Source organism: Cognatishimia activa (assembly GCF_017798205.1).
GTDB lineage: Bacteria > Pseudomonadota > Alphaproteobacteria > Rhodobacterales > Rhodobacteraceae > Cognatishimia > Cognatishimia activa_A.
On sequence record NZ_CP060010.1, the window covers coordinates 845,506 to 899,206 of the forward strand.

Genomic DNA, 53,701 nt, shown 5'->3' on the forward strand with positions numbered 1-53,701 from the left:
GGCAAGAGCAGAATATCCGCGAATAGGATTGAAGCATCAAACCCATAACGACGGATCGGCTGCAACGTCACCTCGGCGGCCAGCTCGGAGTTATAGCAGAGCGACAGAAAGTCACCGGCCTGCGCACGCGTCGCGCGGTATTCCGGCAGGTAACGCCCCGCTTGGCGCATCATCCAGATTGGAGGGGTCGGCAGGGTCTCGCCCGCCAAAGCTCGAAGAATTGTTTTTTGCTGCGCCATGGTTCACCTCGCAAAGTCTTTGGTTAGGTCTAGCGCCAGCGACAAGATGTCAAGTGCAGCGGTGCTTGTCAGGACAATGGGACGCGGGTAGAGGTTCGGCCATGACGATCAAACTCCCCTCCTCTGACGCGCCGCTGAAAATCGGCACCCGTGGTTCGCCTTTGGCTTTGGCGCAGGCGCATGAGACGCGGGATCGCCTGATGGCGGCGCATGATCTGGGGGCGGAGGCCTTTGAGGTTGTGGTCATCCACACCACAGGCGACAATCGCCAGATGATCGACGCGGATCGCCCGCTGAAAGAGATCGGCAACAAGGGTCTGTTTACCAAAGAGATCGAAGAGGCCATGCTGCGCGGTGATATCGACATCGCGGTGCATTCGACCAAAGACATGCCGACCGTGCAGCCTGAGGGTCTGGTGCTGGATGTGTTCTTGCCGCGCGAGGATGTGCGGGATGCGTTTATCTCTCTGAAATACAACTCTATTTCTGAGTTACCCGAGGGTGCGGTTGTCGGCACGTCGTCTCTGCGTCGCCGTGCACAGCTGTCGCAAATTCGGCCCGACCTCAAACTGGTCGAGTTTCGCGGCAACGTTCAGACGCGCTTAAAGAAACTCGAAGACGGCGTGGCGGATTGTTCGTTTCTGGCTATGGCGGGTCTGACTCGTCTGGGTATGACCAATCGCGCGACTGCCGCGATTGAGGCAGACGAAATGTTGCCTGCCGTGGCGCAGGGAGCCATCGGCATCGAACATCGCGCAGACGACACCCGCGCCGCAAACATGCTGGCCACGATTCACCATCCCGAGACCGCTGCGCGCGTCACTTGCGAACGCGCGTTCCTTGCAAAGCTCGATGGCTCCTGTGAAACTCCGATTGCCGCGCTGTCGGTCATCGAAGGCGATGAAATCCATCTGCGCGGAGAGATCCTGCGGCCGGACGGATCAGAACGGCTGACCGCCGAGGGCCGCGCGCCCGTGGCGGATGCCGTCGCCTTAGGCACAAAGCTCGGCGAAGAGATCCTCGCCAAAGCCCCGTCAGATTTCTTTAGCTGGCGCTAAACCCACTTCGCCAAAGGCGGCAGGCTCATGAGCACCGCATTGGCGTCGTGACCCGTCTCTAGGCCAAACTTAGTTCCCCGGTCATAGACCAGATTATATTCGGCATAGAGCCCACGATGAACGAGCTGCGCGTCTTTCTCGGCTTCTCCGAAATCATCGGCGCGGCGCTTTTCGACCAAAGGCTGATAGGCCGGTAAAAACGCGCGGCCGATGTCCTGGATAAAGCTGAAATCAGCCTCCCAATCTCCGGTGCAATGGTCATCCAAAAAGATCCCGCCAACACCCCGCGCGCGACCGCGGTGCGGGACAAAGAAATACTCATCCGCCCAGGCTTTAAGACGCGGGTAATGCGCCGCGCCATGTTTGTCGCAATGGGCCTTTTGCACCGCGTGGAAATTCGCCGTGTCCTCGTCATACTCAAGGCAAGGGTTCAGATCGGAGCCGCCGCCAAACCACCACGCATGGGGCGTCCAGAACATCCGTGTGTTCATATGAACCGCCGGACAATGCGGGTTCTGCATATGCGCCACGAGGGAAATCCCGCTGGCCCAAAAGCGCGGATCCTCTTTCATTCCAGGAATGCCCTTGCGCGCCGCCATCGCGTTTTGCGCGCGCTCGCCCAAGGTACCGTAGACAGTCGAGACATTGACCCCGACCTTCTCAAATACACGGCCGCCGCGCATCACGGACATCAGGCCTCCGCCCGCGTCCGAGCCGTCCTCTGCAGAACGTTTGGTTTCAGTGACTTCAAACCGACCCGCAGGCTGATCCGCGAAAGGCCCGTCTGAATGGCTGTCCTCTAGACCTTCAAAAGCGGCCACAATCGTATCGCGCAACTCGCGAAACCAGGCACTCGCGCGTGCTTTTTCTTGGGACAGATCCTCAGACATCGGGGGCTCCTAGGTTAGTGAACCGGAGTTTGCACCGGATCAATCAAAGTGCGCCCGCCGTCGACCGTAATCACCTGACCGGTGACAAAACCCGCCGCGTCGGACGCCAGATAGCGCACGGTATCGGTGACTTCGGCGGCAGGGGCAATGCGACCAAGTAGCGTGTTATCTTCTATGGTTTTGCGATACTCAGGATGTTCCTTGAGCGTGTTTTGCATGCTCGCGCTCATGACCGAGCCGATTGCCACCGCATTCACACGGATCTGATATTCTGCCAAGGCCGTCGCCAGCCCCCGCGTCATCTGATCAAGAGCCGCCGTTGCCATGGAATAGCCCATCAAGTTGGGCTGCGTCCGGCAGGCCGCGATGGACGAGAGGTTCACAATGGCGCCCGCGGCGCCTTCTTCGTCCTCATTTTGTTTGATCATGCGCTTGGCCACCGCTTGCGACAGCCGCAGCGACGTCATCAGGTTTTGGCTGAGCATGGTCTCAACCGAGTCGTCATCCATGTCCAAAGGATCCGTCATCAGGATCTGGCGGCTGGCATTGACCAGAATATCGACACGCTCAAACGCATCAACGGTCGCCGAGAGCAAGTTCGCGATGGTAAGGCGTTCGCGGAGGTCTCCGGCGAAGTGAATGACATTGGAACTGTCGGGGAAATCCCCGACCTCTTTGGAGAGTTGTTCGTCGTCCATGTCCGCCATCACGACATTCGCGCCGCGGTCCGCAAACTCTCGCGCCACCGCAAGGCCGATCCCATTGGCAGCGCCGGTTATAATGGCGGTCTTACCCGCAATAGAAAAAGACATGGCCTCGCCCTCTGATTCTGAGAAAACTTACGCGGAATTAGCGCCGCGCGCGAGCGGGCCGTTCGGCGCGCAGGATTTTGAACCGATTGTCGCCGGTCACCTCTTCGACTTTGGCGAAATGTGCCTCAAGTGTTGCCTCATAGGGTAGGTGACGATTGGCTACCATCCAGAGCTGCCCCGTCGGCGCGAGCATACGTGCAGCCGCGGCGATAAAGGCGCGACCCAGATCAGGATCCGCTGCACGCCCCGTGTGAAACGGGGGGTTCATAACCACCGTGTTCATCCGCGCGCGGGGTTCCCAAGTTGTGGCATCGGCCCAATGAAACGAGGCACGCGGGTCGGTCACATTGGCCTTGGCACACTCGAGGGCCACGTGATCAGCCTCGATCAAATAGAGGTCCTCGACCTCGCCGCGTGTCAGGATCGCGCGCGACAGATAACCCCAGCCCGCACCCAGATCGGCAACCTGTTTGCCAAGCTTTTCAGGCAGTGCCGCCGCCAACGCCTTAGACGCCGGATCAATCGCATCTGCAGAAAACACGCCCGGACGGGTCTGAAAACCGCCATCGATCTCTGACGGGGCATCGTTCTGCCAGTCCGCAAAATCGCCGCCAGCGAACCAGAACAATTTGCCATGCGCTTTGGAAAAACTTCCGGCCACATCGGAGCGCTTCTTGCAGGCCTTCAGCATGCTGTCGACGCCATCGGTCTTTTGGCCGTCCACATAGACAGGCCCACCCAGCGCGGCGGCCTGCGCAACCCGCAACTGCGCCAATGCCTTGGCACGCGGCAGGAAAACAACTGACGCTGCAAAATCGCCCTCGGGCTCTATGGCACAGCCATAGCCCGCAGAGGCGAAAACATCATGGGCCGGTTTCAACGGCTGCAAAATCACAGCGCGGTCTTTGGGGATCTCAGCGATATCCGCCAAATTGCTTGGCCCAAAGACGGCAATCCGACCTTCATCAGGCAAAACCACCTGCCCCGACTCAAGCGCGAGCGTAAGACGTTCACCTGCCATCCAACTCTGATCCGAGCACCCGGGCTCAGATCACTCCTTTTCCATGGTGCATTGCAGCGGGTGCTGATGGCGACGGGCGAAATCCATGACCTGAGTCACCTTGGTTTCCGCGATCTCGTGGCTAAACACGCCAACAACGGCGACGCCTTTTTTGTGAACCGTCAGCATGATCTCAAACGCCTGCGCATGGGTCAGACCGAAGAACCGCTCTAGGATTTGAACCACAAACTCCATCGGCGTGTAGTCGTCATTCAGCAGCAGCACCTTATACAAGGGTGGGCGTTTGGTTTTGGCACGGGTTTTGACCGCGACGCCAGTATCGGCATCGTCGTCACTGTTCATAGACATGCGCAGCGCATCCAAAATCATGGTCAAATCTATCCGTCCCAGATGATGAAGGCTGTATATAGCCTAACATTCCGTTTAGAAAAGAGCTTGGGCAGCAATTGCAGGGCATTATGGGCGGAAAACTCACAACTATCGGCTTTGATGCAGACGATACGCTTTGGCACAACGAGCGGTTTTTCCGCATGACCCAAGACCGATTCGCAGAGCTTTTGGCGGATTTTGCGGACCAAGATCACCTCGAAGAACGGCTTTTGGAGGCCGAGAAACGCAATCTAGGTCACTATGGATTTGGCGTAAAAGGCTTTGTTCTGTCGATGATCGAGACCGCGATTGAGGTCACTGAAGAACGCGTGCCCGCAGCAGTGATCTTTGAACTCATGGAAGCTGGGCGCGAGATGCTGAACCATCCGATTGATCTGTTGCCCCATGCCGCGGAAGCCGTCGCCCATTGTGCGGAAAACCATCGCGTCCTGTTGATTACCAAAGGAGACCTCTTGGATCAGGAACGCAAGCTCGCGCAATCCGGCCTTGGCGATCTGTTTGACGGTGTTGAAATCGTTTCGGACAAACGTCAGTCCGTCTATGAAGACATCTTTGCGCGTCACGGAGACGGTGCCGATCTCGGCATGATGGTCGGCAACTCGATGAAATCCGATGTTGTACCGATGGTCGATGCCGGGGGATGGGGCGTTTATGTTCCGCATGGATTAACTTGGGCGTTGGAGGTTGCTACTCCGCCGGACGGACACTCAAAATATCGGCAGCTTGAGGCGCTGAACGGGCTTCCGGCCTTGGTTGATGAGATTTCGAAAGCGTAAATACGCGCCAAGGCGATTTCGCCCATATGGTATCCGGCTTCAAGCTCACCACTAAATATGGATTTACCGGACTTTAATTTCCAGAAAAGTAAATGAATCAAAGGGTTTATTCGATTCTCGCTCTGTGGTAGATTGATCTCAATAAAATTCGCCGAAGAAACGGCAGTCGAGGCAGTAAAGGCAGAAGCAGTGAAGGATCGGAGCAGCAGTCCGACCCGCCGCGGGTTGGCGATTCTTGCGTCACTCTTGTTGTTTTTGGGGTTCATGACCCCGGCTATCGCAGCACCCTATGCCGCGATGGTGATCGACGCGCGCTCTGGCGAAGTCCTGCATTCTCGCAACGCTGACACCCGACTGCACCCGGCCTCTCTGACCAAAATGATGACGCTTTATATTGCCTTTGAAGCGGTCAAAAACGGCGAAATCACCATGGACACCAAGGTGCGCGTGTCTAAGCACGCGGCGGCGGAACCCCCTTCGAAACTCGGATTGAAATCCGGTCAACGCATTGCCTTGCGCTATCTGGTGCGCGCAGCAGCAGTGAAATCGGCAAATGACGCGGCCACTGCAATTGGCGAAGCGATTTCCGGCTCTGAAGCGGCCTTTGCCCGCCGGATGAACCGCACGGCCAAAGCACTCGGCATGTCCAACACGACCTTCCGCAACGCCCACGGGCTGACTGAATCAGGCCACCTTTCGACGGCGCGCGATATGACCACCATGGGGCGGCATCTGCTCTATGATTATCCGCAGTATTACAACCTCTTCTCGCGCACCTCGACCTATGCCGGCGTGCGCGAAGTCGCCAATACCAACCGTCGCATGCTGGGTTCCTATCGCGGAGCCGATGGCATCAAGACAGGTTACACCCGCGCGGCCGGCTTCAATCTGGTCGCTTCGGCCGAACGTGGCAGCGAACGTATCATCGCGACGGTCTTTGGCGGGCGTTCTACCGCCACAAGAAACGCCCGCGTTGCGGAATTGTTGGACCTAGGCTTCAAGCGCGCACCAAGCCGCGTTGCTCTGCGTAAGCCTGCTCTGCCAGTCTATAACGGTTCCCCGAACCAAACCGTTGGCAGCAAAACTGTGCGCGTCGCGACCGCCATCAAGAAAAGCCTGCGCCCCATGCTGCGCCCCGGATCAGCCGCCACTCCGGCACCTGCGCCCCTCATCGCAGAGGTGGATCCCAATGCGATCAACCTTGGAATCGAGGACGCGCTTGAAGAGGCCAAAAGCGCCTCTCTAGTCAACAAAGAACCAACACGCCCTGCCCCGCTTATTGTCGAGGATCAGGAGCCTCAGGTTGTAACGCGTTTGACCACATCTGGCGGTCGCCATTGGGGTATCAACGTCGGACGTTACACAAGCCGCTATGCCGCCGAGAAAATGCTGCTCAAGACGGCCCTGTCAGAGATCAACACACTGGATGGATCCCTGCGCAAAGTGGTCAAGTCGAGCCGGGGGTTTGACGCGAACTTCATGGGCCTGTCCCGCGAAACTGCGGACCTCGCCTGCCGCCGTCTGCAAGCGCGGCAAATCTCTTGCTTCATGATCGGGCCAAGCTAAGCGCCCACGCGTTGCTTTTTGGATATTTTTGGCAAGAGAAAGAGGCGGGTTTCATCTTGCCCCAAATACTCAAATCCTAGGCTGGCACCGCCGCGAGAAGCTCTTTGGTGTAGTCGGTTTTGGGCGCCTCAAAAATCTCGGACGCCGTGCCGGTTTCCACAACGTCGCCTTGTTTCATCACCATGATCTTGTGGCTCATTGCGCGCACCACATCGAGGTCGTGGCTGATGAAGAGATAGGCCAGATCATATTTCTTTTGCAGATTTCGCAAGAGGTCTACGATCTGTACCTGCACCGTCATATCCAATGCCGAGGTCGGTTCATCAAGCACCAGCAATTTCGGTCGCAGAATCATGGCCCGAGCAATGGCGATGCGTTGGCGCTGGCCACCTGAGAACTCGTGCGGATAACGATCCATTGTGGCAGGATCGAGCCCCACTTCTTCCATCACTTCGCCGACCAACACGCGCGTGTCGCGCCCGTCTGGTTTGCCGTGCACACCAAGCCCTTCGGCGATGATCTGTTCACAGGTCATGCGCGGGCTGAGGCTTCCGAAAGGATCTTGAAAGACGATCTGCATGTCTTTGCGCAAGGCGCGCAGCTCGCGGGTTTTCAGGTTACGGATGTCGTTGCCCTGAAAGCGAATTGGGCCTTCCGAGCCGATCAAGCGCATGATCGCGAGCGCGAGCGTTGTTTTGCCCGACCCGCTCTCGCCCACAATGCCGAGTGTTTCGCCTGCTCTTACGGTGACTGAAGCTGAGTTAACCGCTTTGATGTGGCCAACAGTGCGACGCAAAAGGCCGCGTTGGATTGGGAACCAGATGCGCAGCTCGTCGGTTTGGGCGACCACATCAGCATCGTCGGATACAGGATCAGGTGCGCCTGCCGCGCGGGCACTCAGCAACGTCTTTGTGTAGTCATGCTGCGGGTTGGCGAAGATCTCTGACACAGGGCCTGCTTCGACGATTTCGCCATCTTTCATGACGCAGACCCGATCGGCGATTTGGCGCACGATGCCGAGGTCGTGGGTGATGAACAAAAGACCCATGCCTTCGGATTTCTTGAGATCCGCAAGCAGTTCAAGGATCTGAGCCTGGATAGTCACATCGAGCGCCGTTGTCGGCTCATCCGCAATCAGGATGTCAGGTTTATTCGCCAAGGCCATCGCGATCATGACGCGTTGGCGTTGCCCGCCACTGAGCTGATGCGGATAGCTTTTTAGACGATCTTCAGGGTCTCTGATCCCAACCTTGGTCAACAGATCCACTATGCGGCTGCGCGCGTCATCTCCGACAATACCTTGGTGGAGCGCAAGGGATTCTCCGAGCTGCTTTTCCAACGTGTGCAGCGGGTTCAGCGAGGTCATCGGCTCCTGAAAAATAAAACTGATGTCGTTGCCACGCACTTTTTGCAGTAGCTTCTCGTCAGCGCTGACCATCTCTTGCCCATCGTAGGTCACAGACCCAGAAACCGATGCGCTTTCACCCAGCATGGCGACCGTCGAGAGCGCGGTGACGGATTTGCCCGAACCGGATTCCCCGACCAAAGCCACCGTCTCTCCGCGATCCAGAGAGAAGGACACGCCTTTGACCGCTTCGAATAGTTGACCGTCCTGACGGAAGCCAACACGCAGATCTTTGACCTCTAGGATACTCATGAGAAGGTCTTTCGTGGGTCAAAGGCATCGCGCACGCCTTCGAAAATGAAGATCAAGAGCGAGAGCATAATGGCGAAGGTGAAGAATGCGGTGAAGCCGAGCCACGGGGCCTGAAGGTTCTGTTTCGCCTGTAGCGTCAATTCACCTAGCGAGGGTGCCGAGGACGGCAGGCCAAAGCCAAGGAAATCGAGGCCTGCGAGGGTCGAGATCGTTCCGGTTACGATGAACGGCAGCATGGTCAGCGTTGCCACCATCGCGTTTGGCAGCATGTGGCGGAACATAATCGTCCAGTTGCTGACGCCCAAGGCTTTGGCGGCACGGACGTATTCAAGGTTCCTTGCCCGCAAGAACTCGGCGCGTACGACTCCAACAAGAGCCGTCCAGCCAAAGAGCACCGTTAAGAACACCAAGAGCCAGAAACTTCGTCCCAAAATCGCGAAGAGGATGATGATGATATAGAGGCTTGGTGTAGAGCCCCAGATCTCGATCACTCGTTGGAAAATCAGATCGACCCAGCCTCCGAAATACCCCTGAATGGCACCAGCAATAATGCCGATGATACTCGCGCAGGTGGTCACAATGAGGGTGAAAAAGATCGACAATCGGAAGCCATAGATCACCCGCGCCATGACATCGCGTTTGGTGTCATCGGTGCCCAGCCAGTTCTGCGCATTGGGCGGCAGAGGGGCCGCGCCGGGGCGCTCCACCGACGATGTATAAGAATAGGGGATTAGCGGCCAGATCATCCAGCCTTTCTCAATCGCTTCGCCGTCGATCACACCGTCTTGGGCGTCTTCGATATAGCCTTCGGGATCGTCAAAGCAGAGCTCCAGCCCGCCGGTTTCAATCAGGCATTTTACCTCGGGATCGCGATACCCGGCCTCGGTTTGGAAATCCCCGCCAAAGGCGGTTTCAGGATAGAACTTGAAGATCGGCGTATAAAGATCGCCGCGATACTGCACGAGGATCGGTTTTTCATTGGCGATAAACTCAGCCATCAGGCTCAGGCCAAAGAGCACGCAGAAAATAATCAGCGACCAAAAGGCGCGGCGGTTGCGCCGGAAATTGCGCCAACGGCGTTGGTTCAGAGGGGACATTTTGAACATCAGCCTTCCCTCCTCTCAAAGTCGATCCTTGGGTCGATAAAGACATACATGAGGTCACTGAGGATCCCGACCACTAGACCGATGAGACCAAAGACGAAGAGGGTCCCGAAGATCACAGGATAGTCCCGCGCGACAGCGGCCTCAAAGCCCAGTCGCCCAAGGCCATCGAGCGAGAAAATAGTCTCGATGATCAGCGAGCCTCCGAAGAAGACGCCGATGAATACCGCCGGAAAACCTGCAATCACGATCAGCATGGCGTTGCGGAAGACATGCCCATAAAGCACACGGCTTTCAGACAGGCCTTTGGCGCGGGCGGTCATGACATAGTGCTTTTTGATTTCGTCCAAAAACGAGTTTTTGGTGAGCAAGGTCAGGGTCGCGAATGCCGAAATCGTGCTGGCCAGAACCGGCAAAGTGATGTGCCAGAAATAGTCGATGATTTTACCATAGAGGCTGAGGTCTTCCCAACCGGAACTCACCAGCCCACGCAGCGGGAAGATGCGCCAGTAAGAGCCACCCGCGAAAAGCACCACCAGAAGGATCGCAAACAGGAACCCTGGAATCGCGTAGCCGATGATGATCGCGCCCGAAGTCCAGGTATCAAAGGGCGTGCCGTCTTTGACGGCCTTGCGGATGCCCAGAGGGATCGAGACGACATAGGCAATCAAAGTCGACCATAGACCTAGCGTGATCGAGACCGGCATCTTTTCCAGCACCAGCTCAAACACCCCGATCTTGCGAAAGTAACTCTCGCCAAAATCGAACTGCATATAGTTCCAGATCATCGTGAAGAACCGCTCGACCGGCGGCTTGTCAAAGCCGAACTCGCGTTCCAATTCGTCGATGAATTCCTGCGGCAACCCTCGCGCGCCAACATAGCGGTCGTTCCCGGCGCTCTCGGCAACCTCGGAGCCTCCGCCTGAGATCGCTTCAAACACATCCCCGCCTCCTTGGGCCTGAGCAATGATCTGCTCGATCGGCCCGCCCGGGACAAATTGCGTTAGGGTGAAGTTGATGACCATGATCCCAAAGAGTGTCGGGATCACGAACAACAAACGCCGGAGAATATACGCGCCCATTTAAGTCTTACCGCGCCAGGACACCTGCTGCGACAAGCTCAGCATTTTTGTCGGCTTCAAACCACCAGAAATCAAGCTCACCGCGAGCGTAGTCAGGCAAGGGATCTGGGTAGCCGTATTGATTATAGAAGGCGACGGTGTGGACGTCTTTGAACCACTGCGGCACCCAGAAGACCTCGGCGCGTAATACGCGGTCAAGGGCGCGAACACCGACCCGCATTTCCTCTTTGGTCGTCGCACCAACGATGTTCTCGATCAAACGGTCAACAGCTGGACTATTCAGACCCATCAGGTTGCGCGAGCTTTCGTTGCGGGCTTCTGATCCGAACCATTGCTCAAGGCCGGTCGATGGCTCCAAGCCCTGTGTCATAACGTGGGTGGTCAGATCGAAGTCATAGCTGCGTGTGCGATCGGTTTCCTGCGCAGGGTCTACGCGGTTCAGAACGGCATCAACGCCCAGACGTTTCAGGTTTTCAATGAACGGATTGTGAATCCGGTCAAAGGCGGGCGAGCTATCAAGGATCTCGACGCTCAGCACTTCGCCGTCTTTGCGGCGCATGCCGTCATCTCCAACGACCCAACCAGCTTCGTCAAGCAATGCAGAGGCCTTACGCAAATTGCCGCGATCCAGCTGACGCGCGCCAGACACCGGCGGCAGGATCGCTTCATCCGTCAGGATCGACGCATCTAGCAGGCCTTCGTCCACGAGCGGTTTCAACAAAGTCATTTCTGCGTCAGACGGCGTCCCAAGGGCTTCCATATCGGAATTGCCCCAGAAGCCGTTCACGCGTTCATAAAGGCCAAAGAACAAAGACTCATTTGACCATTCGAAGTTGAACATCAAACCGATGGCTTCGCGGACGCGTTTGTCCTGGAATTTCTCGCGACGCAGGTTGAACACATAGCCCTGTGCCTGCGCGAGGTTGCCGTTGTGCAGCTCTGTTTTGATGACGTGACCGTCGCTGAGCGCTGGGAAATTATAGCTGGTCGCCCAGGATTTAGAGCTGTTCTCGCTGCGGAACGTGTATTCGCCGGCTTTAAAGCCCTCAAAAGCCGCGGCACTGTCTGCGAAATATTCAACGCGGATCTGATCAAAGTTGTAGCGCCCGACGGACACCGGCAGATCCTCGGCCCAATAGTCATCGCGACGCTTGTAGACGACTTGCTGGTTGATCTCATAGCTATCGAGCTCATAGATCCCCGTGCCCATGATCGGCACCAAAGAGCTTTCATCCAGTCGCGCGCCGGTTTCTTCAAACCACGCCTTCGAGAAGGCCGGGAAGATACCGGCAAGACCAATTCGGTCGCGTTCCGGGCTGTCGGCATTGAACGAGAACTTGATGCGATGCGTGTCCAGGATTTCCACGTCCGAGATAAACGCGCCAAAGGCTGCGCGGAAACTGGGCAGGCCTTGCTCCATAAAGAGGTCGAAGGTGAACTTCAGATCCTCGGCGCTCCAGCCTTTGCCATCTGGGAATGTCACATCATCGCGCAGGTTAAAGATGACCCAGCTTAGGTCTTCTGGGTATTCCATCGTCTCGCAAAGGAAGCAGTAGCTGGCGGTTGGATCATCGGCAAATGTGGTGAGGATATCCTCGTGACCAATTGTCGGGCTACCGCCTGCGCGGCCTTTGCGCGTATAGGGGTTAAAGCTGTCAAAGGTACCCATGCCCCAGATCGCGATCTCTCCGCCTTTGGGCGCGGAGGCATTCACGTAGTTCAGTTGCTGATAGTCGGCTGGGTATTTCAGGTCGCCAAAGAAGTTATAGCCGTGGCTGATGGTGATATTCTCATCTGCGAAAGCAGAACTGGCAGCCATGACGACCCCAATCAAACTGGCGCTCGCGGTCCAGAATTTCCAATCCCACGAAACGGCCTTGGTTTTGGCACCTGATGTCATCTGCGAAATCCTCCCAGCTTACGGCTGTCTTTATGCATTTCTTGGAATGTAACGTAATTTGCAGACTCGACCAGACTCAAGCCGAGAATGATAAACTTGCGATGAAATCTTCGGCATTTGCGCGTTAAGTCGCCCAAAGCCGCCGGAATTGTCCGAGTTCCCCACCAATCGCACAAAAGAAAAGGCCGGAGCCCGAGGGCGCCGACCTTTCCCGAAAATCTATAATAGCTAAGTTTAGCTGCCCGCGCTCTGTAGATAGGCAATCAAGTTTGCGCGGTCTGCAGGTTTCTTTAGACCAGAGAAGCTCATTTTGGTGCCAGGCGCGAAGGCTTTCGGGCTGGTCAGGAAGCCGTCCAGGTTTTCTGGGGTCCAGGTTTCCGCGACCGCAACCATCGCACCGGAATAGGCGTAGCCGTCTGCAGAACCAACGGCGCGGTTAACGACATTGAACAGATGAGGACCGGTGCCATTTGCGCCGTCATCCAGCTTGTGACACGCTTTACACTTGCCAAAGACCTTCGCACCTTTGTCGACATCTGCCGCAGCCAGAAGCTCTTCCAAGGATGGACCTTCTTCGACGACCGCAGTGCTGTCCGCCGCGGCAACTTCGATCTTATAGCCAACTTTGGCTTCTTCGCCGTGCTTCCCGTGGCCACCACCCATGTGGTAAATGGTTTCTGCAGCCCAACCACCCAATAGGTAGATCAGCAGAGCACCGCAGAAAGCGCCGGTAATTTTGGTCAAAGTCATAGTGTCGAACATGCTACGTTATCCGTCTCGTGGCGTTTGACGGCTATCTATCCGCTTCCTTCTACCTTGCGCAAGCTATACTTACCGCGACCAATCGCCCTTCTTGCGAAAAAAGTGGAATTTTGAACATGACCCAACGCATTGCCTTTCAGGGAGAGCCCGGTGCCTATAGCCACGAGGCCTGTCGCAACGCGCGCCCAGACATGGAAGCGCTGCCCTGTGCGACCTTTGAAGAGGCCATCGCTGCGGTCAAAAACGGCGATGCAGCTTTGGCAATGCTGCCTGTTGAAAACTCGACCTACGGGCGCGTTGCGGACATCCACCGCCTGCTGCCGCAAAGCGGGTTGCACATCATTGATGAAGCCTTTGTACGCGTTCACATAAGCCTTCTTGCGGTGCCGGGCGCGAAGCTCGAAGACATCGAAGAAGCCTTCTCACACCTTGTTTTATTGCCTCAATGCGCTGGATTCCTGACCGAACACAGCATTCGCGGACGCGTCAGCCCTGACAATGCACGAGCGGCGCGCGAAGTGGCTGAAGCCGGCAACAAAGCCCACGCTGCCCTGGCCAGCGAGTTGGCCGGAGAGATCTATGGTCTGGACGTCCTCGCCCGTCACATCGAGGACCACGACAACAACACGACCCGGTTTCTGATCATGTCGCCTGACGCCCAACTCGAACGTCGGGACGCGCCAAAGGGCATGGTCACGAGTTTTGTCTTTCAGGTCCGAAATATTCCCGCTGCGCTTTACAAAGCGATGGGGGGATTCGCGACCAATGGCGTCAATATGACGAAACTGGAAAGCTATATGGTGGACGGCTCCTTCACGGCGACTCAGTTTTACGCCGAAGTGGAAGGCCATCCCGAGGATGAAAACGTGAAACTGGCCCTGGATGAGCTGGGATATTTCACGAGCTATCTGAATATCCTCGGCGTCTATCCCGCTGCCCAGTCGCGCCATACGTGAGATCCGGGCCCAACATATTGATCATCATCTCTGATGAGCATCGCAAAGACGCGATGGGATGTGCGGGCCACCCGATTGTCAAAACTCCGAACCTGGACGCGCTTGCGGCCCGAGGGACGTTCTTTGGGAATGCCTACACGCCCTCGCCCATGTGCGTGCCAACGCGGGCGGCGATTGCGACCGGAGACTACGTTCACAAAACACGCAATTGGGACAGCGCCACGCCCTATAACGGAGCGCCGCGCAGTTGGATGCGCCAATTGCGAGACAGCGGTATCGACACCGTTTCTATCGGCAAGCTGCATTTCCGCTCTGGCGAGGATGACAACGGCTTCTCTCAGGAGATACTGCCGATGCATGTGGTCGGCGGAATCGGTTGGACGATCGGGCTTTTGCGGGAAAACTTGCCGACTTATGACGCCGCCTCGGAATTGGCCGCAGATGTCGGCGTCGGCGACAGCAGCTATACCGACTATGATCTCGACATCACCGCCGCCGCTGAAACGTGGCTTACAAACAAAGCCGGATCCGAGACACCCTGGGCGGCTTTTGTATCCTTGGTCAGCCCGCACTATCCGCTGACCTGCCCCCAAAAATTTTATGAGATGTATGACCCGGACAAAGTCGACTTGCCGGTGGGCTATGAAAACCGAAATCCCCCCGACCACAGCGAACTCAAGAATGTCGCGGGATTTTTTGACTACGACCGCTACTTCGACGAACAGAAAACCCGCGAGGCGAAGGCCGCCTATTATGGTCTCACCAGCTTCATGGATCATTGCGTGGGGCGCATTCTATCGGCGCTGGAAGCCAGCGGTCAGGCCGAGGATACCGTGGTCATTTATGTCTCGGACCACGGAGACATGATGGGCGATCAGGGGTTTTGGACCAAACAGGTGATGTATGAGCAATCGGCAGGCGTGCCGATGATCATGGCAGGTCCGGGCGTGCCGGGCGGACATCGTGTGAATACAGCCACGTCCTTGCTCGATTTGGCCGCGACAGCGGTGGATGTGACCGGCCTTGAAAGCGACGCGCACAATCGCGCCTGTCCCGGCGTATCGCTGCGGGTGATCGCCAACCGGCCTGACGATCCCGACAGAACTGTCCTGAGCGAATATCACGACGGAGGCTCTACGACCGGCACCTTCATGATCCGCTGGGATCGCTGGAAATATGTGCATTACGTCGGACATGACCCGCAGTTGTTCGATCTGAAGGCAGATCCGAACGAGCTGCACAACCTTGCGACCGAACGCCCAAATCACCCAGAAACACTTGCTGCGTTGAAAGAAGGCGAAAAACGCCTGCGCAGCATTTGCGATCCCGAAGCCGTCAACGCGCAATGCTTTGCAGACCAAAAGGCACGGATCGCCGAGCTCGGCGGAGAGGAAGCGTGCTTATCGGCATATCAATTCAACCACACGCCCACGCCTAACGAGCAAGCGCGCGCCGAAAGAGATGATTTATCCGAACTTTAAGCCGCTTGCGTCTCGCGATAACGCTTTTCGAGGTTGCGCGATTGTTCAGAGATACGAGACGCCATGCGTTTCTCGATCTTGCCCCGCGTAAGCTTCATAGATTGCAACAGAAGGCGCCCAGTCAGGGTTTTCGCAGAGATATCGGTTTTCATCAAAAGGCGGGTCTTGTGATTAGACAGCGCCACCAGTTCGATATCCAATTGCACCTCGATGGCCGGTGCATCCGCTTGAAAACCAAGCGCTTCGGGCTTTTCAAAACGGCTCACGTCAACTTGCATTTTAACGGTCTTGCCGCGCCAGGGCACGTTCAGATCCCAGGCAGATCCTAGGCCATCCGCCCCGTCCCCATTGCGCCGTGTGACCTCTGCGCCTCGGCGCATGGCCATGCGTTCAAAAAAGGAAAAATCAGACAGCATTTCAAAAGCTGCGGCCTGCGGGATCTCAAGATCTTCGATCGTTTCAAACTTCATGACTGCTCGCGTCCCATCTGTTTTGACGTGGGGTATTCGATGTGATGCGCGCAGTATGGCGCATTTTATCTTTTAAGTCGATCCGCAACCCAATGTCTTAAGATAAACTCCGCGATGGCGCCTTTGCGGGCGGGTTTTAGAAACGCGTGCTCTCCGGCAAGGGCCTGCATCATCTCATCTCGAGGCACCCAGATCGCATCCTCGATTTCGTTTGGGTCGATGTTCAAATCCGTGCCAAGCGCTTCGCCGCGGAACCCCATCATCAGCGAATTTGGGAAGGCCCAGGGCTGCGACCCAAGGTAGTCCACACGGCCAACCGAGACCCCGGCCTCCTCAAACACCTCGCGCCGCACGGCGGCTTCTGGCGTTTCTCCGGGTTCGACAAAGCCCGCCAAAAGAGAATACATGCCATCTGGCCAGCCGGGACTGCGCCCGATCAGGACGGAATCTCCCTTTGTGATCAACATAATCACCACGGGATCCGTGCGCGGGAAGTGCGGCGCTCCGCAGGCAGGGCATGTCCTTTGCCAACCGGCCTGTGACATCTCGCTTTTATGACCGCAGACCGCGCAGAACCGATGGCTGCGGTGCCATTCAAAGAGGGCTTTCGCGGTCGAGGCCAACTCGGCGTCGCGAGCATTGAGCCGGGTCATATTAGCCCGCAAATCCGCGAAAACCTGATCCGCAGGCAAGGCCGGATGCTGTTGTTCGGACAGGTCGACAAAGCTTTGATCCACGTCTTGATCGGGCGTCCAGCCAGACAGGTCGAAAGCCAGGCAAAGCCCGTCATCTTCTTGCCCTAAAACAATCGGCGACGCATTTCCTTCGAAAACCGGATGATCCGTCGGAAGCCGCACCAAGCGGCGCGTATCCTCGCCGGACATCAAGGGTTTACCGCGCCACAGACATATCGCGTGCGCTCTACGTTCGCCGTTGCACGCCTCGGCTATAACCTCTGCCGTGCGCAAATGCGCGACTCGATCTAAACCAGAAGGTCCAAACGTAACGCTGTCAAAAAGCTGCATGAAATGATCCTGCCCGTCGTTTGAGCCAAACTAGGCATTCTGAGAGGCGTAGCAAACGGAAAATCAAGAGAAATACGACTTGACCCAAAGTTTCGCTTTGGGATTTTCGCGCGCCGTGTCATGGTTCAAGAAGTGATTACTTCTTTTGATTATCAAATAGTTAACAAGCCTTCGATACAACTTTGACCACTTCCCCAACGTCAACTCAGTCTGAAACAACAATTGACCTCCGAGTCTTGGCGACAACTGACATGCATGGTCACATAGGCGGCTGTGGCCAGACGAAGGGCTGGGCCTTTGTGACTGAGACGTTGAACCGGCTAAAGGCCGAGAACAGCAACCATCTGCTTTTTGACAATGGGGACTTCCTGCAAGGCACAGCCTTATGTGACCTGATGGCCTTCGGCGCTTTGGGTCCCGCTGAAAATCACCCTGTGATCCGGGTGATGAACAAGATGGGTTATGATGCAATCGGACTGGGCAACCACGAATTCGACTTTGGCCTCCCTTTCTTGCGAGACGCATTGTCTGGTGCCACAGCGCCTATGGTGTGCAGCAACCTGGAAACCGACCAAAATGTCTGGGAGCGAGATCTGCTGATCAAGAAAACGCTCACTGACAGCTTGGGCCAGCCCCACAAACTCACCATTGGCGTTTTTTCACTGATACCGCCGCAGGTGCTGGACTGGTGCAGGGTACACCTAGAAGGTCGGGCGCGTGTCTTTGAGTTTCAAGCAACCGCCGTCGAACGCATCGCGTCACTGCGGTCTCGCGGCGCGGATTTGGTCTTTGCCTTGTGCCATGCGGGCGATACGGCCTCAAAGGCCGAGGCGGCCAAGAATCCATTGGCCACAGACATCACGTCCATTCCGGGGGTAGATTTGGTGATTTGCGGGCACACCCATAGCGTCTCGCCAAAACCCGGCGAGCGGAAACTATGTGTTAGAACCCCAAGCCAATCCCAAGACAGCGTGATGCCGCTTGTCCTGCCCGGTGATCGAGGGAAATTCGTCGGCTGCATAGACCTGAAACTGCAAAAGAGCCCACGAGGTTGGACATGGGTAACCGCGGAATGTCGAAATATCGAAGTGTCAGAAACCGCAAACCCAGATGTGCTGGAGATCGCCGCACCATGGATCGCGCGGGCCCAAACCGCGCTTGCCGCCGAGGTTGGTAACTCTGAGATCGACATCGGCACGTTTTTTTCGGCCATTCAATGCGACCCTGCCACGCGGCTCGCGGCAGCAGCAAAACGGATGGCGGTTGCCCCGTTGCTGGAGGACCTAGGTTATACGGATCTACCGGTTGTCACCGCCGCTAGCCCGTTTCGAGCGGGCCATGACGGACCAGAGTGCTACACGGCCGTGCCCGCTGGACCAGTCACGCTCCGCGAAATCTATGATATCTACCCCTATTTCAACGCGATCGACGCGTTCAAAATCACCGGAGCTCAAGCGCGAGACTGGCTAGAAGCCTCTGTCAGCGGTTTTTTTCAGATACTGCCGGAGCAGCCAGACCAGCCTCTCTGGAACCACCAGTTTCCCACCTATGAGTTTGATAGCCTGTTGGGCGTTAGCTACCAGATCGATCTGTCAAAGCCCGCTCTTTATTCCCCCGATCGACGTCGTCTCTCAGAGGCAGCATGCAGCCGAATTTGCGATCTGTCGTTGAGCGGAGAGCCCTTGGACCCACATGCAGAAATGATCCTGGTCACCAACGCCTACCGTGGAGGCGGAGGTGGTAAATTCCCCCACATCTCAAGCCGAAACCGGATTCCCCTGCCTTTTCGAGACGTACGCGCGTGGATGCAGGTGATTTTTGCGCGCGGTCTCACCGAAAATGATCTACCCACGCCCTCCTGGCAATTCGCGCCTATGGCGGGAACATCAGCAACTTTTGAAACGGGCTCTGACGCGTTGCGTTTCATCCCAAGCAATCTAAAGCAACGCCTGACAGACTTGGGCGAGACAGCTGGTGGCTATCGAAAATTTCGCCTATCTCTCTAGGGGAACACAGCTTGCAATCCGTTTTTCCAAAGCTTATGTAGCGCTTTGAGAGGTTGGCGCGGGCAAGCACCTCGCCAACCCGGTCAGATCCGGAAGGAAGCAGCCGTAACGAGTCCCGCTTGGGTCGATGTTCAGCCTCTCACCTAAACGCCAGATGAACTTGGCGGATCTTCTCCGACGCCCTCAGATTGACCGGCAACCGCCCAGTCGAACTGCGCGTCGGTTTCAACCGCGCAATGGCGCACGTAACGTAGTCGGGTCAAAGCATCGCTTACCGTTTCGCCCATCTCTATCAAAAGCCGCAAAACCGCCATTCCCGACCTCCCGCAGCCGCCACGGCAATGCACAAGAACGCGCCCGCCGCCCAGCAAGGCCTTGCGTATTTTTTCAGAAATCTCTGTCCAAGCCTGAGTCTGAGTGGCGTCTGGCGATCCGAAGTCTTTGACCGGAAAGTGCAACCACCTCGCCCCAAAAGTGGGGACATCCGCCATGAACTTGGCGGCACCCAGCTGCTCAAGCTCTGCCAGCGGCGTCATGGTGAGCACAAATGACGGTCGCCAAGCCTGAATTTGCTCGGCATCTAATTCGTAGTCGCCGGTTAATCCTGGACAGGGCGACAAGGCCAAAAGGCCTTTGCCGGCGTCTAAAGAATAAATTGCAAAGTCTGACATCCCAAAGCCCGCGTCTACCTCACTGCGCCTCAACCTTAGCGCGAAATTTTACATCCATAACCTCTAATCTAAACGGACGTTAAAAAAGGCAAGGTACAGCGTTTTCAGGAACCGCCCGAGGATCTTAACGCGCATCTTCCAACACGGCCTATCCGGTAGACGCGCCGTCCCCTTCGCCTTAACGTGGACGCGATCCCGAATCCAAAGGCACAAAATGAGCGACGACAGTACCCAGACCACCGGCTATCAGGTTCTCGCCCGCAAATACCGACCCGAGACCTTTGCCGATCTGGTCGGCCAAGACGCTATGGTGCGCACGCTGAAAAACGCCTTTGACGCGGATCGCATCGCGCAGGCCTTCATCATGACCGGCATCCGCGGCACCGGCAAAACCACCACCGCGCGGATCATTGCCAAGGGCATGAACTGTATCGGCGAGGACGGCAACGGAGGCCCAACAACCGAGCCCTGCGGCAAATGCGAACATTGCCGCGCCATCATGGAAGGCCGCCACGTTGACGTGATGGAGATGGACGCGGCCTCGCGCACAGGTGTCGGCGACATCCGAGAGATCATTGACTCGGTGCATTACCGCGCGGCCTCGGCCCGCTATAAGATCTATATCATCGACGAAGTTCACATGCTTTCGACCAGCGCTTTCAACGCGCTATTGAAAACGCTCGAAGAACCGCCCGCGCATGTGAAATTCATCTTCGCGACGACAGAAATCCGCAAAGTTCCGGTGACTGTCCTGTCGCGCTGCCAACGCTTTGATTTGCGCCGGATCGAGCCCGAAGTGATGATCGCGTTGATGCGCAAAATTGCCACCGCCGAAGGGGTTGAGATCGCCGATGACGCGCTGGCCTTGGTCACGCGCGCAGCCGAAGGCTCTGCCCGCGATGCGACTTCACTTCTCGATCAGGCTATTTCCCACGGTGCAGGTGAAACCACCGCCGATCAGGTTCGCGCGATGCTGGGGTTGGCCGACCGCGGAAGGGTGCTCGACCTCTATGACATGATCCTGCGTGGAGACGCAGGCGGTGCGCTGAATGAGCTTTCGGCGCAATATGCCGATGGGGCAGACCCGATGGCGGTTCTGCGCGACTTGGCGGAAATCACCCACTGGGTTTCGGTGGTAAAGATCACGCCGGAATCTGCCGACGACCCAACCATTTCACCCGACGAACGCGCGCGAGGTCAGGCCATGGCCGAGAAACTGCCTATGCGCGTGATGACCCGCATGTGGCAGATGCTGCTGAAGGCACTCGAAGAAGTCGCCGCCGCGCCCAATGCCATGATGGCGGCTGAAATGGCGATCATTCGCCTGACCCATGTGGCCGACCTGCCCAGCCCCGAAGAGCTGATCAAGAAACTACAGGACACGCCCCCACCTCCCGGACCACCCGGCGGAGGCGGCGGCATGAACGCACCACAAATGGGCGGCGCGACGCAGGCCTATGCAACGGCCCAAGTCGCAGGCGGCCCCGGTGGCACCGTCACGGCCCTGGCGCCACAAGCCGATCAAGCGCTCGCACGTTTTGCGAGTTTTGATCACGTGGTCGACCTGATCCAAAAGAACCGCGACGGGCTGCTCTTAAACAACGTCAAGAAATACGTCCGTTTGGCTGCCTATCAACCCGGTCGCATCGAATTCGTACCCGCGCCAAACGCGCCGCAAGACCTCGCGCAACGTTTGGGCGGCGCGTTGCAACGCTGGACCGGCAATCGCTGGGCCGTGATCCTTGTGAACGAAGGCGGCGCACCGTCAATTTTCGAAGTCGAAGATGCCGAAAACGAAGCGCTGAGGGCCGAGGCCCGCGAACACCCGCTGGTCAAAGCGGTCTTTGACGCCTTCCCGAAGGCCAAGATCACCGACATCAAAACCCAAAAAGAGATCGCGCAAGAAGCGCAGGCAGAAGCCCTACCCGAGGTCGAAGACGAATGGGATCCCTTTGAAGAAGACTAAGCGCGCCTTGGTCCCTTTCGGACCCGTGTTGCTCTTGTCGTTTCATCCCCCGCGCCCTATCTAGCGGGCAACTCAAACTCAGGAGACAGAGATGCTCAAAGGTCTAGGCAACATTGGCGATATGGCCAAGATGATGAAGCAAGCGCAAGAGATGCAGACCAAGATGGCGCAGATGCAGGACGACCTGCAAAGCATCATCGTGACTGGCGAATCCGGCGCTGGCCTCGTCAAAGCTACTGCCACCGCCAAGGGCGATCTGACCGGCCTCGATATCGACCCGTCCATCTTTGTTCCCAGCGAAAAAGAAGTCGCCGAAGACCTGATCCTCGCCGCCATCAAAGACGCGCAAGCCAAAGCCGCCGACCGCGCCAAATCCGAGATGGGCAAAATCACCGAAGGTCTGGGACTGCCAGCAGACTTCAAACTGCCGTTCTAAGTGGGGCGACAAACGGCTTTCATCTTGCTAAAAATACTCAAAAGCAAGGGGTGGCCATGAGCAGCAACGACCTCGAAAATCTGATCGACCTAATGGCCCGCCTTCCGGGCCTCGGTCCGCGCTCGGCGCGGCGCGCGGTGTTGCATCTGGTGCGCAAACGCGCGCTCTTGCTGACGCCGCTCAGTGACGCCATGCAAAACGTTGCCGCCACTGCGCGCGAGTGCCTCAACTGCGGCAATATAGGCAACTCTGACATCTGCGATATCTGCGCCGATGACACGCGCGCGACAGGCGAGATCTGTGTGGTAGAGGACGTCGCCGACCTCTGGGCCATGGAGCGCGCGGGTGTATTCAAAGGTCGCTATCACGTCTTGGGCGGCACGCTGTCGGCGCTGGATGGCATCGGTCCCGAAGAGCTCTCGATCCCGCGGCTTGTGGACCGTGTGACCAGTGAAGCCGTGAGCGAAGTCATCCTCGCGCTTAATGCCACCGTCGACGGTCAGACCACGGCGCATTACATCGCCGACCAGCTTGAAGGGCAGGTCACGCTCACCTCTCTGGCGCAGGGTGTGCCGATTGGTGGGGAACTGGATTATCTGGACGAAGGCACGATTTCAGCCGCTTTGCGAGCACGAAAATCCATCTGAGATCCCTGCCAAAACCTGTCAGCACGTTCTGATAGGCCGAAGTCTGATACCGGAGGTCCAACATGCGTTTCAGATACAGCATTCTTTACGTCGACGACGTGCCCGCCACGCTCGCCTTTTACGAAAAAGCCTTTGGATTTGAGACAGGCTTTTTGCACGAGGGAAAAGACTATGGCGAGTTGGTCACCGGCGACACGAAACTCGCCTTTTCAGCCAAATCGCTGATGCGCGAAATCGGCAAGACGCCGTCGGATGCCAACCCCAAAGCCCCCAGTTTCGAATTGGCTTTTGAGACCGAAACCGTCGCCGAAGATTTCGCCCGCGCGGTCGCGGCTGGGGCCGCCCCGATACAAGAGCCCGCAGAAATGCCATGGGGCCAGGTAATCTCTTATGTCTCTGACCCAAATGGCTTCTTGATCGAGATCTGCGCCCCCAACTAAGCTCACTCTGGGAGGATCAAACATGGTTTACGCCGTTATTGGTGCGGGGATGATTGGGTCGGCGGCTGCGCGTCATTTGGCTGAGGCGGGGCATGACGTGATCTTGATTGGCCCCAGCGAACCTGACGACAAGTCCAAGCACACCGGCGCATTTGCCAGCCACTATGACGCAGGCCGTATCACCCGCGGTTTGGCGACAGATCCCTTCTGGGCTCAGGCCTCACAGGCCTCTATTGCGCGCTATCGTCAGATCGAAGCAGACAGCGGCATTTCGTTTTACAACGACGTCGGTTGCCTTCTGGCCGGACCAAAAGATGCAACGCACTTGCAAGACGTCGGACGCGTAGCTTCGGATTTACACATCGACGCAGAGCACCTATCGCAAAAAGACATGCAAAACCGCTTTCCGTTCTTTGCTTTTTCAAAGGATGACATTGGCTATTTCGAAGCCAAGAACGCCGGGACAATCAACCCGCGCGCGCTGGTCGCTGCCCAGATCAAACTGGCCGTCGCGCATGGGGCGCAAGTGCTGCGAACCGAAGCGCAGGCGCTCCGTGAAACAGTCTCGGGCCTCGTGATTGAAACCACATCTGGAGACATCGAAGCCGATCAGGTGCTTGTAGCGATCGGGGGCTTTGCACCTACCTTAATCGACGATCTCAACCTGCGCGTCTATGCGCGCACCGTCGCTCTGTTTGAGGTCTCTGAGTCTGAGGCCCGGCGCCTACATAACTGTCCCTCCATGATCTATCTGGATCAGGACGGAAACGACCCCTACCTCTTGCCGACTATTCGCTATCCAGATGGTAAAGTCTATCTCAAGCTGGGCGGAGATCCAGACGACCGGCATCTCGCGCCTCATGAGATGACAGACTGGTTTCAGAGCAGCGGAAACCCTGACGTGGGCGCTCATCTAGAGGCGCAAATGCGGGCGCGTATGCCTGATTTGCAAATCGACAGCGTGACGACGAATGCCTGCGTCACGACTTTCACCGACACAGGCCGGCCTTTGATCCGACGCCATTCCGAGCGCATCTCGCTGGCCGTCGCCGGCTGCGGCGCAGGTGCGAAATGTAGCGATGAACTTGGGCGGCTTGGGGCGGAAACCCTGCTAGGACGTGCACTCCCTGCTTGGGCGAGCCAATAAAAAAGGGGCCGTGCTGGCCCCTTTTTCCTGTCTCTCAGAGCTTGCCTTACGAAGGCTGTTCGTCCTCGTCACCAGACTCAGGCAGGTTAAAGAAGCTGTCCGCATCCGCGAAATCATCGTCACTGCGTGGATCTTCTTCTAGGCCCGCATCCGCAGGCGTGTCGCCAAGCGTGAAGGCCTCAAGACCTTCCATATTGGATGGCATACGTGGTTCCGCGTCCATCTCCAGAGATTGCTCGGTGGACACCAGCTTGCGACGTTCGTCATCATTCATGACGCCGCCTTCAGCCGCTTTCTTCGCCGCGGCTTTCTGAACCGCTGCATCCAGCTCAGACTGTTTACACAGGCCCAGCGCAACCGGATCGATCGGCTGGATGTTCGCGATATTCCAATGGGTCCGTTCACGGATCGCCTGAATGGTCGGCTTTGTGGTGCCAACCAGTTTGGACACCTGACCGTCAGAGAGTTCCGGGTGGAACTTAACGAGCCACAGGATAGACGCCGGACGATCCTGACGTTTGGACAGAGGCGTATAACGCGGGCCGCGACGCTTCTCTTCGCCAACGGCAGCCGCGTTGAATTTCAGTTTCAGCTTGTGCAGGGGGCTGTCCTGCGCTGCGTCGATCTCTTCTTGCGTCAGCTGGTTGTTGGCAATCGGGTCAAAGCCTTTGACACCGGTCGCAACGTCGCCATCCGCGATGCCCTGCACTTCAAGCTCGTGCATGCCTACGAAATCCGCGATCTGCTTGAAGCTGATCGTTGTATTGTCCACCAGCCAAACAGCGGTGGCTTTCGCCATAATCGGTTTTGCCATATCGGCCTCCTAACGCATAGTTTTCCCCTCGCCAGACTTTCGGTCTGACGGCATCCTGTTTGGGGATGCGGGCTACCTTTTCGGGGGAACTTACGCCCGATATAGTGTGGATTGGCATAAAAGGAAAGAGTGAATGAAGCGTGTGGTAGCCTTGCTGGTTTTGTTCTGCGCATCCCCGGTTTTGGCCGAGGGCGAGCGGGCCGGAGAGTTCGACTATTATGTCATGGCCCTGAGCTGGTCGCCGAATTGGTGCCGCCTGGAGGGGGACGCTAAGGGTTCTGAGCAATGCGACGCGGATAAAGACCACGGCTGGATTCTGCACGGACTTTGGCCGCAATATCATCAGGGCTGGCCAAGCTATTGCCTAACCACCAAACGCGCCCCATCACGGCGCATGACTGCCGAGATGGCCGATATCATGGGCACCTCGGGGCTGGCGTGGCATCAGTGGAAGAAACACGGCACCTGTGCGGGGCTGGAAGCCGCGGATTATTTCGCGCTGTCGCGTGAGGCCTATGGGCGTGTGACCCGTCCGGAGGTGCTTCGAAAGCTCAAAGACCCGATATCCCTACCTGCGACTTTGATCGAACAGGCCTTCCTGCAAGACAACCCAGAGCTCGAGCCTGATGGCATCACCATCACCTGCAAAAGGGGGTATATCCAAGAAGCACGCATTTGCCTGTCTAAGTCGCTGGATCCCGTGCCCTGCGGTCGCGACGTTGTCAAAGACTGTCGCCTTGACGATGCGCTGTTTGATCCGATCCGCTAGGGTATTTTTATGTCTCGTCTCTTCAACGCCCTGATCGGCATCAACGTCCTGCTCCCTTGGATCGTGTCGCTGATTCTGCCGATCCAAAGCTCTCTTCTCCTGAACGAAATCGTCTTTTTCGGCTGTGTTTTCCTGATGGCCGTTGGAAACGCGCGCATTGCGCGGGCTTTGCCTGATTACAGCCGCTGGATCTGGGCATTGTCCATTGCCAATCTCGCCTGTGCCGCGCTACTGAGCAGCCCAGCGCTGTCGACGGCCCTGCCGCTCATCCTGCGGCTTGCGACAGTTTAAAACGTGTCAGTTGCACCGGTTTCTATATAACAAGCAAATCAAATACTTATTAAAGAAACCTGATGACCACCCGCCTCCACAAAGCGCTCCGCATCTATGAGACCTCGGTCGCACTTTTAGTGCTGATCGTCGCGCTTTTGCTGCCGCGGATTTCTGCGGTGGTTGTGGAGTTTATCCCCGGCGCAGACGTGGCGATCATCTGTACCGGATCTGAATATGTGAAAGTCGCGCTTGATGAGGACGGCACCCCCGTCGAAGTCCATGAGACCCAAGACAGCGACTGTCTGCGTACGCTTGCCTTGGATGTCACCGAGACCCCAACGCCCGCGTGGCAGACACTGGCCCGCGACTACAGCTTTGCTTTCTCTCTGCATGAGCACCCTGCCCCCGCAGGCGAAACCCTCAAGACCCTAGAACCCTCGCGCGCCCCACCTGTTTTGATCTGAGCCCCTCTTTCACTCTGATCAAACACAGGAATACTTATGACCGATGCAACCGCACCGGCGTCCCCCGCATCTTACGTAAGCGGCGGCGCACTTTATCGTCTCGTCTGGAAATGGCACTTTTTGGCCTCGCTGTATGTCTTGCCCTTCATGGCAATGCTGGCGCTGACCGGCGGGATTTACCTTTATAAACCGCAAATCGAAAACTGGCTTTATGCTGACTATCTGCATGTTCAGCAGACCGGCGCAGCCCTGCCGCTTGAGATCCAGGTCGATGTGCTGCGCGAGGCCCATGGAATTACCCGACTGCGCGGGATCACGCAATATGACGACCCGACCCGCTCGACCAAAATCGAATATAACGACGCTGGTGAAATCCGGTCCTTCGCTTGGGTAAACCCATATTCCGGCGAAGTCCTTGGCTCTGTTGCCCGCGACGAGATGCCCATGCGCATGCTCAAGAAATTCCATGGTGAATTGCTCTTGGGCAAGACCGGCACCAAGTTCGTAGAGCTCGCGGCCCATTGGGCTATCGTCATGTTCATCACCGGCGCTTACCTCTGGTGGCCTCGTGGCAAGCGTACGCTATCTCAGGCCGTGGCGCCCCCGAAAGGAGGGCCGTCCAAAGGCCGCAGCTGGTGGCGCGAGACGCATTTGTTCACGGGGTTTTTGGCGGTGGTTCTGGTCACGCCGATCCTTGTGAGCGGCCTGCCATGGACCGACGTCTGGGGTGGCGGCCTTAGTCAGATCCAAAAGGCGACGGGGCAGAATTCGCAATCCATGCGCTTCCGCGGCGCGCCGAAGTCCACGAGCGATTCTGGCGTGACGATCGTTTATGAGGACGTTTTTGCCATCGCCCGGCAAGAAGGCCTGAAAGCGCCCTATGAAATGCGCCCGCCGCGCAAGGCGAATGGGGCCTATTGGATCCGCTCGGCCTCAACCAACCGCAATGACCAGACCGAGCTGGTGATTGATCGCTACAGCGGCGATATCCTGAAACGGTTGGATTTCCAGGACAACCCGGCGGTCGCGAAAACCGTGTCCCTTGGCATTTCGTTCCATCAGGGAGAGCTCTATGGGCTGACCAACCTGATCCAGAACACGGTGGCTGCGATCCTTGCGCTGCTCTTGTCGGTCACGGGTTTTGTCGCCTGGTGGAAACGCCGCCCCGCCGGCAGCCTTGGCGTGCCGAATGCGCCGGATGCGGCACTGAGCCCAAGCATGATCGCTTTGGTGGTGGCCTTGTCGATCCTCTTCCCACTCGTGGGGGCATCGCTGATCGTGGCGCTGATCCTTGATTGGGCGATCCTGCGCCGTCTGCGGTAACAAAAAAAGCCCGAGCCTCTGTTGCGAGGCTAGGGCTGTAGCTTTCGGCAACAGGTCGATCAGATTTTCAGAACGATTTTCCCGATGTGATCGCCACCTTCCATGCGCGAATGCGCAGCGGCAGCGTCCTCTAACGCGAACTCCTTGTCCATCACCGGAGCGATCCGGCCCGCGTCCAGCAGCGGCCAGACCTTTTCGCGCAGCTCGCCCGCAATCCGAGCCTTTTCCAGATCGCTTTGCGGCCGCAGGGTAGACCCCGTCATCGTCAACCTCCGCGTCATCAGGAAGGCAAAGTTCACCTCAACCTTTGGCCCTTGCAGGAAAGCGATCTGCACCAGCCGCCCGTCTTCGTCCAAAGCACGCAGGTTGCGCGGGATATAGTCGCCGCCGACCATATCAAGGATCACATTCGCACCGCCCTCTTTGCGCAGAATCTCTACAAAATCCTCGGATTTGTAGTTGATCGCCCTCTCCGCCCCGAGCTGCAGACACGCGGCACATTTGGCGTCTGAGCCCGCTGTGGCAAAGACCCGTGCCCCAAAGACCTCGGCCAGTTGGATCGCCGTCGTTCCGATACCCGAAGACCCACCATGCACAAGAAACCGCTCGCCCGCTTTCAGGCCACCGCGTTCAAAGACGTTGGACCACACAGTGAAATAGGTCTCGGGCAGACACGCCGCCTCACGCAGAGGCATGTCCTCGGGAATCGGCAAACAATGCGCGGCAGGTGTCAGCGCATATTCGGCATAGGCCCCACCCGGAAAGAGAGCACAGACTTTGTCGCCCTCAGCCCATTCCGTCACACCTGGTCCAACAGCGGCAATGATGCCGGCGCCCTCAAGACCCGGCAGGGGGCTGGCCGTCGGTGGCGGGTTATAAAGTCCCGCACGCTGTAGCGCGTCTGGCCGGTTCACACCGACATAGGCCAACCGGATCAGAACCTCTCCGTGACCCGGTTGCGGGATCGGCAGTTCGGTCAATTGCAAAACATCCGGCCGCCCAGGGGCCGTGATTTCAATGGCGCGCATTGCGTCGCTCATGCTCGTCTCTCCGTTTTTATGTCATTAACGCCAGCGACCAGGAAACCCCGAGGCCGTCTTTGGGGCCCGCATCCGGCCTAGGGACGACAGCGGGCGCTCCAAAGCTTTGCCCAAAGGGCTTTTCTGAAAAGCGCCCTTGGCCTTTTCAAACTGCATGACATTCTCGATCCGGCGATCCAGAAACGCCCAGGTGTCCGCGTGATCTTCGCTCTCATCCCCCAGCCAGAACAGCACAGTCGCCGCATAGACCCCGCTGAGCGTCGTGCGCTTTGTGTACCAATTGAAATCACGTGAGGTATCGCCAAGCGCGTTCCAAATCGCATCCGCCGTGCCCCAGATCAACCGCGTGCCCGTCGGCGCGTAATGCGGCAGGGCAAAGAGCGTTGATCCGCGTCGCACAGCCTCTTTGTCTGGGCAAAGTTCCAACCGCTTGCGCACGGCAAAGGCCACCTTGTCACGAAACCGCATCTCGTCCAGATCCGCACCTTCCAAGGCCGCAATCATCGCCGCATCGCCATTTTCATGAAAGGCCACGGCCAGATCCACCGCCCCGCGTGGACAGATTGCGCGCGCCACAACAGGATCCACACCCGACTCCGCAACCGCCGCCTCAAACGTCGCCGGTGACCAGCCATCAAAGGCCACATGCGCCAGCGCCGCATCCACTAATTTCGACTTAAGATCTTGGCTCATGACCACCTCTTGACCGCATTACCCCATACTAGACAGATCAAAACAGCTTTGCTATAGGGGCGGCTCCTGCAAATCCTTGCAACTCAAACTTAGAAAGGTGGTGAAAACCACATGCAGGTTAGTGTTCGCGACAACAACGTCGATCAGGCGCTTCGTGCCCTGAAAAAGAAGCTGCAGCGTGAGGGTGTCTTCCGCGAAATGAAGCTTAAGCAACATTTCGAGAAGCCGTCCGAGAAAAAAGCGCGCGAGAAAGCTGAAGCGATCCGCCGTGCCCGTAAACTGGCACGTAAGAAAGCCCAGCGCGAAGGTTTGCTCTAAGCACCTTTGTTCCAGCTTTGGATACTATAAGAATTGACGACCCCCGAGGTGAAAACCGCGGGGGTTTGTCGTTTCTAACCCCCGATTCCCCTTGATTTAGAATTATTCTAAATTAGGTTAGGGCTGTGCCAGCGAGATGCCAGCCGTTTCAAATTTTCAGGAGATCACATATGACCCTCGACGCAACTTTGGCCGATGCTCTTGTCTCGCAAGTGAACGCAGAGCTGGCGGCTTCTCATAGCTATCTTGCGATGGCGTTCTATTTCGAAAGTCAGGACCTGCCGGGCTTTGCCGCCTTCTTCCGCGCCCAATCCGCAGAGGAAAGCCAGCACGCCGCGCGCCTGTCTGATTTCGTTCTGCGCCGCGATGGTGATGTCATCCTTTCAGACATCGCGGCTCCGGTCACAACGTTTCAGTCGCCCTCTGTCGCCATCCGTGCCGCGCTGACGATGGAGCAAGCGGTCACGCAAAGCATCCATGCGCTCTACGGTCTGGCGAAAGAGAAAAACGACTACGCGGCACAAACCCAACTTATGTGGTTCATCGACGAACAGGTCGAAGAAGAAGACAGCTTCCGCACGCTTTTGATCCAAACCGAGGCGGCTGAATCCGACCGTTGGAACCTTATCACGCTGGATAAAGAGGTCGCCACTCAGGCCGCTGCCCCTGCGACGGCCTAACCCCCCCTTGGACCTCGCAGGTCAAATGACTACATTCCCCTCAAACAGCCTGCGAGGATCCTTATGAGTGACACCTATACCCCACCCAAAGTCTGGACTTGGGAACAGAACAACGGCGGCCAATTCGCCAATATCAACCGCCCCATCGCAGGCCCGACCCACGACAAAGAGCTTGAGGTCGGCAAGCACCCCCACCAGCTCTATTCTCTGGCGACACCTAATGGTGTGAAAGTCACGGTCCTTTTCGAAGAACTTCTGGCCGCGGGCCACAGCGAAGCCGAATATGACGCCTATCTGATCAATATCGGAGAAGGCGCGCAGTTCAGCTCGGGTTTTGTCGATGTGAACCCGAACTCGAAAATCCCCGCGCTGATGGATCATTCCACCACACCTCCGACGCGCGTTTTTGAATCCGGCGCGATCCTTTTGCATCTGGCCGAGAAGTTTAACGCCTTCCTGCCAAGCGATCCTGCCAAACGTCCCGAGATGATGTCCTGGCTGTTCTGGCAAATGGGCAGCGCGCCTTATCTGGGCGGAGGCTTTGGCCATTTCTACGCCTATGCGCCTGAAAAATGGGAATACCCAATCAACCGCTTCGCCATGGAAACCAAGCGCCAGCTCGACGTGCTCGACCGCCATTTGGCCGAGAACACCTATATGACGGGCGACGACTACACGATCGCCGATATCGCGATCTGGTCTTGGTATGGCCAATTGGTCCTTGGCCGCCTCTATAGCGCCGCTGAATTCCTAGACGTCGCCAGCTATAAATACGTGATGCGTTGGGCCGAAGCCATCGACGCGCGCCCGGCGGTCAAACGCGGCCGCATGGTCAACCGCGCTTTTGGCGACGACCTGTCCATGCAACTGCACGAACGCCATGATGCGTCCGACTTTGACACGAAAACGCAAGACAAGCTGCAAGACAGCTAAGCCTTCATGCCGGAAATACTTTGGGGGGTGAGACCCGTCTCGCAAAAGCTCGAGGTGCCTTTGAGGGTCGAACGGGCGGAGCCCAAAGTACAAGCCAAGGGGGGGCAACGCCCCCCTAAACCGGTAAAGCTGTGGTTTTAAACACGGTGCGCAAAGCAAAAGAACTCTGCATCTGTGCCACCCCCGGCAGGCGCGCCAGATATTGGCGGTGAATACGCGCAAAATCCTCGGTATTTTCAGCCACGACTTTCAACAAATAGTCCGCAGTGCCCGCCATCAGATGACACTCCAAAACATCTGGGATCCGTGCGACGGCCTTTTCAAAGGCCTCAAGAACCTCATCCGCCTGCCCCGAAAGCGTGATCTCGACAAACACAGTGGTCGGCACCCGCATTTTGCGCGGGTCTAACAGTGCAACGTAATCCTTGATAAACCCGTCGCTCTCCAGCCTCTGAACGCGCCTATGACAGGCCGACGCCGAAAGGTTTACTTCTTCAGAAAGATCCGCATTCGACATGCGTCCCCGCTTTTGCAGCACCGTCAGGATGCGACGATCCGTTTGATCAAGCTCCATATCTGCGAACCTCCTTGCAACTTTTAACACAATATTCGAAGATTCTTCGATATGCATGTTTTTATTCTGCCTAAAAAAGCAGCACTTTCGCCTTGTTTAGCGGTCAGACTTAGGAAACGCAAACCTAAGGACAAGCTCATGAAAATCGGGTGCCCAACAGAGATTAAACCACAGGAATTTCGGGTCGGCATGACGCCGGATGCTGCGCGCGAGGCGGTCAATCATGGCCACTCGGTTGTCATTCAGAAAGGCGCGGGCGCAGGTGCTGGATTTGCCGATGCAGACTACGAAGCCGCTGGCGCTGCGCTTCTTGATACCGCCGAAGAAATCTTTGCCACCGCCGATATGATCGTCAAAGTCAAAGAGCCTCAGGCGGTCGAGCGCAAGATGCTGCGCGAAGGCCAACTTTTGTTCACTTACCTCCACCTCGCGCCCGATCCAGACCAAACCCGCGATCTCTTGGACAGCGGCTGCACGGCCATCGCCTATGAGACCGTGACGGACGCAAACGGAGGCCTCCCTCTCCTTGCACCCATGTCCGAGGTCGCGGGTCGTTTGGCACCGCAAGTCGGCGCATGGACCCTGCAGAAGGCCAATGGCGGGCGCGGCGTTCTGATGGGCGGCGTGCCGGGCGTTGCCCCGGCCAAGGTCGTCGTCATCGGCGGCGGAGTCGTCGGCACCCACGCCGCGCGTATCGCTGCTGGAATGGGCGCAGATGTCACCGTTCTAGACCGCAGCCTCAATCGTTTGAAGTATCTCGATGACGTCTTCGGCAATGTCTTCAAGAACCAATATTCCACTGCAGGCGCGACCGCAGAATTGGTCAATACCGCCGACATGGTAATCGGAGCGGTTCTAATCCCAGGCGCCGCAGCACCAAAACTTGTCTCACGCGCGCAGTTGTCTGACATGAAACCGGGTGCGGCATTGGTGGATGTCGCCATCGATCAGGGCGGCTGTTTCGAGACCTCGCGCGCCACCACACATGCCGATCCAGTCTATGAAGTCGACGGCATCATGCACTACTGCGTGGCAAATATGCCGGGCGCTGTTGCACGCACGTCAACGCAAGCTTTGGGCAACGCAACATTGCCGTTCTTGCTGAACCTGGCGGATAAGGGTTGGAAGCAAGCCTGTGACGACGATCCGCATTTGCTGAACGGCCTCAATGTCCACGCCGGAAAGCTGACCTATTTTGCGGTTGGCAAAGCGCTTGGGATCGACGTGCTGTCACCCCAACTGGCGCTTAAAGCAGCCTAAGGCGCGGTTCCTTCAAACACCGGCCGCAGCTTGCCCAAGCGAGCTGCGGTGAAATCCATGAATGTCCTGATCCGCGGCACATGACGCAGATCCGCATGGGTTAAAAGCCAGAGCGGTAAATAGTCAAACCGAGGCATCCCCGGCACACGAACTAAGGCCGGATCCGTATCCCCCAGAAAACAAGCCATCCGCGTCGCTCCGATCCCGGCCCGCACGGCCCCGATCGCTGCAGCCATATCGTCCACCGTCAACCGCACCCTCAAATTCGGGCGCACTGCTTTGATCTCGGCCGGAGGGCCCGGCCAGTGGGCAAACTTGACCCAATCCAGGGGGGCTTCTCCCCCCGTATCTCGGGCAATCAACTCGGGCGTCGCATAGACTGCGCCTTTCTGATCGATGAACCTACGCCCAACCAAAGTCTCGGGCGGGTCCTTGGAAAACCGGATCGCAACATCCGCCTCACGTTGCGCGAGGTTCAACGTGTCGTTGGTCGCGACCAACTCCAGATCCACCTCGGGATAGGCCTCGGTGAACTCGGCCAAAATGCCGCCCAGCACGCGCTGGATAAACAACTGCGGAGCCGTCACGCGCAACCGTCCTTTGATCCGGTCATCCCGAGCTGCGATTTTCAGATCCAGTTCCGAGTCGAGCCGCTCCATGGCCTCGGCTGTTCTCACGGCTTCTCGGCCGGCCTCGGTTGGCACATAGCCGCTGGGCAAACGATCAAACAGCCTTTCGCCCAACGCCTCTTCGGCCGCAGTGATCCGCCGCGCGACAGTGGCGTGGTTTACCCCCAAAACCCGCGCAGCCCCGCTGGTTCCGCCATTTCGCGCGGTCTCCAGAACAAAGCGAAGGTCATTCCAATCCAACATGGCCTGATAATATATGCGCATATAATGCGCATCAATGATCGTTTTTGATCACCCCTTGGCGCGCTATGTCTCAACCAGTTCAAAACACAGGATCCACGCTATGACTGCCCACGCCATCGTTACACTTTCAATCAAAGACCCAGACACTCTCGCCGCCTATCGCGAAAAAGCAGGCGCGGCTTTGGCGAAATACAAAGCCGAACCACTGGCGGTGTCTCAAGAGGCTCAGATCATCGAAGGCGACGCATCGGCCCCGGATGTGACTGTGATCCTAACCTTCCCCGACCGCGATCACGCGCTTGGCTGGATCAATGACCCGGAACTCGCAAGCACCCACGCGTTGCGCCAAGGCGCAGGCACATCCAACATTATTCTGATGTAAAAAAAGGGGCCCGTGAGGCCCCTTCCAATTATCCTTCGCGGCGGATCTGCACCACATGCGGGTATGGTATCGAGATCCCTTCGGCGTCAAAGGCTTCTTTCATCGCCTTGGTCAGCTCGAACTTCGCGTTCCAATAGTCATCCGCCGAACACCACAGCCGCGCTGTGATATCCACGGAACTCGCACCGAGGTCCGTGACCTTCACCCAAGGCTCAGGGCTTTTCAGAATGCGCCCGTCTTCCTCGGCAACGCGCAGAATGATCGCCATCGCCTTGTCAGCATCGTCATTGTAGTCGATGCCAAACAGCAGATCGATCCGGCGGGTCGTGTGATGGGAATAGTTGGTAATGACAGAGCCCCAGGCCTGACCATTGGGCACGATGATCTGCACATTGTCTGGCGTCGCCAGCTCGGTGACGAAAAGATTGATGTCCTTCACGGTCCCCGCAGTTCCACCGACCTCGACATATTGGCCGATCTTATACGGACGGAAGATGATCAACATGAACCCAGCGGCCAGATCGTTTAGCGTGCCTTGCAGTGCCAAACCAATGGCCAAAGTCGCGGCCCCCATGATGGCCACAAGGCTCGTCGCCTGAATACCAAACAGCCCCATGATCGCGATGCCTGTGATCAACAAAATGATCCAGCGTGCCATCGACGCTGCAAAGCTGCCGATGGTGTCATCAAGCGTCTCGCTCGCAAAAACGCGACGTCGGATCATGCGCGCCACGAGGCCGGCAATTGTCCAGCCAATTATCAATACGATCAGGGCCGTAATCGTATCGGTTACGATGTTGGAATACTGCCCCACGAAAGCCATCACGCTGTCCCAAGTCACGATATTGTCTCCCAATATTTAAGGGCCGGAAACCCCGGCCCTTTTGCTGTGCCTGCCATACTGCAGCACATTTTCGATGAAAAGGCGACAAGCCCTTACTTTTTCAGCGAGTCCCGAATTTCCATCAGGATATCCAGCTCGGTTGGTCCCGCTGGAGCCTCCTCGACGGGCGCTTCCTCTTCCTTCTTGGAGGCCGCGTCTTTGACCTTGTTCACATAGCGCACAAGCATGAAGACTACGAAAGCAATGATCAGGAAGTTGATCACCGCCATAATAAACGCCCCATGCGCAAAGACCGCAGCCCCTGCTTCGCGGGCGGCCTCAAGGCTCGCGCCAGCGGCCACTTCGCCGGAGAGCACGATGTAAGAGTTCGTGAAATCAACACCGCCCAAGAACAGGCCAATAATCGGATTGATCAAATCGCCGACCATGGATTTCACAATGGCCGTAAAAGCCGCGCCAATGATGATCCCAACGGCCATGTCCATGACATTGCCTTTGGCAATAAAGTCTCTGAATTCCTGCAACATGAACTGTCCCCTCTGCTGCTATTTCTTAAGTTATACACAGACGACTTGCGTCTATGCACAACACCCTGCCCAAATACGCACCGTTTTTCATCTAAAATTATGGGAAAAACTGCCTATCTTCCCCGTAATCAACCTAGGAGATAAACGTGTCCGACCTTTCTCAATTTAAAATTACCGAAAAATGGACTCCTAAGGACCCAAGCGTCCTGCAGCTGTTTTCATTCCCAACCCCCAACGGCGTGAAAATTTCCATTGCGCTGGAAGAGATGGGTCTGGCCTATGAGCCACACTTGGTGACCCTGTCCGATGCAGACGTCAAAAGTCCCGAGTTTCTGTCGCTGAACCCCAACAACAAAATCCCCGCGATCATTGATCCAAACGGCCCGGACGGCGCACCAGTTGGCCTTTTCGAAAGCGGAGCCATCTTGATTTATCTGGCTGAGAAAACTGGCAAGCTGATTGGCAATACCCCTTCCGAGAAAGCCAAGATCATCCAGTGGCTCATGTTCCAAATGGGCGGATTGGGTCCGATGTTCGGCCAAATGGGTTTCTTCGTGAAATTCGCAGGCTCTGAAATCGAAGACCCGCGCCCACGCGAGCGCTATGTCAGCGAAGCTAAGCGTCTGCTCGCGGTTTTGGAAAAAGAACTCGCGGACAAAGACTGGATTGCCGGTGAATATTCCATCGCCGACATCGCCATCGCGCCATGGCTTGCTGCGCTGGACTTTTATCAAGCCAAAGACCTGGTCGGCTGGGATGAACTGCCAAATGTAAACGCCTATCTGGAGCGTTTCCTGGCACGCCCTGCTGTTCAAAAGGGTCGCACGATCCCGAACCCTCAGGGCTAAAATCAAAGCGCCTGCCTTCAATGTGAGGCAGGCGCGTTTTCATCTTGCAAAAATATTCAAAACTGGGCTTTCAGCACGGAACTCGCTTAGGCAGGAAGAGCACCAGTCAATACATATCTGAGCATCTGAACCACCTGGGTGGGCTCCTCTGCCACGGCCAAAGCCGCCGCATCCACTTCTTTCAGCGCGTGCTGATGATCCGGGCCGTGAAGAACGATCAGCGACTTACCCAGCGCCGCCGCGTAGCCTGCATCAAAAGCAGCGTTCCACTGTTTGTACTTGTCGCCAAAGCGCACGACGACGACATCTGCGTCCTCGATGCCTTTGCGGGTGCGGATCGCGTTCAGCTTGGCCCCTTTGTTGTCGTGCCAGAATTTTTGATCCTCAGCGCCCAAGATGCGAACGCCACAGTCATCGCTGGCCGCATGGTCTGTCACGGGACTGTTGAAGCTGACATCCAGACCCGCTGCGCCTTCAATGATCTGCTCGCGCCAATCGGTGTGGATCTCTCCTGACAGATAAACGTTCAATCCCATGTGCTCTCTCCGCATTTCCTGCGCCGCACTATGCGCGGCCATTAGGAAATGTCCACCGTTCCGGCGCACTAGGTCTTTCGAGCCACAGTATAAAGCCGCTCTTGGCCTACGGGGAAATGCCCGCTTTCAACGATTTCAAATCCGGCGTCTGCAAAAGCCGCCTCAAACGCCGCGCGTGTGTGGAACGCCACAAAGGGGGCTTTGCCAAAAAACTGCATAATGGGCAGCGCGAGTTTCATCACGCGATATTCCAAATGCAGTCCAGACATGGGTTTCACAAAGGTTTTGGACACCAGAACACCGCCAGGCTTCAGCACGGCGTGCGCACGCGCCAGAACCGAAGGCAAATCTTCGACCAGATGCAGGATGTTATGCGCAAGCACCACATCAAAGGGGCCCTCAGGCATGTCTTCGGCACTGCGGACCTCAAAAGAAATGTTGCCAACGCCGTCATTCCAAGCCCGCTCGCGGCCCACTTCAAGCATCTTTTCGGACAGGTCAGTAGCAGTGATATGAGCACACTCCCCTGCTAGCAACAAGGCCGTAGACCCGGTTCCCGCCCCAATCTCAAGCACAGCGTGATCGGCGCGCAGATAGCCGCGCGTCTTGTTCAGCGTTATCTCATAGGACTCCATATCCTTGATCGGATCGCGCGCGTATTTCGGCGCGATCTTGTTCCAGAACTGGGCTTTATCTGCCATTGCCATATCTCGTCACTCTCTAAAAACTCGTCTTGATCTGGAAAATACACGCAACGACTGCGAATAGAATTGCCCAATTTCGCAAGAAATATATACATAAACGCATGAGCAACGCGCCCAAAACCCCCGACTGGAACCACATCCGCGCCTTTCTGGCGACCGCGGAAACGGGCTCGCTGTCCGCCGCCGCGCGACAGCTTGGCCTCACGCAGCCGACGCTCAGCCGCCAGGTCGCTGCCCTTGAAGAGGATCTCGGCATTCTCTTGTTTGAACGCGTCGGGCGCACCTTGGAGCTGACCTCTGCAGGCGTCGAGCTGCTGGATCACACCAAACAAATGGGAGAGGCTGCAAACCTCTTTGCGCTGACGGCTTCTGGCCAGTCCCAATCCATTGAGGGCGAGGTCAGGATTACGGCCTCTGACATGATGTCCGCCTATATCCTGCCCCAGTTCCTGCGCGAGTTAGAAGACACCGCGCCCAACCTGAAAATCGATGTGATTGCGGCCAATGACATCCGCGACCTCTTGCGCCGCGAGGCTGATATCGCCATCCGCCATGTCCGTCCCGAGCAGCCTGACCTCATCGCCAAGCTGGTCGTCGAGGCTAATGCCTCGCTCTATGGCGCGGACAGTTATTTGCAAAGATACGGCACACCGACGACGCGCGAAGACCTCAAGGACCACAGATTCATTTCCTATGGCGATACGGCTGTCATGCTGCAGTATCTGAAAGATCTCGACATTCATATCACCGATGACAATTTTCACATCGGATCGGAAAACGGGTTGGTCGCATGGCAATATGCGCTCGAGGGCTTTGGCCTGAGCATCATGGATGATCTTGTTGCACGGAGATTGCCTTTCATGCGGCGTCTGGTGACGCAAGAGGAGCTGCTGAAATATCCGGTATGGTTGGCCACACACCAAGAGCTCCACACCAGTCGCCGCATCCGGTTGGTGTTTGATATGCTATCGGACTATCTGAAACGAACGTATCGGGGGAACCCATGATCATTCGGCCCGAAGCGGCAGAAGATGCGGAAACACTCTTTGCCCTCACGCAACGCGCATTTTCACAAATGCCCTACAGCGACGGCTCGGAAGGGCGTATTCTGAACGACCTGCGGTCTGATGGCGATTTGACCCTGTCCTTGGTTGCGGAAGACGGTGGAACGATTGTCGGTCACGTGGCCTTTTCACCCGTGCGGATCAACGGCGAAGACTGCGGCTGGTTCGGTCTGGGCCCGATCTCGGTTGCGCCTGAACGGCAACGCGAGGGCATCGGGCGCAAATTGGTGGACGCCGGTTTAAGCATTCTTGAACAGAGAGGTGCATCCGGCTGCGCGCTGATCGGCGATCCGGCGCTTTACTCGAAACTCGGATTTCGTTGCAACAAGCGGCTGACCTATGGCGAGGTGCCGCCAGAGGTCGTGCAATTCAAAACTTTGTCGGGACAGGATCCCGAAGGCCAGCTCACGTTTGCGCCGGCCTTCGATCCAAAACCTTAGCCGCGCAGCGTGCCGCCCGTGGCTTTCTCGACCTTGGCAACGATCTTGGCAGAGACCGCCTCGATGTCTTTTTCTTTCAAGGTCGCTTCAGACGGCTGAAGGCGTACGGTCACAGCGATGGATTTCTTGCCTTCGCCCATCTGCGCTTCGGCCTTTTCGCCGGTGAACTCGTCAAAGACACGCACGGACTCGATCAGTTCTTTGTCAGCGCCACCTGCGGCATTCACCAAATTGATCGCTTCGACGGAGCTGTCGACCACAAAGGCAAAGTCACGCTCGACCGCCTGCAAATCGCTGACGCTGAAGGCCGGACGCGTCGCGCCGGATTTGCGCGGCATTGGGATCTCGGCGATGTGGATCGCGAAGGCAACAACCGGGCCTTTGACGTCCATGGCTTCGATGGTTTTCGGATGCAACTCGCCAAAAGCGCCGAGGATCTTTTTCGGGCCCAGACCAACCTTGGTCGAGCGACCCGGGTGCCACCACCCATTGGTGGAGCGGTTGAACGTCAGCTTCGCAGGTGCACCCAGCGCCTCGAGCACGGCTTCCATATCGGCTTTGGCGTCAAACACATCGACCGGACGGCTTTCGCCATGGATGTCTTTGGACATGGTGCGGCCCACAAGAATACCTGTGACGAGGTTTTCCTGCTCGCCCGGCTCTCCGCCGTGGAACACTGGGCCACATTCAAACAGAGCCAAATCCATGAACCCACGCGCTTGGTTGCGGGCTGCGGCCTGCAACAGACCCGGCAGCAAGGACGGGCGCATGTGGCTCATTTCCGAGGAGATCGGGTTTTCCAGCATCGTCGCATCAGAGCCACCGCCAAACAGCTCGGCGGCGGATTGGTCGATGAAGCTATAGGTCACGCATTCATTGTAGCCCAGCGCCGCCGTGGTGCGCCGTGCGATCTGTTCACGCTTTTGGATCGGGGTTAGAATCTGTCCGGGAATGCCCGCGGTGACGCGTGGAAGTGGCTTGCCCTTGAGCTTCGTCAGCGAGGCAACCCGCGCGACTTCTTCGACAAGATCAGCCTCTCCCAGAACATCGGGACGCCAGCTCGGCACATTGGCCATATCGCCATCCAGCGTAAAGCCAAGCGCTTCCAAAGTGGCGCGCTGTTCCTCGGCTGGGATGGTCATGCCAACCAAGGACTGTACACGGTCGGTGTCGAGCTTATAGGCGCGGCTCACGTTCGGCACTTCGCCTGCGACGACAACGTTAGACGGCTCACCACCACAAAGATCCATGATCATCTGCGTCGCCAGATCCAGTGCCTCCATATTGAAGCCCGGGTCGATGCCACGTTCGTTGCGATAGCGCGCATCAGAGTTGATTTTCAGAGCCCGTCCCGTGGTCGCAATCTGGATGTGATCCCAATAGGCGGCCTCTAGGAAGACGTTCACGGTGTCCTCGGTACAGGCGGTTTCCAGACCGCCCATAATGCCCGCGATGCTCTCGATGCCTTCGTCATCAGAGATCACGACCTGACCGTCGCCGAAGGTGTATTCTTTCTCGTCCAAACCCACGAGGGTCTCGCCCGCTTTGGCGCGGTGAATGCGCAGATTGCCTTTGACCTTATCGGCGTCAAAGACGTGCAGAGGGCGGTTGCGGTCGTAGGTGAAGAAGTTGGTGATATCCACCAAAGTCGAAATCGGACGCAGGCCGATGGCCTTGAGGCGATCCTGCAGCCACTCAGGGCTTGGACCGTTCTTCACGCCTTTGATCAGACGCCCGCCGAACACGAAACAGCCGTTTTCGCGGGTGTCTTCGTCGATGGTGACAGAGATCGGACTGTCGAACGTACCGGTCACATCAGCCGTCTTAGCAGGCTTCATCTTGCCTAGACCCCGCGCTGCGAGATCCAGCGCCACGCCACGTACGCCCAAAGCATCCGGACGGTTTGGCGTAATCGCGATTTCGATCACTGGATCGACCTTGGCCGGGTCATTTTCAGCCAACCAATCGACGAACTTCTGACCAACCTCACCAGAAGGCAGTTCGATGATGCCATTGTGCTCGTCAGACAGCTCCAGCTCGCGCTCAGACGCCATCATACCGTGGCTTTCAACACCGCGGATATTGCCCACCTTGATGGTGATATCGAGACCCGGAATATACGAGCCCGGCTTACACAGAACGACGGTGATCCCTTCGCGCGCATTGGGCGCGCCGCAGACGATCTGTTTGACGCCTTCGTCGGTCTCGACTTGGCAGACCTTCAGCTTGTCCGCATCCGGATGTTTCTCGGCCGCATTGACCTTTGCGATGGTAAATTCAGACAGGCGCTCGGCAGGGTTCGCAACCCCTTCCACCTCAAGACCAAGGTCGGTCAGGGCGTCGAGAATCTCGTCAAGAGAAGCGTCTGTGTCCAGGTGGTCTTTCAACCAGGAAAGCGTGAATTTCATCGGTCAATTCCGTCAGTCATCGTCGGGTCAAAAGGGCTTTAGCGGATATGCGCGAGAGGGGGAAGCACTATGGCCCCGTTTCTCGCGGTTTTCGGCAGGGTTGACGCAGAGGGAATTTTATATAACCGTTTAGTTATGGAATCACTTAGTTATGAAAATCCAAACTTGGATGCGGTCTTTGGCGCGCTGGCCGACCCCACCCGCCGCGCGATCCTTGCGAAACTCTCGCGAGGGGATGCCTCGGTGAACGAATTGGCGCAGCCCTTCGCGATGAGCCAGCCTGCGGTGTCCAAGCACCTCAAGGTTCTTGAAAACGCAGGGCTGATTGAACGCGCGATCGACAAACAACGCCGACCTGCCCGCCTGAAAGCGGCGCCGATGCAGGACGCGGTGGCGTGGCTTGAGGAATTTAAACGTTTTTGGACAGGGTCCTTTGACCAGCTCGATGACCTGCTTAACGAATTGAAACAGGAGGAAAAGAATGACTGATTTACCCGTGTACGAGTTAAAACGCCTGTTTGACGCGCCCCCCTCTTTGGTCTGGCGCACCTGGACGGAACCCGAGTTGGTACAGCGCTGGTATGGGCCCGGGGTGACCTCGATTGTGCATAAAATGGACGTGCGCGAAGGCGGAGAGTGGCTGCACGAGATGCAGTGGGGCGGCAATTCCAACTACCAGCGGGCGGATTACACAGAGGTGGCGCAGGACGCGAAGCTGGTTTGGTTGCACGGCAATACGGATGCGGACTGGCAGATCATGGCCAACCCGATGATGCCAGACTGGCCACGCTGGCTGACAACAACCGTGACCTTCACAGCGTCAGGCGACAAATGCGAGATGGTGCTGACCTGGGTGCCACATGAGGCTTCAGAGGCCGAAGTCGCGTGTTTTGCCGCCTCTATGGATCAGATGGGCAATGGCTGGGGCAAGGGTATGGAGATCCTCGAAGAGGTTTTGGCGGAACTAAAAGCCTAGGCCCTAGGCCGCGCGTTTTGCCTCGACATGGTCTAGCCAGTTCAGCAATTCGCGCGCCCGCGTGTCCAAGGTAAGCGCGCCTTCGGGCGCGCCAAGACGCGCAGCGGCCTGCGGGTCGAAATCCGCCGACAAAAGATCGCGCTGCATATGGCGGTGGCCTTCAAATATCCCTCGATTGAGGTAAGTCCCAACCTCAGAGGCTGACAATTCCGGATGATACTGCGTGCCCCAGAAATCCACGCCATCTTTCTCATAGACCATAGCTTGCACGGGCGAATGATCGTTTGACGCCAAGAGCACGGCGCCTTCCGGCAATTCCTGAACCTCATCGCGATGCACGCAGGGCACCGCGAAACTGGCATCGCGCCCTGCCATCATGGGATGCGCTCCGCCGGCCTCGGTCATGGCCAGATCCAGGGCAAGGCCAACTTCGTGACCTTTGGGAGATTCACCCACCTTGCCGCCCAGCACGACGGCAGCAAGCTGCAATCCATTGCAGGATCCCCACACGGGGCGCTCTGCCGTGAACGCGGCCTCCATCGCCTTGCGAAGGCCCGCTGCCTCGGGCGCATCTGTGGACCAAGCGACGCCCGAGCCGCTAAAGATCACGCCATCCACGTCATCAAACACGCCTCTCCGCAGCTTGCCCCCATAGGGAGACGCGACATGAACCTCGGTCGTAGGCCGCAAACCGAGAATTGTCCGAAGAAAACCGCCACAAGCGATTCCGCCAACCGCGTTCATTTCTGGGGTGTTGGATTCAATAATTAAAATTTTGGTCATGGCGGCAGTTCGGCATTTGATGGCAGAGCAAAGTCAAGAAACTCTTGCCTCGTTTCAGAACGCATGCAAGCTCGAACGCGACATCAGTTCAGGAGTGTGACATGATTAAAGCCAGCTGCGAATGCGGGAATGTTCGGTTCGAATTTGCAACCGGACGCAAGGAAATCACCGTCTGTCACTGCACCCAATGCCGCAAAACAAGCGGGCATCTTTGGGCCGCCACGCGCACTGAATTCGCAGATTTGCGCTTTACCTCAAAGGAAACCCTGACGTGGTATACGTCTTCAGAATGGGCGCGCCGTGGGTTTTGTTCGGCCTGCGGCTCGAGCCTTTTCTATCAGATGAAAGACGAAACGGGTGTTGGTATCGCGGCTGGCTGTCTCGACAACCCGCCGGATGATTTCAAAATCGCCAAGCACATCTTCGCCAAAAACAAAGGCTGCTACTACGACATCAACGATCCCGTCGAGATTTTGGAAACCTATTAAGGTGCCTCGGCGCGGATCGCATATGTGAGGGGCCCGAAGCAATCGCCAAGCGTCAACGTGAACGACGTCGGGAATGCAGGTCGGTCAAAACTGATCAGTGCCCGCCCCCAATTGGTCGTCGCCTCATACCCGGGAGCCGCGAGAAAGGCAGGACACTCCCCTGCCCCGGTGCCTACCCAATAGGCGTCATGAACGCCTCGGTTGTTGTAGTTCCCAGCCAGTCCCGGAATCACGAGCGTCGCTGGATAGGCGTCCACATTCACAAAGGAAAAGAGCGCGGCCCCGTTTTCCTCGGCCTCATAGACGATGAGGCCCATGTCGCTCTCCCAAGCTTCGTCTGCCGCCAATGGCGGTGCAACGAGAGCCAGACATAGCGCGAGTTTCTTTAACATCCCGCCTCCTTACACTGGATCGCGGACAAGGCTCTGGCACATGCAATGCACACCGCCGCCGCCCTGCGTGATCATATCAAGCTCGGGATCAAACACCGTGAAACCATGCGCTTTGACCTTTTCCTTCAGGGTCTTTGAGGCTGCTGGCAACAAAACCCGATCCTCACCCAACGCTACTACGTTACACCCCAAAGCCATGGTTTCCTGGAACGGCACCGTGATCAGCTCGATGTTCTTTGACTTGAGCCACTCGATCACCTTGGGGTCGGTACATTCCAAACAGACCGCCGCGAGTTTCGGCGCGAGCATGACGACCATGAGATCGATATGTACATAGTACGGGTCGATGTCGGCCAGCATAACTTCCCAGCCCTCGGCCTCCATCCACGCCGCGATCTGCTTCGCACCTTGCTCTTGTGAACGACCTTCATCGCCCTCCCAGCCAATCAGAACGGCGCCGGGTTCGATGACGTTGAAATCGCCGCCCTCAAACGTGCCAGCGGTCACATAGTCGTAAATCGGGATGCCAAGCTTTTGATAGGTCTCAATCGCGCGGAAGTTTTCGCCGCGACGCCAGTATTGGCTCATATGGGTGATGATCGCGCCATAGGGCGTCATGACGGAACTATCACGCGCATAGACCTGATAGGGCAGATGCGGATCAGGCGCGTGAAAATGCACGTCGACATCGGCGGAGCGATAGGCGTCCACCATTTCAGCATGCTGGGCTTGGGCGACCTTCGGATCAAACTCGACACCGCGCCGTAGGGATTTCTTCGAAAGGCTCGAAGTCTTGAGCCACTGATAGTTCTCAATCGGCCCCAAAAGTACCGACCGCAAGGTGCCGTAATCGCTGTTGGCACCCCAAGTGTTCAACTCGGGCGTCCCGCCGCCATCACGCCGAACGCGCAGGGAAAAACTGTCGGTTTGGGTTCCGTCGGCCATATCAAAGCTCCTTATCGTCAATGGCGACGAGCTTGAGCTTTGTGGGCCGCGAGTCAAGTGTGGCCAAGAAAAAGGCCGCTCAGGATTTCCGAAGCGGCCTAAAATTCAGCAGTTAGCGTGTCAGCCCGCCATGCAGCGTCGGCTGATCAAGGCTCGCAAACCCATAGTGGCGCAGCCAGCGCAGATCGGCGTCAAAGAAGGCGCGCAGATCTGGGATGCCGTATTTCAACATCGCCAGACGGTCGATGCCGATGCCAAAGGCAAAGCCCTGCCATTCGTTCGGGTCAATGCCGCCCGCAGCCAGCACCTTAGGATGCACCATGCCAGAGCCAAGAACCTCAAGCCAATCGTCGCCCTCGCCCACTTTGACAGAGCCATTTTCCCAGCTGCATTGGATATCCACCTCGGCGGATGGTTCCGTGAAGGGGAAGTGGCTGGCGCGGAAGCGGGTTTTGACGGATGTGCCGAAGAAGGCCGTAAAGAACTCCTCAAGCACCCATTTCAGGTTCGCCATCGAGATGTCTTTGTCGATCGCCAAGCCCTCGACCTGATGGAACATCGGCGTGTGGGTCTGGTCGTAGTCGGCACGATAGACGCGGCCCGGACAGATAATGCGGATCGGCGCGCCGATTTTCTCCATCGAGCGGATCTGAACCGGAGAGGTATGCGTACGCAACACATGTGGTGGGCGCTCGTCACCTTCGGCACGGTGGGTATAGAAAGTATCCATTTCCGCGCGCGCCGGGTGGTGGCCCGGAATGTTCAGCGCGTCAAAGTTATACCAGTCGGTCTCGATCTGAGGGCCTTCGGCAACGGCAAAGCCCATATCCGCGAAAATCGCCGAGACCTCTTCGGTCACTTGGGAAATCGGATGGATCGAGCCCTGACGACGGCCACGGCCTGGCAGGGTCACGTCCAGCCACTCGCTGCGCAGACGTTCCTCAAGAGCGGCATCTGCCAAGGACGCCTTTTTAGCCGAAAGTGCCGAGTTGATCTCGTCTTTCAGCGCATTCAGTTTCGGGCCCATGACCTGACGCTCTTCGGGCGTCATCTTGCCCAGCTCGCGCATTTTCAGAGCGATCTCGCCCTTTTTGCCGACGGCCTGAACGCGCAGATCTTCGATGGATGCTTCGTCTGCAGCATCCGCGATCAAAGCGATATATTTGTCTCTGAGATCGTCCATGTCGGCCCCTTTAATTCGCACGACATCCAGCTAGCGAAATGCTTAGGGAATGGCAAGCTTTGCCGCGCGTCTAGTTGAGGCGTAGGGCGCTGAGGCGGGTTTCAAGAAAACCGGCTTCTTCGGGCGCGCGGGACAGGGCGATAGCGGCGCGATAGCTCTCGGCGGCCTCAAGGTGGCGACCCAACCGCGCCAAGAGATCCGCACGACAGGCGTGAAAGGGTTGATAGCTCGCGAGTTTGCCTTCGTCTTCAACAGAGGCCAACAGGCGCAGACCAGCCTCTGGGCAATCGGCATAGGACAGCGCCAGCGCTTGGTTGATCCGCAGGATCGGATTGGGAAAGCGGCCGTAGAGCACATCATAAAGCGCCACGATTTGTGGCCAGTCGGTTTCGTCGAAACTCTTGGCCTGTGCGTGGACGGCGCTGATGGCCGCTTGCAGGCCGTAGCGACCTGCAGGCGCGTGACTCAGTGCGGCTTCGGTCAGGGCAACGCCCTCGGAAATCCGCACCTTATCCCATCGCGCTCGGTTCTGCGCCTCAAGTGGCACGAACTCCCCAGAGTCGCCGCGCCGCGTGAGCCGCCGACTGTCTGACAGCAGCATCAGCGCCAGCAGGCCTTTCGCCTCGGCATGGTCTGGCAGCAAAGAGGCCAAGATGCGCCCAAGGCGGATCGCTTCCTGAACGAGGTTTTCCCGCATCATCTCGCCGTTTGTGGCGTGGCAGCCTTCGGTAAAGATCAAATATACCACGCTCAGAACAGTATCGGTGCGCTCTGCGATGTCCTGAGGATCAGGTAATTTGAACGCAACGCCTGCAGCGCCGAGCTTGTGTTTGGCGCGCGTTAGCCGCGCGGCCATCGCTGCTGGCTTGTCTAGAAACGCATTCGCGATTTCCTCGGTACTGAGCCCGCCCAAAGCGCGCAGGGTCAAAGCGACTCGCGACTTTTCTTCAAGCGCTGGGTGACAGCACGTGTAGATCAGTTCGAGCCGGTGATCTGGAATAGACATCTCGCGATCCTCGGGATCAGAGTGATGCTGCTCAAGCCACAGCGCGAGCTCGTTCGACTTGCGATCCGCCACTTGGCTGTGGCGAATGCGATCAAGCGCTTTGCGCCTTGCAACGGTGATCAGCCAAGCATCGGGATTGCGGGGCGCGCCGTCTCTGGACCAGACCTCCAAGGCCGAGACCACCGCGTCCTGCAAGCTGTCCTCGGCCAAGGCAAAGTCTCCGGTTGAGGCCAACAGCGACGAAAGAATGCGCCCCCAGTCTTCGCGGATCAGTCGCGCGACGAGCGATTGCGCATGAACTGGGGGCAGCATCTCGGGTCAGTCGAAAATCATGACAGGGCGCACTTCGACACGCCCATAGGCCGCGTCTGGGATCTTGGCAGCATAGGCCAGCGCTTCGTCGAGATCCTTGCAATCGAGGATGTAAAACCCGCCGAGTTGTTCCTTGGTTTCGGCGAATGGACCATCCACTACCTCGGTTTTGCCGCCGCGCACCGACACCGTTGTGGCCGTCGAAACAGGCTGCAGCGCTTCACCGCCGAGCAATTTGCCCGCTTCGCGCACTTCTTCGGTGAAATCCATATAGCCCTGCATATAGGGGCCAAATTCCTCGGTCCCTGGCTGAGGGCCATTGTCTTCCGCGTTGTAAATCAAGCACATGAATTGCATCGGTTCTTCCTTTCAAATGTCGCGAACTCTTGGGCGACGAACGTGTTACTTGTCACATCCACCCACCAGACTTGGCGCTTTGGCAAATGCAGTTGAGGAAAGGTTTCATTGCCTTTCTGTGTACCAGACGTTTGACGATCCACGAAATCGACATCGCGGGCCAAAATTTTTTGGAAAAATTTTCAGCGGGCGCGCAATTGAGGGCTACCCCAGGTCTTTCACATAGGCTTTCGTGAACTCGGCATAGCCTTGCGACGTGACCCTATGGTGACCTTTCATTTCCTGATGCAGATCTGGCAGCCGGTGGAACGGGACATTCGGGATCGCATGATGCTCTACATGGTAGGGCATGTTCCATGCTAAAAATCGAACGATCCGATTGGTATATGTTGTGCGTGTGTTCTCAAACATATTCGCCACAAAGGCACAGCGGCCATGTTCAGCTAAGAGGTAAAGCCGCAGAAATGGCATCCCGATGAGCAGTGGCACTATCCAGATCCATAGCAGCAGGTCTGTGAACGCGAAACTTGTCAACGCAAGGGCATAGAGCACAACCATCCTCTGCGCTTCTCGTTTGACTTTTCCGCGCGCGGACGCAGGAACATAATTCCCGGGGTCACGTCCCGCTGCGTTTCCCAATATCTGTTTCACCATGCCAAACCAATACGGCAGCCCAGAGACATGCCAGATATAGGCGCGCCAGGTCTCGGGTTTATGACCCGCCAGAAGCTCTGGGTCTTTTCCCTCGATATTGGTGTGACGATGATGCGCGAGGTGAAAGTAACGGAACCATAGAAAGGGTTGGAGGATCAGGAAGCCCGTGACATGGCCGACGACCTCGTTCAGCCACTCTGACTTGAAGGGAGTCTTGTGTGTGGCCTCGTGTTCGAGTGTGAAGAGAAACACGAGCGCAATGCCAAGTGGAAGCATGGCGAGCGGCCAAAGGAAGACTTTCAAAGCCACAAAACCCGCGAGCACCGCAATGACGCCTATGTGCCCAGCAAGATGCCACAGACCCGCGCGATCACGGCGAACCTGTAGGTCCGCGAGTTTGTTTCGGTCGAGCTTAGCGACAAATGCTTTGTGATCCATATCGGAACACTAGGCGAGCGGATCAGGTAAATCACGGATTGTTTGATCTTGGTGGCCGTCTTTCTGCGAACACCCCCAAACCCTGCCCTAAACGCAAAAACGCCGCGCTGTTTCCAACGCGGCGTTTTATACTTTCGGCTGTCGCGCCGCTTACGCTGCCAGCGCGCCTTTTGCTTGGTCAACGATTGCGCCAAACGCTTCTGGCTCGTGGACTGCGAGGTCTGCGAGGACTTTGCGGTCTACTTCGATGCCAGCCAGATTCAGGCCGTTGATGAATTTGGAATAGGTCAGAGCCTCGTCGTGTGCACGCACAGCTGCGTTGATCCGCTGGATCCACAGCGCGCGGAAATTGCGCTTGCGGTTCTTACGGTCGCGAGTTGCGTATTGGTTTGCCTTATCGACCGCTTGGGACGCGACCTTAAAGGTATTCTTGCGACGGCCGTAATAGCCTTTTGCCGCTTTGACGATTTTCTTGTGACGGGCGTGGGTTACGGTACCACCTTTAACGCGGGACATATCTCAGGCTCCTTAGCGTGCGTACGGCATGTATTTTTTGACGATCTTGCTGTCGGCCTCACACAGGGTGGTGGTGCCGCGTGCATCACGAATGAACTTCGTGGTGCGCTTGATCATTCCGTGACGCTTACCAGCCTGGCCAGCCTTGACCTTGCCGCTTGCCGTCATCTTAAAGCGCTTTTTTGCGCTCGATTTGGTCTTCATCTTAGGCATTTCCGTCTCCTTCTTAAGTCGTCGGTACAGACGCGACTCGGCATGCCATCCAGCCGGCCACGCGATAGAGGCGCCGTATACGCGGCGAATCTGTATAGGGCAAGGGGGTAATGCGCTTATTTTACAAGGCTTGCGAGCACATCAATGACGACGGCCGGAACCTCTTGCAACGTATAGCCCATTGGCTTGGTCGTCAGAGCATAGGCCAGGCAGCCCGCAGCGACAATGGCCGAGAGAACAGCAAGCCTTGGCGAACGGCTGTCCGCCAAGGCTGAAAGAAACATGGGAACGGTCAAAACTGCGAGACACAATCCAAGTGTCAGAAACAGATCCGGGTTCATGAAATCTCCGAAGGGTTACGTCCTCAGAGATTATTCTGGTTCACTTGCGTAAATCAAACGTTCATCACAGGGCGCGACGCGCAAAATATTTGTGGTTCCGGGAATGTTAAAAGGCACCCCCGCGGTCACAACAACCTGATCCTTCTCAGTTGCAAGACCCATTCGTTTGACTGCCCCAACAGAGGCCAGAACCGAGGATTTAAACCGGTTGAACTCTTCGGTGATTACCGTCGTTGTACCCCAAGTCAGTGCCAGACGACGTGCGGTCCCACGGCGGCTGGTCATCGCCACAATCGGCACCCGAGGCCGTTCACGCGCGACCTTCAACGCGGTCGTGCCAGATTGAGAGAAGCAACAAATCGCACTGATTTCAGTGGTTTCCGCGATTTCACGCGCCGCTGCAACAATCGCATCCGCGACGCTTTCGCCTTTAACATGGCGGCTCGCTTCGATGACTTCGCGATAGTTCGGATCGTTTTCCACCTCGATGGCCACATTGTTCATGGTTGTGACCGCTTCGATTGGATAGTCACCCGCAGCCGATTCAGCGCTGAGCATGATGGCGTCCGAGCCCTCATAGATCGCGGTCGCGACGTCAGAGACTTCGGCCCGCGTTGGCATCGGGCTCTCGATCATGCTTTCCAGCATCTGGGTCGCAACAATCACAGGTTTCGCATCACGGCGACAGCGACGGATCAGGCGTTTCTGGATCGGGGGCACGTTTTGAACAGGCAGTTCGACGCCCAAGTCTCCGCGCGCGACCATAATGCCGTCCGATACATCAAGGATCGCATCAAAGTCCTGCACCGCGGCTGGTTTCTCGATCTTGGACAGGACAGACGCGCGGCCACGCACCATTTCGCGGGCTTCCAAAACATCCGCTGGGCGTTGCACAAAAGACAAAGCCAGCCAGTCGACGCCCAGTTCACACACAAACTCGAGATCTTTCTTATCCTTGGCCGACAGCGCCGCCAGTGGCAGCACCACGTCAGGGACATTCACGCCCTTGCGGTTTGAAATCGTACCGCCAGTGGTCACGACACAATTTGCATAATCATCGCTGCAATCTTCGACCTGCAAACGGATCTTGCCGTCGTTGACCAGCAGGTTCGCACCAGGTTTCAGAGCCGCAAAGATCTCTTTGTGAGGCAGGCACACGCGGTTGATGTCGCCGGGGGTTTCGTCCAGATCCAGGCGGAACTTCGCGCCTTCGACCAGATCCTCCGCCTCATTGGCAAAGGTACCCACGCGCAATTTCGGTCCCTGCAAGTCGGCCAAGATCGCGATGGGGCTGGAAAGCTCGTCTTCGATCTGACGGATAATCTTGTGACGCTCGGCGATCTCGTCATGGCTGCCGTGGCTCATGTTCAGTCGGAACACATCCGCGCCGGCTTCGTGCAGAGCTTTGATGGTTTCATAGGTGCTCGAAGCTGGGCCCAAAGTGGCCACGATTTTCACATTTCTCTGACGTCTCATACCGGCTCTCTTATCTTGCAGCGGTCAAATGTTACCGCTAACTATATCGCAATGCGACAATACGCAATTCCAATTTAGCTGCGCGGCGCCTAGACAGCTAGCGGAAGGAAACAACAGCCACATGACATATCAACCATTTCATATCTCAGGTGCGGATCGGGCGTCGCGTTGGGTCATTACCGTGGATCACGCTGCAAATACAGTGCCAAAAGAGGTAAATGACGGAGATCTCGGCCTAAATTCAGCTGATATGAACCGCCACATCGCCTATGACATCGGGGCAAAAGGCGTGGCTTTGGGCTTGGGCGAGTTGCTCAACGCACCGGTCATTTCATCGAATTTTTCGCGTCTCGTTATTGACCCAAATCGGGGCGAAATTGACCCAACTTTGATCATGCGGCTTTACGATGGCACGATCATTCCGGCAAACGGCGACATCGACGACGCAGAAGAAGCGCGCCGCATCAATGCCTATTACCGCCCCTATCACGATGCCGTTGCCGGGGTTCTGGCCCTGCGCGACGACCCTGTCGTTCTGGCAATCCACAGTTTTTCGCCTCAGCTCAAAGGCCGCCCCCCGCGTCCATGGGAGGTCGCAATCCTGCATGCGGATGGCTATGACCAGCGCAACTTCGGCCCCCATGTGATCAAGCGCCTCGCACAAGAAACCGATCTGACGGTCGGCGACAACGAACCCTATTTCGGCCATCTCCCCGGGGATTCTGTCGACCGCCATGCCGTGACGTCAGGCCTAGTGAATTGCTTGATCGAGGTGCGGCAGGATCTTATTGCTACCGAAGCTGACCAAGAGGCCTGGGCCCAACGCCTCGCGCCCGTTTTAACCGAAGCCCTCACCACAAGCGGGCTCTGAGCCTGACCCAATCGACCGGAGACCCACATGGACGACCAAACCCGCATTGAACTCGAAGCCGCAGTGTTCCGTACCCTGCGCGAGCACCTGATGGAAAAGCGCACGGATGTGCAGAACATCGACATGATGAACCTCGCGGGGTTCTGCCGCAATTGCCTCAGCCGCTGGTACCAAGAGGCCGCCAACGCGCGCGGCATCGAGATGGGTAAAATGGAAGCGCGCGAGATTTTCTACGGCATGACCATGGACGAGTGGAAAGCCAATTATCAGACCGACGCGAGCCCTGAGCAGCAGGCCGATTTCCAGAAGAGTTTCGACGAAAACGTCGGCAAGGATGGATAAAGCGCTGCAGAACACGCGTCACAGTCTGCCCGATGGGCGGGACGTGCAGGAGGTGACTCTTCGTGGTCATGGGCTGACCGCCAAGGTCCTGACGTTGGGTGCCGTGGTTCGTGAGCTGAAACTTGGAGGCCACGCGCCGTC

64 protein-coding genes and 1 other RNA gene (2 of these 65 running past the window's edge) are annotated in these 53,701 nt (G+C 57.1%); 31 read left to right on the plus strand and 34 right to left on the minus strand.

From position 1 onward, the window contains the following. Positions 1-239, minus strand: partial view of a uroporphyrinogen decarboxylase gene (gene hemE / locus HZ995_RS04040; protein ID WP_209357398.1) — the beginning only. Its footprint begins 796 nt before the window's first position; the window shows 239 of its 1,035 coding nt (coding positions 1-239); its start codon is at positions 237-239; the stop codon falls past the left edge of the window. 101 nt (positions 240-340) lie between these two features. On the opposite strand from hemE, the gene hemC reads away from it, so the two are divergent. Then, entirely contained in the window at positions 341-1,297 is a 957-nt protein-coding gene (hemC, locus tag HZ995_RS04045; RefSeq protein ID WP_209357399.1) for a hydroxymethylbilane synthase, read from the plus strand. On the opposite strand, the gene hemF is transcribed toward hemC, so the two are convergent. The 4 genes from hemF to clpS are packed head-to-tail and all read right to left on the minus strand — an operon-like array spanning position 1,294 to position 4,389. After that, on the minus strand, positions 1,294-2,187 hold the full coding sequence (gene hemF, locus HZ995_RS04050) for an oxygen-dependent coproporphyrinogen oxidase (protein ID WP_209357400.1): 894 nt from the start codon (positions 2,185-2,187) through the stop codon (positions 1,294-1,296). The two genes, hemC and hemF, sit on opposite strands and share 4 nt — an antisense overlap. 14 nt (positions 2,188-2,201) lie before the next feature. Continuing rightward, positions 2,202-2,999: an SDR family NAD(P)-dependent oxidoreductase gene (locus tag HZ995_RS04055; RefSeq protein WP_209357401.1), complete on the minus strand. Its 798-nt coding sequence runs from the start codon at positions 2,997-2,999 to the stop codon at positions 2,202-2,204. Positions 3,000-3,036: 37 nt separating this feature from the next. Continuing rightward, positions 3,037-4,020, minus strand: coding sequence for a class I SAM-dependent methyltransferase (locus tag HZ995_RS04060; protein WP_209357402.1), 984 nt, complete (start codon positions 4,018-4,020; stop codon positions 3,037-3,039). A gap of 30 nt (positions 4,021-4,050) precedes the next feature. Beyond that, a complete protein-coding gene (gene clpS, locus HZ995_RS04065; protein ID WP_209358150.1) occupies positions 4,051-4,389 on the minus strand; it encodes an ATP-dependent Clp protease adapter ClpS in 339 nt (112 codons plus the stop codon). An 89-nt stretch (positions 4,390-4,478) separates the two neighbouring features. Between clpS and HZ995_RS04070 the strand changes: the two genes are divergently transcribed. Continuing rightward, a complete protein-coding gene (locus HZ995_RS04070) occupies positions 4,479-5,186 on the plus strand; it encodes an HAD family hydrolase (RefSeq protein WP_209357403.1) in 708 nt (235 codons plus the stop codon). A gap of 264 nt (positions 5,187-5,450) precedes the next feature. Then, positions 5,451-6,752 (plus strand): D-alanyl-D-alanine carboxypeptidase family protein, encoded by a 1,302-nt coding sequence (locus HZ995_RS04075; protein WP_209357404.1) that lies wholly within the window; start codon positions 5,451-5,453, stop codon positions 6,750-6,752. A gap of 76 nt (positions 6,753-6,828) precedes the next feature. Here the strand turns inward: HZ995_RS04075 and HZ995_RS04080 are convergent, their stop codons facing one another. Genes HZ995_RS04080 through HZ995_RS04095 form a run of 4 tightly spaced genes read right to left on the minus strand, consistent with a single transcriptional unit; the run spans position 6,829 to position 12,413 of the window. Then, a complete protein-coding gene (locus tag HZ995_RS04080) occupies positions 6,829-8,409 on the minus strand; it encodes an ABC transporter ATP-binding protein (RefSeq protein ID WP_209357405.1) in 1,581 nt (526 codons plus the stop codon). Then, entirely contained in the window at positions 8,406-9,515 is a 1,110-nt protein-coding gene (locus HZ995_RS04085; protein WP_209357406.1) for an ABC transporter permease, read from the minus strand. Before HZ995_RS04085 ends, HZ995_RS04080 begins: the two co-directional genes overlap by 4 nt. Beyond that, a complete protein-coding gene (locus HZ995_RS04090) occupies positions 9,515-10,594 on the minus strand; it encodes a microcin C ABC transporter permease YejB (RefSeq protein WP_209357407.1) in 1,080 nt (359 codons plus the stop codon). The genes HZ995_RS04085 and HZ995_RS04090 overlap by 1 nt, the downstream gene beginning before the upstream one ends. Before the next feature lie 7 nt (positions 10,595-10,601). Next, positions 10,602-12,413: an extracellular solute-binding protein gene (locus HZ995_RS04095; protein WP_245168747.1), complete on the minus strand. Its 1,812-nt coding sequence runs from the start codon at positions 12,411-12,413 to the stop codon at positions 10,602-10,604. Between HZ995_RS04095 and HZ995_RS16140 the strand changes: the two genes are divergently transcribed. Continuing rightward, complete coding sequence (locus HZ995_RS16140; protein WP_280720304.1) at positions 12,412-12,546, plus strand: hypothetical protein; 135 nt, start codon at positions 12,412-12,414, stop codon at positions 12,544-12,546. The two genes, HZ995_RS04095 and HZ995_RS16140, sit on opposite strands and share 2 nt — an antisense overlap. Before the next feature lie 182 nt (positions 12,547-12,728). Here HZ995_RS16140 and HZ995_RS04100 read toward each other — a convergent pair whose 3' ends face one another. After that, positions 12,729-13,256 (minus strand): c-type cytochrome, encoded by a 528-nt coding sequence (locus tag HZ995_RS04100; protein ID WP_209357409.1) that lies wholly within the window; start codon positions 13,254-13,256, stop codon positions 12,729-12,731. Between the two features lie 116 nt (positions 13,257-13,372). Between HZ995_RS04100 and HZ995_RS04105 the strand changes: the two genes are divergently transcribed. Next, positions 13,373-14,212, plus strand: coding sequence for a prephenate dehydratase (locus HZ995_RS04105; protein WP_209357410.1), 840 nt, complete (start codon positions 13,373-13,375; stop codon positions 14,210-14,212). 17 nt (positions 14,213-14,229) lie between these two features. Then, complete coding sequence (locus HZ995_RS04110) at positions 14,230-15,693, plus strand: sulfatase-like hydrolase/transferase (RefSeq protein ID WP_245168748.1); 1,464 nt, start codon at positions 14,230-14,232, stop codon at positions 15,691-15,693. On the opposite strand, the gene HZ995_RS04115 is transcribed toward HZ995_RS04110, so the two are convergent. Continuing rightward, entirely contained in the window at positions 15,690-16,163 is a 474-nt protein-coding gene (locus HZ995_RS04115; RefSeq protein WP_209357412.1) for an SRPBCC family protein, read from the minus strand. The two genes, HZ995_RS04110 and HZ995_RS04115, sit on opposite strands and share 4 nt — an antisense overlap. 65 nt (positions 16,164-16,228) lie before the next feature. Next, positions 16,229-17,188: an NAD(+) diphosphatase gene (nudC, locus tag HZ995_RS04120; RefSeq protein ID WP_209357413.1), complete on the minus strand. Its 960-nt coding sequence runs from the start codon at positions 17,186-17,188 to the stop codon at positions 16,229-16,231. 251 nt (positions 17,189-17,439) lie between these two features. Here nudC and HZ995_RS04125 point away from each other — a divergent pair, with 251 nt between their 5' ends. Both HZ995_RS04125 and ffs read left to right on the plus strand, forming a co-directional pair. Next, positions 17,440-19,194, plus strand: a complete 1,755-nt coding sequence (locus tag HZ995_RS04125) for a 5'-nucleotidase C-terminal domain-containing protein (RefSeq protein WP_209357414.1) — start codon at positions 17,440-17,442, stop codon at positions 19,192-19,194. Positions 19,195-19,240: 46 nt separating this feature from the next. Beyond that, an RNA gene (ffs, locus tag HZ995_RS04130) (signal recognition particle sRNA small type) lies at positions 19,241-19,339 on the plus strand. On the opposite strand, the gene HZ995_RS04135 is transcribed toward ffs, so the two are convergent. Beyond that, positions 19,338-19,865 (minus strand): protein-tyrosine phosphatase family protein, encoded by a 528-nt coding sequence (locus HZ995_RS04135; protein WP_209357415.1) that lies wholly within the window; start codon positions 19,863-19,865, stop codon positions 19,338-19,340. The genes ffs and HZ995_RS04135 overlap by 2 nt on opposite strands. 214 nt (positions 19,866-20,079) lie before the next feature. Between HZ995_RS04135 and HZ995_RS04140 the strand changes: the two genes are divergently transcribed. From HZ995_RS04140 to HZ995_RS04160, 5 genes are all read left to right on the plus strand, one after another. After that, entirely contained in the window at positions 20,080-21,831 is a 1,752-nt protein-coding gene (locus HZ995_RS04140; protein ID WP_209357416.1) for a DNA polymerase III subunit gamma/tau, read from the plus strand. A gap of 91 nt (positions 21,832-21,922) precedes the next feature. Next, positions 21,923-22,267 carry a YbaB/EbfC family nucleoid-associated protein gene (locus tag HZ995_RS04145; protein ID WP_209357417.1) on the plus strand — a complete coding sequence of 115 codons (345 nt, stop codon included), beginning with the start codon at positions 21,923-21,925 and terminating at the stop codon, positions 22,265-22,267. Between the two features lie 56 nt (positions 22,268-22,323). Then, positions 22,324-22,914, plus strand: a complete 591-nt coding sequence (recR, locus tag HZ995_RS04150) for a recombination mediator RecR (RefSeq protein ID WP_209357418.1) — start codon at positions 22,324-22,326, stop codon at positions 22,912-22,914. Between the two features lie 62 nt (positions 22,915-22,976). Continuing rightward, positions 22,977-23,354 (plus strand): VOC family protein, encoded by a 378-nt coding sequence (locus tag HZ995_RS04155; RefSeq protein WP_209357419.1) that lies wholly within the window; start codon positions 22,977-22,979, stop codon positions 23,352-23,354. A gap of 22 nt (positions 23,355-23,376) precedes the next feature. Next, the gene (locus tag HZ995_RS04160) at positions 23,377-24,501 is read left to right on the plus strand and encodes an NAD(P)/FAD-dependent oxidoreductase (protein ID WP_209357420.1); all 1,125 of its coding nucleotides are present in this window, start codon (positions 23,377-23,379) and stop codon (positions 24,499-24,501) included. Between the two features lie 46 nt (positions 24,502-24,547). Here the strand turns inward: HZ995_RS04160 and HZ995_RS04165 are convergent, their stop codons facing one another. Beyond that, on the minus strand, positions 24,548-25,315 hold the full coding sequence (locus HZ995_RS04165; protein ID WP_209357421.1) for a DUF1013 domain-containing protein: 768 nt from the start codon (positions 25,313-25,315) through the stop codon (positions 24,548-24,550). 133 nt (positions 25,316-25,448) lie between these two features. On the opposite strand from HZ995_RS04165, the gene HZ995_RS04170 reads away from it, so the two are divergent. The 4 genes from HZ995_RS04170 (at position 25,449) to HZ995_RS04185 (ending at position 28,144) form a co-directional block, all read left to right on the plus strand. After that, positions 25,449-26,084 carry a ribonuclease T2 family protein gene (locus HZ995_RS04170; RefSeq protein ID WP_209357422.1) on the plus strand — a complete coding sequence of 212 codons (636 nt, stop codon included), beginning with the start codon at positions 25,449-25,451 and terminating at the stop codon, positions 26,082-26,084. A 9-nt stretch (positions 26,085-26,093) separates the two neighbouring features. Next, positions 26,094-26,375 carry a hypothetical protein gene (locus HZ995_RS04175; protein WP_209357423.1) on the plus strand — a complete coding sequence of 94 codons (282 nt, stop codon included), beginning with the start codon at positions 26,094-26,096 and terminating at the stop codon, positions 26,373-26,375. A 62-nt stretch (positions 26,376-26,437) separates the two neighbouring features. Continuing rightward, the gene (locus HZ995_RS04180; RefSeq protein ID WP_209357424.1) at positions 26,438-26,821 is read left to right on the plus strand and encodes a hypothetical protein; all 384 of its coding nucleotides are present in this window, start codon (positions 26,438-26,440) and stop codon (positions 26,819-26,821) included. Between the two features lie 36 nt (positions 26,822-26,857). After that, a complete protein-coding gene (locus tag HZ995_RS04185) occupies positions 26,858-28,144 on the plus strand; it encodes a PepSY-associated TM helix domain-containing protein (protein ID WP_209357425.1) in 1,287 nt (428 codons plus the stop codon). A gap of 59 nt (positions 28,145-28,203) precedes the next feature. On the opposite strand, the gene HZ995_RS04190 is transcribed toward HZ995_RS04185, so the two are convergent. Both HZ995_RS04190 and HZ995_RS04195 read right to left on the minus strand, forming a co-directional pair. Further along, a complete protein-coding gene (locus HZ995_RS04190; protein WP_209357426.1) occupies positions 28,204-29,184 on the minus strand; it encodes an NAD(P)H-quinone oxidoreductase in 981 nt (326 codons plus the stop codon). 24 nt (positions 29,185-29,208) lie between these two features. Beyond that, complete coding sequence (locus HZ995_RS04195) at positions 29,209-29,877, minus strand: COQ9 family protein (RefSeq protein WP_209357427.1); 669 nt, start codon at positions 29,875-29,877, stop codon at positions 29,209-29,211. Positions 29,878-29,988: 111 nt separating this feature from the next. Between HZ995_RS04195 and rpsU the strand changes: the two genes are divergently transcribed. From rpsU to yghU, 3 genes are all read left to right on the plus strand, one after another. Continuing rightward, positions 29,989-30,195, plus strand: a complete 207-nt coding sequence (gene rpsU / locus HZ995_RS04200) for a 30S ribosomal protein S21 (RefSeq protein ID WP_005614280.1) — start codon at positions 29,989-29,991, stop codon at positions 30,193-30,195. A 170-nt stretch (positions 30,196-30,365) separates the two neighbouring features. Next, positions 30,366-30,875 carry a ferritin gene (locus HZ995_RS04205; RefSeq protein WP_209357428.1) on the plus strand — a complete coding sequence of 170 codons (510 nt, stop codon included), beginning with the start codon at positions 30,366-30,368 and terminating at the stop codon, positions 30,873-30,875. Positions 30,876-30,938: 63 nt separating this feature from the next. Beyond that, complete coding sequence (gene yghU, locus HZ995_RS04210) at positions 30,939-31,808, plus strand: glutathione-dependent disulfide-bond oxidoreductase (RefSeq protein ID WP_209357429.1); 870 nt, start codon at positions 30,939-30,941, stop codon at positions 31,806-31,808. Positions 31,809-31,923: 115 nt separating this feature from the next. Here the strand turns inward: yghU and HZ995_RS04215 are convergent, their stop codons facing one another. Further along, positions 31,924-32,382, minus strand: coding sequence for an Lrp/AsnC family transcriptional regulator (locus HZ995_RS04215; protein WP_209357430.1), 459 nt, complete (start codon positions 32,380-32,382; stop codon positions 31,924-31,926). A gap of 138 nt (positions 32,383-32,520) precedes the next feature. Here HZ995_RS04215 and ald point away from each other — a divergent pair, with 138 nt between their 5' ends. Beyond that, complete coding sequence (ald, locus tag HZ995_RS04220) at positions 32,521-33,642, plus strand: alanine dehydrogenase (RefSeq protein ID WP_209357431.1); 1,122 nt, start codon at positions 32,521-32,523, stop codon at positions 33,640-33,642. Here ald and HZ995_RS04225 read toward each other — a convergent pair. Continuing rightward, the gene (locus tag HZ995_RS04225; protein WP_209357432.1) at positions 33,639-34,535 is read right to left on the minus strand and encodes a LysR family transcriptional regulator; all 897 of its coding nucleotides are present in this window, start codon (positions 34,533-34,535) and stop codon (positions 33,639-33,641) included. The two genes, ald and HZ995_RS04225, sit on opposite strands and share 4 nt — an antisense overlap. 79 nt (positions 34,536-34,614) lie before the next feature. Between HZ995_RS04225 and HZ995_RS04230 the strand changes: the two genes are divergently transcribed. Next, positions 34,615-34,896, plus strand: coding sequence for a DUF1330 domain-containing protein (locus HZ995_RS04230; RefSeq protein WP_209357433.1), 282 nt, complete (start codon positions 34,615-34,617; stop codon positions 34,894-34,896). Between the two features lie 28 nt (positions 34,897-34,924). On the opposite strand, the gene HZ995_RS04235 is transcribed toward HZ995_RS04230, so the two are convergent. Beyond that, entirely contained in the window at positions 34,925-35,719 is a 795-nt protein-coding gene (locus HZ995_RS04235; RefSeq protein ID WP_209358151.1) for a mechanosensitive ion channel family protein, read from the minus strand. 113 nt (positions 35,720-35,832) lie between these two features. Continuing rightward, positions 35,833-36,267, minus strand: coding sequence for a large conductance mechanosensitive channel protein MscL (gene mscL / locus HZ995_RS04240; protein WP_209357434.1), 435 nt, complete (start codon positions 36,265-36,267; stop codon positions 35,833-35,835). Between the two features lie 146 nt (positions 36,268-36,413). Here mscL and HZ995_RS04245 point away from each other — a divergent pair, with 146 nt between their 5' ends. Further along, a complete protein-coding gene (locus HZ995_RS04245) occupies positions 36,414-37,115 on the plus strand; it encodes a glutathione S-transferase family protein (protein ID WP_209357435.1) in 702 nt (233 codons plus the stop codon). Between the two features lie 86 nt (positions 37,116-37,201). On the opposite strand, the gene HZ995_RS04250 is transcribed toward HZ995_RS04245, so the two are convergent. Further along, positions 37,202-37,651, minus strand: a complete 450-nt coding sequence (locus HZ995_RS04250) for a YtoQ family protein (protein ID WP_209357436.1) — start codon at positions 37,649-37,651, stop codon at positions 37,202-37,204. 68 nt (positions 37,652-37,719) lie between these two features. After that, complete coding sequence (locus HZ995_RS04255) at positions 37,720-38,352, minus strand: class I SAM-dependent methyltransferase (protein ID WP_209357437.1); 633 nt, start codon at positions 38,350-38,352, stop codon at positions 37,720-37,722. A 104-nt stretch (positions 38,353-38,456) separates the two neighbouring features. Here HZ995_RS04255 and HZ995_RS04260 point away from each other — a divergent pair, with 104 nt between their 5' ends. Both HZ995_RS04260 and HZ995_RS04265 read left to right on the plus strand, forming a co-directional pair. Beyond that, positions 38,457-39,362 carry a LysR family transcriptional regulator gene (locus tag HZ995_RS04260; protein WP_209357438.1) on the plus strand — a complete coding sequence of 302 codons (906 nt, stop codon included), beginning with the start codon at positions 38,457-38,459 and terminating at the stop codon, positions 39,360-39,362. Then, positions 39,359-39,859, plus strand: coding sequence for a GNAT family N-acetyltransferase (locus HZ995_RS04265; RefSeq protein ID WP_209357439.1), 501 nt, complete (start codon positions 39,359-39,361; stop codon positions 39,857-39,859). Before HZ995_RS04260 ends, HZ995_RS04265 begins: the two co-directional genes overlap by 4 nt. Here the strand turns inward: HZ995_RS04265 and pheT are convergent. Continuing rightward, positions 39,856-42,267, minus strand: a complete 2,412-nt coding sequence (gene pheT, locus HZ995_RS04270) for a phenylalanine--tRNA ligase subunit beta (protein WP_209357440.1) — start codon at positions 42,265-42,267, stop codon at positions 39,856-39,858. The genes HZ995_RS04265 and pheT overlap by 4 nt on opposite strands. A gap of 135 nt (positions 42,268-42,402) precedes the next feature. Here pheT and HZ995_RS04275 point away from each other — a divergent pair, with 135 nt between their 5' ends. Together HZ995_RS04275 and HZ995_RS04280 are read left to right on the plus strand one after the other, a co-directional pair. After that, positions 42,403-42,756, plus strand: a complete 354-nt coding sequence (locus HZ995_RS04275; protein ID WP_209357441.1) for an ArsR/SmtB family transcription factor — start codon at positions 42,403-42,405, stop codon at positions 42,754-42,756. After that, positions 42,749-43,243: an SRPBCC family protein gene (locus tag HZ995_RS04280; protein ID WP_209357442.1), complete on the plus strand. Its 495-nt coding sequence runs from the start codon at positions 42,749-42,751 to the stop codon at positions 43,241-43,243. The genes HZ995_RS04275 and HZ995_RS04280 overlap by 8 nt, the downstream gene beginning before the upstream one ends. A 3-nt stretch (positions 43,244-43,246) precedes the next feature. Here the strand turns inward: HZ995_RS04280 and HZ995_RS04285 are convergent, their stop codons facing one another. Next, the gene (locus HZ995_RS04285; RefSeq protein ID WP_209357443.1) at positions 43,247-44,026 is read right to left on the minus strand and encodes a type 1 glutamine amidotransferase; all 780 of its coding nucleotides are present in this window, start codon (positions 44,024-44,026) and stop codon (positions 43,247-43,249) included. Positions 44,027-44,127: 101 nt separating this feature from the next. Between HZ995_RS04285 and HZ995_RS04290 the strand changes: the two genes are divergently transcribed. Beyond that, positions 44,128-44,514 (plus strand): GFA family protein, encoded by a 387-nt coding sequence (locus tag HZ995_RS04290; protein WP_209357444.1) that lies wholly within the window; start codon positions 44,128-44,130, stop codon positions 44,512-44,514. On the opposite strand, the gene HZ995_RS04295 is transcribed toward HZ995_RS04290, so the two are convergent. The 10 genes from HZ995_RS04295 to pyk all read right to left on the minus strand — a co-directional run bounded on the left by HZ995_RS04295 (position 44,511) and on the right by pyk (position 52,347). Next, positions 44,511-44,906, minus strand: coding sequence for a hypothetical protein (locus tag HZ995_RS04295; protein ID WP_209357445.1), 396 nt, complete (start codon positions 44,904-44,906; stop codon positions 44,511-44,513). The two genes, HZ995_RS04290 and HZ995_RS04295, sit on opposite strands and share 4 nt — an antisense overlap. Positions 44,907-44,915: 9 nt before the next feature. Beyond that, complete coding sequence (locus HZ995_RS04300; RefSeq protein ID WP_209357446.1) at positions 44,916-45,851, minus strand: dimethylarginine dimethylaminohydrolase family protein; 936 nt, start codon at positions 45,849-45,851, stop codon at positions 44,916-44,918. A 112-nt stretch (positions 45,852-45,963) separates the two neighbouring features. Then, entirely contained in the window at positions 45,964-47,034 is a 1,071-nt protein-coding gene (gene pheS / locus HZ995_RS04305; RefSeq protein ID WP_209357447.1) for a phenylalanine--tRNA ligase subunit alpha, read from the minus strand. Positions 47,035-47,104: 70 nt separating this feature from the next. After that, positions 47,105-48,352: an RNA polymerase sigma factor gene (locus HZ995_RS04310; RefSeq protein WP_209357448.1), complete on the minus strand. Its 1,248-nt coding sequence runs from the start codon at positions 48,350-48,352 to the stop codon at positions 47,105-47,107. A gap of 6 nt (positions 48,353-48,358) precedes the next feature. Beyond that, positions 48,359-48,709: a YciI family protein gene (locus tag HZ995_RS04315; RefSeq protein ID WP_245168749.1), complete on the minus strand. Its 351-nt coding sequence runs from the start codon at positions 48,707-48,709 to the stop codon at positions 48,359-48,361. A 204-nt stretch (positions 48,710-48,913) separates the two neighbouring features. Continuing rightward, positions 48,914-49,801, minus strand: a complete 888-nt coding sequence (locus HZ995_RS04320; protein ID WP_209357449.1) for a fatty acid desaturase — start codon at positions 49,799-49,801, stop codon at positions 48,914-48,916. Positions 49,802-49,951: 150 nt separating this feature from the next. After that, on the minus strand, positions 49,952-50,317 hold the full coding sequence (rplT, locus tag HZ995_RS04325; protein ID WP_209357450.1) for a 50S ribosomal protein L20: 366 nt from the start codon (positions 50,315-50,317) through the stop codon (positions 49,952-49,954). A gap of 12 nt (positions 50,318-50,329) precedes the next feature. Then, the gene (rpmI, locus tag HZ995_RS04330; RefSeq protein ID WP_209357451.1) at positions 50,330-50,530 is read right to left on the minus strand and encodes a 50S ribosomal protein L35; all 201 of its coding nucleotides are present in this window, start codon (positions 50,528-50,530) and stop codon (positions 50,330-50,332) included. A gap of 116 nt (positions 50,531-50,646) precedes the next feature. After that, complete coding sequence (locus HZ995_RS04335) at positions 50,647-50,871, minus strand: hypothetical protein (protein WP_209357452.1); 225 nt, start codon at positions 50,869-50,871, stop codon at positions 50,647-50,649. A 30-nt stretch (positions 50,872-50,901) separates the two neighbouring features. Continuing rightward, positions 50,902-52,347, minus strand: a complete 1,446-nt coding sequence (gene pyk / locus HZ995_RS04340; RefSeq protein ID WP_209357453.1) for a pyruvate kinase — start codon at positions 52,345-52,347, stop codon at positions 50,902-50,904. 121 nt (positions 52,348-52,468) lie between these two features. Between pyk and HZ995_RS04345 the strand changes: the two genes are divergently transcribed. The 3 genes in view from HZ995_RS04345 to HZ995_RS04355 are tightly spaced (at most 27 nt apart) and all read left to right on the plus strand, a layout consistent with a single transcriptional unit that may run on beyond the window. Next, on the plus strand, positions 52,469-53,218 hold the full coding sequence (locus HZ995_RS04345) for an N-formylglutamate amidohydrolase (RefSeq protein WP_209357454.1): 750 nt from the start codon (positions 52,469-52,471) through the stop codon (positions 53,216-53,218). Between the two features lie 27 nt (positions 53,219-53,245). Next, entirely contained in the window at positions 53,246-53,560 is a 315-nt protein-coding gene (locus HZ995_RS04350; protein ID WP_209357455.1) for a DUF1244 domain-containing protein, read from the plus strand. Then, on the plus strand, positions 53,553-53,701 hold the 5' portion of the coding sequence (locus tag HZ995_RS04355) for an aldose epimerase family protein (protein WP_209357456.1). Its footprint extends 838 nt past the window's final position; only the first 149 of its 987 coding nucleotides appear in the window; the start codon lies at positions 53,553-53,555; its stop codon lies beyond the right edge, outside the window. The genes HZ995_RS04350 and HZ995_RS04355 overlap by 8 nt, the downstream gene beginning before the upstream one ends.

Coding starts and splice junctions, on each gene's coding strand:
- HZ995_RS04055 (WP_209357401.1), bottom strand. CDS start 2,999: ATGTCTTTTTCTATTGCGGGTAAGACCGCCATTATAACCGGCGCTGCC.
- HZ995_RS04170 (WP_209357422.1), top strand. CDS start 25,449: ATGAAGCGTGTGGTAGCCTTGCTGGTTTTGTTCTGCGCATCCCCGGTT.
- HZ995_RS04095 (WP_245168747.1), bottom strand. CDS start 12,413: ATGGCTGCCAGTTCTGCTTTCGCAGATGAGAATATCACCATCAGCCAC.
- HZ995_RS04335 (WP_209357452.1), bottom strand. CDS start 50,871: ATGAACCCGGATCTGTTTCTGACACTTGGATTGTGTCTCGCAGTTTTG.
- rplT (WP_209357450.1), bottom strand. CDS start 50,317: ATGTCCCGCGTTAAAGGTGGTACCGTAACCCACGCCCGTCACAAGAAA.
- pheT (WP_209357440.1), bottom strand. CDS start 42,267: ATGAAATTCACGCTTTCCTGGTTGAAAGACCACCTGGACACAGACGCT.
- HZ995_RS04190 (WP_209357426.1), bottom strand. CDS start 29,184: ATGAGCGACGCAATGCGCGCCATTGAAATCACGGCCCCTGGGCGGCCG.
- HZ995_RS04185 (WP_209357425.1), top strand. CDS start 26,858: ATGACCGATGCAACCGCACCGGCGTCCCCCGCATCTTACGTAAGCGGC.
- HZ995_RS04145 (WP_209357417.1), top strand. CDS start 21,923: ATGCTCAAAGGTCTAGGCAACATTGGCGATATGGCCAAGATGATGAAG.
- HZ995_RS04345 (WP_209357454.1), top strand. CDS start 52,469: ATGACATATCAACCATTTCATATCTCAGGTGCGGATCGGGCGTCGCGT.
- HZ995_RS04300 (WP_209357446.1), bottom strand. CDS start 45,851: ATGGCCGACGGAACCCAAACCGACAGTTTTTCCCTGCGCGTTCGGCGT.
- HZ995_RS04225 (WP_209357432.1), bottom strand. CDS start 34,535: ATGCGCATATATTATCAGGCCATGTTGGATTGGAATGACCTTCGCTTT.
- HZ995_RS04215 (WP_209357430.1), bottom strand. CDS start 32,382: ATGGAGCTTGATCAAACGGATCGTCGCATCCTGACGGTGCTGCAAAAG.
- HZ995_RS04105 (WP_209357410.1), top strand. CDS start 13,373: ATGACCCAACGCATTGCCTTTCAGGGAGAGCCCGGTGCCTATAGCCAC.
- HZ995_RS04255 (WP_209357437.1), bottom strand. CDS start 38,352: ATGGCAGATAAAGCCCAGTTCTGGAACAAGATCGCGCCGAAATACGCG.
- HZ995_RS04075 (WP_209357404.1), top strand. CDS start 5,451: ATGACCCCGGCTATCGCAGCACCCTATGCCGCGATGGTGATCGACGCG.
- HZ995_RS16140 (WP_280720304.1), top strand. CDS start 12,412: ATGACGACCCCAATCAAACTGGCGCTCGCGGTCCAGAATTTCCAATCC.
- HZ995_RS04350 (WP_209357455.1), top strand. CDS start 53,246: ATGGACGACCAAACCCGCATTGAACTCGAAGCCGCAGTGTTCCGTACC.
- HZ995_RS04290 (WP_209357444.1), top strand. CDS start 44,128: ATGATTAAAGCCAGCTGCGAATGCGGGAATGTTCGGTTCGAATTTGCA.
- HZ995_RS04230 (WP_209357433.1), top strand. CDS start 34,615: ATGACTGCCCACGCCATCGTTACACTTTCAATCAAAGACCCAGACACT.
- HZ995_RS04175 (WP_209357423.1), top strand. CDS start 26,094: ATGTCTCGTCTCTTCAACGCCCTGATCGGCATCAACGTCCTGCTCCCT.
- ald (WP_209357431.1), top strand. CDS start 32,521: ATGAAAATCGGGTGCCCAACAGAGATTAAACCACAGGAATTTCGGGTC.
- HZ995_RS04320 (WP_209357449.1), bottom strand. CDS start 49,801: ATGGATCACAAAGCATTTGTCGCTAAGCTCGACCGAAACAAACTCGCG.
- HZ995_RS04265 (WP_209357439.1), top strand. CDS start 39,359: ATGATCATTCGGCCCGAAGCGGCAGAAGATGCGGAAACACTCTTTGCC.
- HZ995_RS04235 (WP_209358151.1), bottom strand. CDS start 35,719: ATGGCTTTCGTGGGGCAGTATTCCAACATCGTAACCGATACGATTACG.
- clpS (WP_209358150.1), bottom strand. CDS start 4,389: ATGATTTTGGATGCGCTGCGCATGTCTATGAACAGTGACGACGATGCC.
- HZ995_RS04090 (WP_209357407.1), bottom strand. CDS start 10,594: ATGGGCGCGTATATTCTCCGGCGTTTGTTGTTCGTGATCCCGACACTC.
- nudC (WP_209357413.1), bottom strand. CDS start 17,188: ATGCAGCTTTTTGACAGCGTTACGTTTGGACCTTCTGGTTTAGATCGA.
- HZ995_RS04250 (WP_209357436.1), bottom strand. CDS start 37,651: ATGGGATTGAACGTTTATCTGTCAGGAGAGATCCACACCGATTGGCGC.
- HZ995_RS04140 (WP_209357416.1), top strand. CDS start 20,080: ATGAGCGACGACAGTACCCAGACCACCGGCTATCAGGTTCTCGCCCGC.
- HZ995_RS04125 (WP_209357414.1), top strand. CDS start 17,440: ATGCATGGTCACATAGGCGGCTGTGGCCAGACGAAGGGCTGGGCCTTT.
- hemC (WP_209357399.1), top strand. CDS start 341: ATGACGATCAAACTCCCCTCCTCTGACGCGCCGCTGAAAATCGGCACC.
- pyk (WP_209357453.1), bottom strand. CDS start 52,347: ATGAGACGTCAGAGAAATGTGAAAATCGTGGCCACTTTGGGCCCAGCT.
- HZ995_RS04205 (WP_209357428.1), top strand. CDS start 30,366: ATGACCCTCGACGCAACTTTGGCCGATGCTCTTGTCTCGCAAGTGAAC.
- yghU (WP_209357429.1), top strand. CDS start 30,939: ATGAGTGACACCTATACCCCACCCAAAGTCTGGACTTGGGAACAGAAC.
- HZ995_RS04060 (WP_209357402.1), bottom strand. CDS start 4,020: ATGGCAGGTGAACGTCTTACGCTCGCGCTTGAGTCGGGGCAGGTGGTT.
- HZ995_RS04195 (WP_209357427.1), bottom strand. CDS start 29,877: ATGAGCCAAGATCTTAAGTCGAAATTAGTGGATGCGGCGCTGGCGCAT.
- mscL (WP_209357434.1), bottom strand. CDS start 36,267: ATGTTGCAGGAATTCAGAGACTTTATTGCCAAAGGCAATGTCATGGAC.
- rpsU (WP_005614280.1), top strand. CDS start 29,989: ATGCAGGTTAGTGTTCGCGACAACAACGTCGATCAGGCGCTTCGTGCC.
- recR (WP_209357418.1), top strand. CDS start 22,324: ATGAGCAGCAACGACCTCGAAAATCTGATCGACCTAATGGCCCGCCTT.
- HZ995_RS04115 (WP_209357412.1), bottom strand. CDS start 16,163: ATGAAGTTTGAAACGATCGAAGATCTTGAGATCCCGCAGGCCGCAGCT.
- HZ995_RS04155 (WP_209357419.1), top strand. CDS start 22,977: ATGCGTTTCAGATACAGCATTCTTTACGTCGACGACGTGCCCGCCACG.
- HZ995_RS04280 (WP_209357442.1), top strand. CDS start 42,749: ATGACTGATTTACCCGTGTACGAGTTAAAACGCCTGTTTGACGCGCCC.
- HZ995_RS04165 (WP_209357421.1), bottom strand. CDS start 25,315: ATGGCAAAACCGATTATGGCGAAAGCCACCGCTGTTTGGCTGGTGGAC.
- HZ995_RS04100 (WP_209357409.1), bottom strand. CDS start 13,256: ATGTTCGACACTATGACTTTGACCAAAATTACCGGCGCTTTCTGCGGT.
- rpmI (WP_209357451.1), bottom strand. CDS start 50,530: ATGCCTAAGATGAAGACCAAATCGAGCGCAAAAAAGCGCTTTAAGATG.
- HZ995_RS04135 (WP_209357415.1), bottom strand. CDS start 19,865: ATGTCAGACTTTGCAATTTATTCTTTAGACGCCGGCAAAGGCCTTTTG.
- pheS (WP_209357447.1), bottom strand. CDS start 47,034: ATGGACGATCTCAGAGACAAATATATCGCTTTGATCGCGGATGCTGCA.
- HZ995_RS04180 (WP_209357424.1), top strand. CDS start 26,438: ATGACCACCCGCCTCCACAAAGCGCTCCGCATCTATGAGACCTCGGTC.
- HZ995_RS04310 (WP_209357448.1), bottom strand. CDS start 48,352: ATGCTGCCCCCAGTTCATGCGCAATCGCTCGTCGCGCGACTGATCCGC.
- HZ995_RS04275 (WP_209357441.1), top strand. CDS start 42,403: ATGGAATCACTTAGTTATGAAAATCCAAACTTGGATGCGGTCTTTGGC.
- HZ995_RS04085 (WP_209357406.1), bottom strand. CDS start 9,515: ATGTTCAAAATGTCCCCTCTGAACCAACGCCGTTGGCGCAATTTCCGG.
- hemF (WP_209357400.1), bottom strand. CDS start 2,187: ATGTCTGAGGATCTGTCCCAAGAAAAAGCACGCGCGAGTGCCTGGTTT.
- HZ995_RS04295 (WP_209357445.1), bottom strand. CDS start 44,906: ATGTTAAAGAAACTCGCGCTATGTCTGGCTCTCGTTGCACCGCCATTG.
- HZ995_RS04260 (WP_209357438.1), top strand. CDS start 38,457: ATGAGCAACGCGCCCAAAACCCCCGACTGGAACCACATCCGCGCCTTT.
- HZ995_RS04285 (WP_209357443.1), bottom strand. CDS start 44,026: ATGACCAAAATTTTAATTATTGAATCCAACACCCCAGAAATGAACGCG.
- HZ995_RS04080 (WP_209357405.1), bottom strand. CDS start 8,409: ATGAGTATCCTAGAGGTCAAAGATCTGCGTGTTGGCTTCCGTCAGGAC.
- HZ995_RS04315 (WP_245168749.1), bottom strand. CDS start 48,709: ATGCAATTCATGTGCTTGATTTACAACGCGGAAGACAATGGCCCTCAG.
- HZ995_RS04160 (WP_209357420.1), top strand. CDS start 23,377: ATGGTTTACGCCGTTATTGGTGCGGGGATGATTGGGTCGGCGGCTGCG.
- HZ995_RS04070 (WP_209357403.1), top strand. CDS start 4,479: ATGGGCGGAAAACTCACAACTATCGGCTTTGATGCAGACGATACGCTT.